Raw genomic sequence first — 57,015 nt, 5'->3', positions numbered from 1 at the left:
CGTTTACATGACTTCTCCCACCGTCGCGATCTCGAAGCGGCCACACGCGCCGGTCGAGGCGATCTGTCGGTAGGGCCGCGCCCAGTCGGTTGGGACGGACCGGTGGTGTCGCTCGGCTATGAGGAGATGGTGCTCGTCGGCGCGGAGGAGCACGTGCCCGGCACCGTCGCCGCCCCGCAGGAACTCGCCGTCGCGGACTGGGTTCTCTACGAGCCCGAACAGGGGATGAGCGAGGTGGCCGACTGGCTGGCGGCCACCATCGGCTTCGCTCCGCGCGTAGTCGCCCGTACCGGCCAGGTCGCCGCCGGGTTGTCCTTCGCCGTCGAGGGATTGGGCGTTACCTTGGCGCCGGCGAACGCGGTACCCGGCGGCTGGGCACGTCACACCCGCCGGATCGGCTCGGGAGTTTTCCGCGAGATCGTCGCCTACAGTCGCCAGGCTCCTCCGCAGTTGGCGGACCGCTACCGCGAGCTGCTGGCCGGTATAGAACTCCCGCTTCTGGACGCATCATCACTTCCTGCAGGGGCGTTGCGCTGCTGACGACGGCGAAGGGGAAGCGGAGATGAGGGCGCTTCGAGTAATTCACCAGGAGGCTCAGGGAACCAGCGACGCAGCCATCATGCGGAGCTTGGTGACCGGCTTACGGATGCCGTAGGCGACGAGCGCGGCGCCTTCGCCGGCGCGGTTCCAGGTGAGGAGGGCGGACCCTGCGGTCGGGTCACCGTCGATGTGGCTGGGTGTGCCGATCAACGGCAGGGACCCGACGACTTTGATGCTCATTCCGAGGATCTCTGTCCAGAAGTAGTCATCGCTCGGTGCCGATGTCTGTGTGTGACCGAGCGCTGACGCGGCAGCGACCCGTCCCTGCGCGACGGCATTGGACCAGAACGCGGACCGACGGTCCGTGTTCCGCGGGTAGGACACGTCTCCCGCAGCGTAGACATCCGGAAAGGCTGTGGCACGGGCGTGATCGATGCCGATACCGATGTGATCGGCCAAGCCGGTGCCGTGTAGCCAGGCCGTGTTGGGCGTTTCTCCGACGCAACTCACCACGAGGTCCGCCGGCAATTCGGTACCGTCGGGCAGGGCTATACCACGTACCGGATTTCCGGAAAGGGAAACGAAGCCCGGCGTTCGAATGAGCCGAACACCGTTTCGCTGAGCGCGTTCGGCGATCAGCTCCGACAGATACGGCCCGAGGACCCGTTCGAGTGGGCGGTCGACGTCGACTACGGTCACCGGGATATCTCGGGCGGCGCACGCGCTGGCCACCTCCATGCCGAGGAACCCCGCACCGATAATGATCGCTGAAGTGGCGGTGTCGAGCCGCGTCCGCAGGGCTCGTGCATCCTCGAGCGTCCGCAGTACGAGTTCACCGTCCTGGTCTGGCCGGGCGAGTCGTCTTGCTTCCGCGCCGGTCGCGATGATCAGCGCGTCGTAGCCCACGATGTGTCCGCCGGCGGTGGTGATTCGCTTGTGGTCGAGATTCGCGCCGACGGCTGCCGAACGTACCTCCTCGACGTCGAGGCCGTCCAGGTGATAGCTGAGCGTGGTGTCGGCGGAGTCGTCTTTGAGGACGGTCTTCGACAGCGGTGGCCGGGAGTAGGCGCCGTGTGGATCGGCTCCGATGAGAGTTATCCGGCCACCGTGTCCCAGGGTCCGCAGTTCACGTGCGGCGGTCACTCCGGCGATCGAATCGCCGACGATGACGACTGCGGCGGATCGGCTCATCGCTGCTCTCGCAGAGCGGCGACCGGGCAGGAATTGATGGCGGCCCGTGCGAGGGCGATCTGCCCATCGGGTACATCTGTGCCGTTGAAGTGATAGATCAATTCACCCTCGTCGTCGAGACCGAATACGGCCGGTGCCTGTTCGGCGCACAGCCCATGACCCTCGCAGCGGTGGTAATCAACGGTGATTTTCATCTGGGAACCTCTCTGTCAGGTGGGAATCAGTTGCAGGGGTAGGCGATTGAAGCGGTGGATGATGTTGTTCATGGCCCATTCGGTGGGGCCGGTGATCTCGATGCGGTCGACTCGGTCGACCAGGGCGCGCAGGATGGCCTGGGTTTCCAGGCGGGCCAGACCTTGCCCGGCGCAGCCGTGGGCCCCGTGGCCGAAACCGAGTTGACGCGAGGCGTCACGACGAATGTCGAAGGTGTCCGGGGCATCCCACTCGAGGGGGTCACGGTTGGCGGACCCGTACATCACCACCACTCGGGAGCCGGAGGGGAGGCTGGTACCGGCGATCTCGGTATCGCGGGTGACCTTGCGGGAGAAGGCCCGAACGGGCGACGCGAGGCGGACAGCCTCGTTGACAGCGTTGGAGATCAGGCCGGGGTCGGCCTTCAGCAGGTTCCACTGATCCGGGTTGGTGGCGAACAGGTACAGCGAGGCGGAGATGGCACCGATCGTGGTGTCCAGCGACGGCGCCAGGTAGTCCAGCATCAGCGCTGGGCATTCCGCGTGGGCGAGCTTGCCTTCGTCGGCGGCTTGCAGCACGTCGTGTCCCGCGCCGCCGGGCTTTATATCGCGATCCCGGGAGATGCGCCGGGCGAAGTGCATCATTTCCAACCCGGACGGCGCCGCTCGTGCCGACCGCAGATTCAGTGGGCCGAGGGCATTGAACGTGGCTCCGGCCCAGCGTAGGAGATGTTCGCGACCGTGGTCGGGCCACCCGATGAGGTCGGGCACGACCGACATCGGCAGCGCGGTGGCCAGGTCGACGCCATCGATGCTCCCGCGTGCGACGGCTTCCGCGACAACCGCGGTGGCTTGTTCATCGATGGTTTCGCGCATCGACCGCAGCGCTCGTGGGGTCAGCCGGTGGGACAGGAGAGCGCGGCGCCGCGAATGTTCGTCGCCGTCGCTGTTGAGCGTGGTCCCACGGGAGAGGCGATTGGTGATCGGGTTCAGCCCCACTCCTTCGCCGGACACGAAGGCTTCGTCGTCGAGAAGTACCTTCTTGCACTCGGCATAGCGGGGCAGTGCGTATGCGCGTTGTCTGGCCAGCCACACCACGGGTCCGAGCTCGCGCAGACGGGTGTAGTGGGGGTAGGTATCGCGGATCGCCGCCTCGGAGTAGAGGTCCGGCTGATAGGCCGGAACGTCAGCACGCTTGGGCATCGAAGCTCCTATCGTCGGTCTCGGCGCCATCGTTCGCGGATGGCGGCGGAGTACGAATATCGAAGTGGGGGAGAACAGCTTGCAGATCCGAGACTCGTCTGCCGGCCTGCTGGACGATGCCGTCCGGACGGATCAGCACGGCGTCTGCAGGTGGTTTTCGCTCGGTCTCATAGGTGTCGAGCACGCTGGCCGGCAGGGTGCCGGCGAGAACACCGGCGAGTTTCCGGGACAGGCTGGCCGCGTCGCGCAGTCCTGCACCCACACCTGCACCATGACCCTCGGCGGTGACCGCGGTGACGTCGACGTCGCCGCGGTCACCGCCGAGGCGTACCGCGCGTGGCCGCGGGGGCACGGTTCCCCACCGTTCCAGCACCACACATTCGATTCCGTACTGGGAGAGCAGGATCGCGGTGGTCGGTCCGGTGGGGCCGGCCCCCACGATGACGACCGGCGCATCGTGGATGTTCATCGATCTACTGTCAGGACCAGTGCGACGTAGCTGATGGCGAGGAAGAACGTCACAATCGCGGGTGCCGCCTCCGAGAGCTTGTCATGCACTCGCAGGTGCGTCGCGATGGCACCGACCATCAGCAGAACCAGACCGATACCCGCGGCCAATCCCGCCGGCCACCAGACGGTCCCGGTCACCAGCCCGGCAGCAGCGGCAACTTCGAGGGCCCCGATCACTCGGTAAGCCGTCACCGTCATACCGACGTGGGCGGCGCGGTCCCGCATTTGCTTCGCAGCGGCGAGTTTCAGGATGCCGAACACTGTGAACTGCGCGGCCAGTAGCACTGTCAGCGTAATTGTCGGGATGCTCATGGCCGGCTCACTGCCTTCCAGGTCAGGGCGAACGAATTCAATGCCGTCTCGACAGCGGCGTGATCGGTATCGCGATCGGTTTCGATGGTCGCGACTACCTCGCCGTCAGTGATCGCCGCGGTGACGACGTGTACTCCGTCGATGTGGGCGAGGGCTTCGGCGACCGCGCGTCGCGTCGCGTCGGCACGCAGTCCGAGCTTGTAGGGCTTTCCGACGTCGGTAACCGGCAATGCGTCGAACACGAGCACCGCCTTCGGCGCGGCGGCGGGTTCGGGAACCCGCTCACACGCCCACTCGAGCAGCTCGGATTCGGTGGTGGTGGCACCGGTGCTGAGGACCACGTAGGCGATCGGTACCTCGCCGGAGTGCGGGTCAGGACGGCCGACCGCACCTGCCGCGGTGACGGTGGGATGCGACAGCAGCGCGTCTTCGATGGTTGCGGGATCGATGTTGTGTCCGCCGCGGATGATCAGGTCTTTCGCCCGCCCGTGCAGGTGGATGAACCCGTCGCTGTCGATATGCGCTAAATCGCCGGTTTCGAGCCAGCCGTTCGCCACGCTGCCGAGACTGTCGAGCACATGTCCGTCTTCGTTGCGGTCGATGACATATCCGGGGAATACCGTCGGGCCGCTGACGCACAGTACACCGGTGGCTCCCGGGGGCAGGTCCTCGCGCGAGCCGTCGTCGCCGACGTTGACCACCTTCACGTGCTGGTAGGGCATCCGCTGCCCGACCGAGCCGGGACGGGGCCGCTCGGGAAAGCTGCGCGCGGTTGCGCAGGTCGCCTCGGTGAGTCCGTACCCTTCCACGAGCGTGACTCCGGTATGGCGCTCGAAGTTGTCACGGACTGCCGGTGGGAGTGGCGAGGCACCGACCATTGCGTAGCGAAGAGTGCTGATATCGGCGTCGAGCGGGCAGTTGGCGAGTACCGCGTACACGGTGGGGACCGCGCTCATGGCGGCAATGCGGTAGTGCGCGACCATCTTCCAGTAGTTGGCGTACAACGCGAAATCTCGGTACCCGAGCGGGCCCGCCCAGACCACCTGCTGCCCCTTGAACAGCGGCGCGAGCACGGTGACCACCAAAGCGTTCACGTGGAAGAGTGGGAGTGCCGCGAAGACGACATCGTCGGTGTCCAGGAGCGAGTTGGCGGCGATCATCCAGGCATTGGCTACTTCACCGCCGTGGGTGTGGGCCGCGAGTTTGGGTACACCGGTGGTGCCGCCGGTGTGGAACAGGCTCGCCAAGTCTTCGGATCTGGGGGGCTCGCCGGAGAAGCTGCTCGAAGTTTCGTCGGAGGCGAGCGCATCCAGGTATCCGGTGTGTGCTGCCTCGAGCGCGGGCAGCGTCTGGATCGCGTCGGCGTCGGTCGAGCGCAGTACGAGGACGACATCGACAAGACCGTCGGTCGCCAATGCCGCTGCGGACTCCCAAGTCTCGGGTGAGAGATCAGGTCCGGCCGCGATGAGAACTCGTGCGCCGGAGCGACGCAGAAGTTCCTCGATGTGGGTGCCCGAGAGGGCAGCATTGATCGGGGCGGCGATTCCGGCCAGCTGCGCGGCGAGGGTGGCGGGAACGAGCTCCGCGCAGTTGGGTGCCATCAGCGCGACCGCGTCGCCGCGGCCGACACCGAGTCGACGCAGCAGGTTCGCATAGCGATGCACGTCGGCGAGAAGCTCACCGAAGGTGCGCCGGACCGGTTCCTGCCAGCGGGCGGCCTCGCACAGCACAGTGAGTGCGACCCGGTCGGGCCACAGGTGTGCGGCGCGAGCGAGCAGAGCGTACGTCGACTCTGGCAGGCCGCGCTCGGCCAGCGGGATGGATTCGATGGCGCACAGGTCGCCCGGTTCGGCGTAGCGAGGCCACAATTCGGCGGTGGCCGCTGCATTGTCGGTGATCACTTGTACCTCACTGTGGTGCGCTGATCGCGGTCCCGGCCGGGGTTCCGGTGAGGATCAGATCCCCGGCATCGAGGCGTTGAAAGCGAGTGAGCGCCTGGAGTGCTTCTGCGGGCTTGTAGATCATGTCGGCGACGGTCATGTCTTGCCTGACCGGTGGCCGGATCACAACCGGAATCCTTCACGTGCGACACGAAATTGGTCATCTGCGCAACGATGCGGCAGGGCGCAGTCACCGGTGAGAGCAGCGAAAGGCTCTCGACGGGAACGAGGTCGGTCGCGGTGCGGGCCGCCTCGACTGCCGTACGGTCGGCGAGTAGCTCCTTGGTGGTCGTGGCGGACGTATCCATACGGGCGGCGCCGGCGAGTGCCTGCACCCACCACGCGTCCCTGGTGCGGAGCACGGAAATGCTCATGAGCTGGCTACTTTCAGTAGACTGCGCAAGCGGTGGAGATCGAGTGGGGGCAGCCCCCAGAGCCCGCGGGCGCGGAAGCCGATGTCCGCGGTGGCGGGGTCCAATTCCCGGAGACCGGTTCGCCTGAAAGCCGCAGTATGCGACTGCAACTGGCTGGTTCCCGATTCATTCGATATCTGCTGCATCAACTCCCGAACAGTGCTGTCCAGCTCGGTCGATGAGGGGTTGGCGCAGATATAGTGGTCAGGACGGAGCACGACGAACGGCTGTCGCTTGAAGTACGGGCGGGCAACTTCGTCGAGGTCTTCGAGGATCTGCTGTGTCGCATCACAATGGACGGGGCGTCGCCCTGGTGAGGTCAGTGTTACATAGGTTGCCTCGAGGACATTGTCGGCGATGCGGCGGCCGAATGCCGACAGCGCTTCGCGCGGATCGGCTTCCCAACCGATGATGCGCCAGCCAGAGCCTGCGATGTCGTCGAGCCGATGTTGTGTTCCGCTGAAGGTTCGCATGAGCGGCTGGGGGAACAAGCGGCCGACCGGCGAACGCAGCGAAGGCGATGCCAGAAGCAAACCGCGTCGGTACCGGGCGGGCGGGCGCCACCGGCCTTGGCGAACGCGTTCTCGAAATGGCGGGATACTCAGGAGCGCCCAGCCCCCCGCATCGCGAATCGTCGCTGCCGAACGCGATTGCATGGTGACCAGACGGCCGGCCCGGACCGACATCTTGGTTATCGCGTCGGCGTGCGGCCGACGCTCTGCCTCATAGGTCTCGAGGATCCGCAGGGGCGCACCATCGTTCACGACTGCCGCGATCTTCCAGGTCAGGTTCGTTACATCGCGGATTCCCGAGTTCAGCCCCTGTCCGATCATCGGAGGCATCAGATGGGCAGCGTCCCCGCACAGCAGGACCCTCCCGACCCGCCAGTGCTCAGCGGTCTTGGCTTGGAAGGTGTAGATGAGATGACGCAGGATCTCCGCAGTGTCGGGGTCGGCGTCCTCAGCGATCACCCGTCGCGCGGCCTCCGGTGTGAGGATCTCGTCGCGATCCTCCCACGGCATTACCTTCCGTTCCCAGCGGTGCCCTCCGGCTGCGAGTCGACCTGTCAGGCGAGGTGCCGCCGGGTTCAGCGTCATCTGGAAATAGGGAATATGAGCAATCGGCTGCGGCAGTTTCGCATCGACGATGAGCCAGGTATCCGTGTATTCGGATCCGACCAACTGGACGCCGACCGCGTCGCGGGTTGCACTCTTGGCGCCATCGCAGCCGATGACAAAGCGTGCACGCTCGTTCGCAGTGCCGCCGTCACCGTGGCGAAATGTCAGTTCGACCCCTTGGTCGTCCTGCGTCAAACCGGTGAGCTGGTGGCCCAGACGGATATCGACATCCGAGTACTCCGCAAGGGCTGTCCGCAGTTGCTCATCCAGCAACGGCTGATAGATCGCCGACATCCACGGATGTCCCTGAAGCTGCTCCGTGGGCAGCGTTGTCGCGACGACCTTGCCACGAGCCGAGACCCACTGGGCGCCCGCCCCGAGGAGCATTTCGCCGGCGGCGCGTTCGTACACTCCCGCTTTTTGCAGCGTACGCAGGGCTTCACCGTCGAGCACGCCGACCCGGGGATTGGAGTAGACATCGCTCTCCCGCTCCAATGCGAGGACTTTCAAGCCCGCACGTGCCAGAAGAAGTGCCGCCAACTCTCCGACCGGGCCTAGGCCGATCACAGCAACGTCGAATGTCATGACAAGCCTCCACGACCCGTGAAAGCGGTTCCCTCGATGAGCGCATCGCCGAATACATGGCCGATCCGCGACTCGTTCATCGTGCGCGCGCTTCCGTCATGCAGTAGCAAGCGACTGTCAGGGATCATCGCTCCTCCAATTTCGACACCGGACGGGGTGTGCGTCATAGCCAACATGTCGGTAACAGTGTTGCCGTTATTATCTCTGCGGTAGCAGCCTAGCCAGTTCGTTGATTCAGTGTCAATGACTTAGAATCAATTTGTGTTTTGCCAGGTGGAGGGGCACTATCGGGCTCGGTGAGTGTTCGGCGATGGAGGGCGCGATGACAAGCACGACCGATGGGGGCCGGCTGACCTCGCGGGCTGCGCAGGCTGCCGAAACCCGGCGACGTCTCATCGATGCGGCGGTCGAACAGTTCGCAGAACGCAGTTACGACGAGGTTGCCGTGGCGGACATCTGCCAGGCTGCCGATGCTGCCCACGGGTTGGTATTCCATTACTTCGGTACCAAGCGTGGCCTCTACCTGGAGGCGGTACGGGAGACGTCGAATCGTGTCTTGCAGACCCACGTGCTGCGTCCCGGTATGTCGCCGGTCGAACAGCTTCGCAGTGCCTTTACCGCGCAATTCCGATATCTGGCCGCCCATCGAGGGCTCGCATTGCGTCTGGTGCTCGGCGGTCGGGGCGCAGATCCCGAGGCTTGGGAAATGCTCGAGGCAGGACGCTGGCAAACGATCGAAGCCTGGATCTCGCTGCTAGGTCTCGACCCGCAGAACCAGGCGCTGCGCATGATGCTCCGGTCGGTTGTCGGCGCGATCGACGAGGCTGCCGTGTATTGGTTGCAGAATGATGAGCCCTTCCCCGTGCAGGCAGTGGTCGAACGTCTGATCGAGCTGGCAGGCGCGGCGCTGCGGTCAGCCGTCACTCTGGACCCCACTCTCGATGCGAAGACCGCGATTCAGCCCTTGCTCGACGAGTTTTATGGATCCTGAAGGCCGGCAATAGAGTCCGCTGGTATCTCAGCTATCGGTCGAAGCGGATCGCTATCCGGTGTTCGCGTGGGTTGGCGGCCAGGGTGTGCAGCAGCGCGCGAGCGTGGTGGCTGTTGCGGTAGGGGCCGATGGCAGCACGAAATGCGGCGACCACATGAGGTGCTTCGTCGTCCCGGTCGACGACCAGCTCACGTGCTGCGGGCGGAAGAACCAAAGCGCGATGTTGTTGCCGGCCTGACAGAGGCCGGGCAGCGCGTCATACAGAGCCGGTCGCTGGCAGCAAGCACGGTCGACAGGGAGTGGTGTAGGCGTAGATAATGTGCGCGGCATCCAGATGTGCGAGGTGGGCGTTGACTTCCGGCGTCGCGATCCGGCGCCGTAGTTCGTCGTCGGCCGGAAGCCGCTGGGGCGGGTTCCGCAAGTCGTAGGTGTGGCGACGTTGAGCGGGATCGAGGTCGTAGCCTCGCACGATGCTGGCCAGGATATCGATGGTGGGAACGGACCGGTCGTGCTCGATCTTGAACAGGTAGGCCGTGCTGATCCGGGCGCGAGCGGCGGTGATCTGGCGTGACCAGCCACGCTCGTGGCGCAGCTGATCGAACCAGATGTGCAGGTCCGGCATCGCTGCCCGTTTCTATGGCGAACTTTGATCACGAATGCGCTGGAGAGGCAATCCTTCATCGTCGGTGAAGTACGGCGCGAATACGCGCTCCGAAACTCGCCACTGCCGCTCCCGGGTACGCACGTAAGCGTTCGCCGATACCGCTGTCATGATGGGCGCCGCGGACTTTCGCGGCGCGGGACCATCGGCCCCGTAGAGAGACATGATCGAGCGGGTTCGCGCCCGTTCGGTGGACCATTCGACCAGCGTGAAGTTGGCGACGAGGTGAAGTGTCGTACGGCTGCCGAGTGCCTTCCTGTTCTTGTAGAAGCGCGTGATGGCTTCCTGGCCTTTCATGCGTGAACCGGTTACGCCGATGTCGAACAGGCCGTCTTCGGTATAGAACTGCGGCGCCTGTGCGCCGTGGTTGAAGTCGACGTCATCCCAGTACGCGCATTCGAGCGCCCACAGTTGCGCCCACAAGGTCGTCGCGTCGTCCGATCCGGACGCCGCCACCAGATTACGCCAGTCCATCTGCCATCCTTATCGATCGGTTCCCACGAAACGAACTCCGAGGCTGCCAAGCCGGGAAAAGGTCACTCGCGCGTCGGTAAGGTTCTCGGCCGGCAGCGGCTCCGCGACCGATCCGGTCATGACGATCATGCCGGCGCGCAGCGCGCGGCCGAACTTCGCGAGGTTGTTCGCCAGAGCCACCACAACGTTGATCGGATCGCCCATCACCTCGGCGCCGGCGCCGGTGGCGACGACCTCTCCGTTCACCTCGACGACCGCACCCTCGTACCGCAGGTCGATGGACGGCCGCGCCACGGAGCGTCCGACGACGATGCTCCCGGTGGTCTTCTGCGTGGCCAGCAGATGCTGCTGGCTGCGCTTCTTCGCCAGTACGGCCGGCGACCACGGGGAAATCTCCATCGCGGGGAGGTAACCCTCGATCGCCGAGATGGCGTCGAAGTAGGTGACCCCGGGTCCGCTGAGGTCACGTCCGAGGAGCACGGCGACCTCCGCCTCGATGAAGGTCTTTCCCGGCCGGACGGCGAACGTCGCGCCCTCATCCATCAGGACAGACCGCATCAGCGTCCCCACGACCGGCGAAATGCCGTCGCCCAGCAACTCCCGCGCCGACCGCGTGGTACCGGCGGCCTTGTAGCCCACAATCGCGTCGCCTCTCGCGGCACGCCGGTCCATCAGGGCGAACTGGCACCAGTACGCCTCGTCCGCGGTCATGTCCGGACGAAGGGACAGAAGATCGCGATAAGGTTCGTGCCACATGTCGTGGCCGTCCAGGAACTCGAGCACTTCATCGGGCACGTCGGTGGACATACTGCTTGTCATAGTCATCACTCCGGGCATTCGTCGACGATGGTGTTCCGCAGGGTGCCGATTCCCTGCACGGTGACTTCGCAGGTATCTCCCGGCCGCATGAACAGCTGGGGTTTTCGCGCGAATCCCACCCCGCTCGGCGTACCGGTCGCGATCACGTCGCCCGGCTCGAGCGGAACAAGCGTGGATACATAGGCGATAATCGTGGGAATGTCGAATATCAACTGGCTCGTGCAAGCCTGTTGAACCACGGCGTCGTTCAGCCGGGTCTGGATGTCCAACCGGTGGGGATCGGCCACCTCGTCGGCCGTCACCAGCCACGGCCCGAGGCTACCGGTGTCGGCGAAGTTCTTGCCGGCGGTGATCTGGGACGTGTGGAACTGCCATTCCCGAATGCTCCCGTCGTTGAAACAGGAATAGCCGGCGACATGGCGCAGCGCATCGTCCCGGCGGATACGCCGACCTCCTGTTCCGATGATCACCGCGAGTTCACCCTCGAAGTCGAAGCTGTCGGTGCCGTGTGGCCTGACCAGGTCTCGCTGGTGACCCCGGATCGTTTCCGGGAACCTGGTGAAGATCGTGGGATGACCGGTCTCGGCTCGCGGAATTCCCGAATCGGCGACTTCGCGGCGGTGGTCCGCATAGTTCGCCCCCACGCAGAAGATGTGGGCCGGCCGGCGGACGACCGGATCGAAGACGATATCCCGCAGCGCGTGGTCCGGCGTTTCCCCGGCAAGGTCCGCGCAGTCGGCGAGCCGCTGATCCTGGAGCAGCCGGCGCAGATCGGAATATCCCAGCCTGGAGCCGACATCGATCACGCCCTCACCGTCCACAATGCCCAAGCTCTCGCGGTCGCCAATTCTGAACGATGTCAACCGCACGGCGAAAAACTCCTTCGTCGCCGTCGCGCATCGGAGTCAGTCATGGTCGTGCTCCGCTCCCACGTGGTTGTGCTCCGCTCCCACGTGGTCGTGCAGCAGGTGCTCCATCAGCAGATCCCGGCCGAAGTCGTTCGTGAGGTCGCGCCACACGGTGTGGATGTGGTTCGCGTTGTCCTCGCTGTTGTCGAACTCGATCAGGGTGACCGGGCCCTGAACACGGTAGTAGTGCCCCTTGCTGTGGTCCGTGCCGCCCGCCCACGCGAAGTGAAGACCATCGAGGCCGTGCTTCTCGATGCGTTTCCACTCCTGAGCCGCCAGGTCAGGCTGCAGCCGGTCGACGTAGCACGAGAGCAGGTCTTTGAACGCTCGCTGGGCCGTGCCGGGCAGCTCGCCGTAGGGGATTCCGCGGGGATGTGCCTTGGAGAACGTGAGTACTTCGCGGTCCTTGTCACCGATCACGAGGTCGTATCGGCCCGTAGGGTGTGAACCCGGTACTTCGGTGTCCGAAATCGTGCGCACGCTTTTGGTCACGAAATCGGTCGGCGACACATCATGAATGATCGCCTGATCGCGTTCCGTCGCGGTCAGGGCGCCCAGTAGCTCGAACCCGAGGTCTTCCTCCTCCGACAGGTGCCGCAGTGTCGAGAAGCGACCCGGCTCCGCGCCGATCATCATCGGCGTCGAGGCGAGCCAGCGCTGTTGCACGCAGGTGAAGCTCAGCGACAGGTGATGGCCCACCAGCCGCCATGCCCAGGTCTGATCCAACTCCGGCTTGCCGAAGAAGCTGAATACGTAGCGGAACGGATCACGGAAAGCGCTGGTCGACAGCCCGAAGACCTTCGCCTGGAGTTGGCGCAGGACGTGCTCGAGATTCATCGTCGTCGCGACCTTCGCATAGGCTTCCGGCCGCAGGCATTCCCCGACGAGTTGGTGGACCATGATCTGCTGGTCGACGGTCATGTCGCGCAGCGGCAGGCCCTCGCGACCGCAGGCCGGCAGGAAGTCCCAATTGTCGCGATCTTCGGAGTCGAACGGCAGGACCGCTCGTTCACGTTGCGCCGCCGTGAACGAGTCGAACAGCGTCATGGCGCTGAACAAGGCCAAGGTCGTCGCGAATCCGGATCCGTCCTCAGGACGGTCGATTGTCGTCATTCTGGCTCCTTTGCCTCACGAACGGTCTGGAGAGATGGCTACATGGGTTCCGGACTCGTCGCCCGGGGTGCATCGGTGCTTGCCCGTGCGATGTCACCAACCCCGTGTGATGTCTTACCGTAGCGGTAGCGCCGAACCGTGGTCAACAGCTGACCTGGGCAACTGGGCGGTGACTCAAGATTGGAATGACGCCTACGCAAACCTTTGACATATCACTTGCATAGTGTGATGTATAACGGTAGTACCGCGTCCAGCTGGCTGAGTGTTAGTCACGAAGTGCCGTGACGGTTTCGGTGACCAGCCCCATCTGACTGGTCCCGAAGTCCGTCACTCGCAGCGAATCCCGAGCTTGTCCGGCCAGCACCGCCACCACACTGATCCCGGTAGCCACTATGGCTGAACACGGGACCAGCGCGATGGCGAGCACGCGGGCGCGGATACCGCCTCGCGGTATCCCGCCACGGCGTACGAGCCGACGCCACTTCGGCGCAGCAAGAGATACCCAGTGCGATCTAGAGTGCTGCGCGCTCGCCGATCACACCTCCGCCCCGACTGCAGTCGACGAAGCAGGCTTCACAGGCCCCTCGTCGCGAGGCTTCCGCCGGATGACCGCGATAACGATCAGTACGAGCCCGGCCACCGCCAGCGCTGCGGGCAGTAGCTCGGATATCGCCATGAGCAGCCGCGCTGCCGTCTTCGCCTGGCCGACAGCGTGAGCCACATCCTTGGGGTCCAGCTGGACGTCGACGGCCATGACGGGCAGTAACGGCGTGGGATGTCCGGCGACGTCGACATTCGCGACGATCTGCTGCTTCAGGGAACCACCAAGTGGCATCGACAGCGTCTTGTCCAGCGAGAATCCGTAGTCGGTCTGCGCCCGATACTGCACGGGAACAAGGTCGGGCATCCCGGCAACCTGCTCCGGAGAAAGAGCGGACCCGCCGCCGGCTTGCATGGCCGCCAACTGCGCGACCGCGGCCTTGGGCAGGGCCGGCGGCAATGCCCGCAACAGTCCTGGGTCTGCAACGGCCCCGGCAGCGTCGACGGTGTAGACGAGCGCGTCCCGATCCGAGACCCTGCTGGACGCAAGAAAATTCATCGGATACGCGCGTGCGGTGAAGGCGTCGTAGAAGGAGTACTTCCCGTCGGCGGCAAGGTTGGGCGGAAATGCCCCGACATAGCCCGTGTGCATGTCGACTTTCACTCCGTCAGGAGGAGTTGCCGGGTCCATGGTCGAGCGGTTCAATGCATATGTGTATTTCGCGGGAACCTCCAGCCCGCCCGGCCCGCGAACCGTGATGGTCACGTCGAGCACCGCCGTGTCGCCGCGCGTCTGCGCGACACGGATGTGCTGCTCGACAGTGACCGGCACATCCTTGGCAATCGCCCGAGCGAGATCACCCGATTGGAATGCGGTCGGGTTCATCAACGTTCCCGTCCCACTGAAATGTGAGACGGCGTCGAGGTTGGCCGGCAATTTCGAAGCCGATGGCGCGACGACGAATCGAAGCACGACGGCGCCGGCTATCAGCAGGGCTCCCAAGACGGCGAGAGCAATGGAAGTTCGACGGATCTTCATGGATTTCGTCTTCCGACTGGTTGGATCCCGGGCCTCAGAACGGCTCATCGACCGGGCGGTCACCCGCTTCGCGGAATGATGTGCCAGAGCATAAGTTGTGATGTGACACACAGTCAATGGGATGTTTCAGCGCGCGGCTTGTTCCGTAGGACGGAACAGCTGCTGGGAATCGGCGGCGAGAAGTGGAAGCCTCGAGGGCGCGACGCCAATTCTGCCCATCGACCGGTCAGCGTTCGGAGATGAGCAATGACGCAGACTCCCGGTGCCCCGTTTCCACAAAAGCACCGTGACCGCCGAACGCACTCACCAGAGCACGCTCGGACCACTACTCGCCGTGGCGGTCGAGAAGCTGGTCGGCGGACCCTGCTACCTCCTCGGGACGCCGATGGGCGGCGTCCACGCCTTATATGTGGGCTCCCTGCTTCCCGAGCGGGTGCTCGGCGTAGTCCTAGAGGGGTCGATGGCGCCGGCGCTGCCCGGGGAGGATCTGTACCCCTGTGCCGGAGGCAACCCGCCGACGGTGGATACCCGATACCGGACCCGCGCCCTCGTAAGGCCATGGGCCACAGCGGAATTCGTCGGTCAGCAGATGGCGAACCGTACCCGGATGTTCGGGTTCTTCGACATGGAGGCCGCCGACGCCATAGAGACCATCGCGGATCACGAGATCCCCGTGCTGGCGTTGCTCGGAGCGGACGACGAAATCCTGCGTCCCACACAGGAACAGCGCATCCGCGAGCGGATTCCGCACGCCGAATTCCACCTCGTGGAGGGCGGCGCTCACGATCTGTAGAGCACCGTCCCCGAGACCTTCGTAAGCCTGGTCGAAGACTTTCTTGTCTCGACCGACACGAAATCCCGATCATTGCAGGCCTGAAGCGGTGAACCTCCGGGCCGCCGACACGTGCGATACGGGCAGTCCGTCTGCCCACCGTAGTTGACCGGTCCTCCGGAATACTTCCGGCCCGATTCCCACACCTCCCTGGGCCGGCAGTTGAAAGGCGGGAAGCGCGGAGACCCCGCTTCCCGCCTTTCTCATTGCGCCATGCTCGACGAGGTCTGACGGACAGCCCCGCGCCGAGCCGCAGCGCGGCCTTTCACCCCACGACGAGGTCGTGCCCCATACGGTCGCGCTTCGTGCGGAGGTAATGCAGATTGTGCGGATTGACCGCCGCCGGCACGGCTACCCGCCCCACCAGCTCCAGGCCGTATCCCTCCAAGCCGCCATACTTCGCCGGGTTGTTCGTGATCAACCGGATTCGGCGAACGCCGAGGTCACTCAGGATTTGCGCTCCCACGCCGTAGTTCCGTGAATCCACCGGCAAACCGAGCTCGAGGTTGGCATCGATGGTATCGAGGCCGTCCTCCTGCAACGCGTACGCGCGAATCTTATGTGCGAGACCGATACCTCGACCCTCGTGCCCCCGCAGATACACCACGACGCCACAGCCCTCGGTCGCGATCATATCCAGAGCCTGCTCGAGCTGGGTTCCGCAATCGCAGCGCAGAGAGCCGAATACGTCTCCTGTAAGACATTCGCTGTGTACGCGTACAAGCACGCCATCGTCCGAGCGGGACGCTGCACCGACATCCCCCATGAACAGTGCAAGATGCTCGGTGCCATCCAGGATGCTTCGATATGCGACCGCGCGAAAGTTCCCCACCTCCAGTGGCAGCCGAACAGCGACCCCGGGTTCGACCAGTTGCTCGCCGGCACGTCGGTACCTGACCAGATCGGCGATGTGCAAGACCGGTAGCTCGTGTCTACAGGCGAATTCGATCAGCTCCGCCCGTGTCTGCATACCGCCGCCCTCGTTGACGAGTTCGCTTATGACCCCGACTCCCGACAAGCCTGCCAGCTCGAGCAGATCGACCGTCGCCTCGGTGTGCCCCGCCCTGATCAGCACACCACCTTCACGCGCGCGCAACGGAAAGATATGACCTGGACGGCGCAGACTCTCAGGACGAGTATCCTCACTGGCGAGCGCACGCAGCGTAGCGGTGCGTCCTGCGGCCGAAACACCGGTCCCGGTGCCGACCCTGTCCACGCTCACCGTGAAGGCGGTCCCATGCGGATCGGTGTTGTCCGCAACCATCGGCGGCAACTGCAATGCATCGGCACGCGGCGCGGGCATCGGAGCGCAGACGATTCCGGTTGTGTGGCGAACGAGAAACGCCGTCTGCGTCTCGGTGATCAACTCGGCAGCCGCGACCAGATCACCCTCGTTCTCGCGGTCCGCGTCATCGATCAGCACGACCATCCGGCCCGCCGCGAGAGCCGCAACTGCTTGCTGCACCGCTCGGGCACCCTTGACAGACATCACCCAAGGCCCCCGATCGTGGCGGAATGAGTGCCGGTGTCGAAGTACCGACAGCGGAACACGCTTCGAATGTCATCGAAAGTCGACAGATCCACCACAGCTATTCCTCTCGATGAACGCAATCCGATTTCGCGCATACAAACGCGGCAGGCGAGGTCCGCGAGGCCAGCAAGGCCGGCGATTTGTCGACATGCTCCCGCAGTGATACACCACACGATAGCTTCTGATACTTTTCAGGGCAAACGTCGGCGATGGCCGCTCAGGTCGGAGAACAGCCCTGATAGCACGACACTTCGAGCTCGGCCGCTCATGACGGGAATCCGGCAACGCCTGCATCGTGGCTGGCGGCCTTTCGAAGATGGACAGCTCACCGCGCCGTTCTCGCAGCCGGCAACCAGCGCCTCGATCTCCCGGTGCGTCGCGTCGGCACATGCGCCGATCCCCGGAATCAGCATAACGAGCGCTGTACGCGCAACGCGGGGACCGCCCAGAAGCGCCGGGTGCGGATACCGTCTAAGCCGAAACTTCCCACCGGCAGCGCCGCATCGTCGGACGGACCGTCGACCACCGCGACGCCCTATCCGTAGTGCACGCCAGGAGCGGCGCCTGTCGCGAACGGCTGCGCATATTGTCCCGTCCGTGCGGGATCGGAGCCTTGGCGCCGTTCGGCGTGTCGCTGAGGGTGTGGGTGACCTGCACGCCGCGCACCCCGAGGTGATGCCAGCATCACTGCGGGCACCGTGCCGCCGCGCAGAATCCCGACGATCACCTCGGGCACCCATCAGCGCGGATCCGGCACGCCATCCAAAGCCGTATGGCGTTGCAGCGCAGGCCATGTCACATCCAGCGCCACTCCTGCCGTGTCCGCGTCGCTCACCGTACCCCCTGCAAGATGTGCAGCCGGGTGCTTACCTGCCGACCGCGCGCCGCAGCCGGCCGGCGTTCGGGAGTCGTGGCATGGGGATATACCGGTCAACCTAGTTGTGTCTCCGGGGGCTCGGGTGACCGGTGTTGTGTCGGGTCCCCGATGAAACGATTCTGGTCACCGTCACCACAAACCGGCCTCTAGGGTGACGCGGCCGGGGTTCCGGATTCGTCGCCGGGGCGATCGATGCTTGCATTTGTGATGTCACTAACCCAATGTGATGTCTTACCCGAGCTGTAGCGCCGACCCGTGGTCATCAGCTGACCCCGGCAGCGGGGCGGTCACTCGAGATCGGCACGGCGCCCTCCGCTTTGCGCTGTGACATATCACTTGCGGTGAGTGATGTATAACTATAATATCGCTCGCATAGCACGAAGGCGGGGTCAACCGCCTTCCGGCACTACCCTCCCATCGACGAGAGGACGATCCTGTGAAGGTCTCGTTCACGTGCATGAACTCTTACTACTCACCCGAGGCGCTGAACCAGAGCTTCAGCGCGACGCCCCGCGGGCTCTGGGATCCGGAGTCGGGCAAGCAAGCTATCGCGTGGGCGCTGGAGCAATCGGCCGTCGCCGACTCACTCGGGTTCGACTTCGTCAGCGTCTCCGAGCACCACTACCAGGCCGGCATGTGCAACCCCAACCCGGCGGTGCTCGCCGGGGCGCTGAGCAACGTGGTCACGCGTGGCAACCTCGCTCTTCTCGGACCGCTGGTCTCGATGCAAAACCCGGTGCTGGTGGCCGAAGAGATCGCGATGCTCGACCAGCTGACGCGCGGCCGGCTCATCGCATTGCTGTTGCGCGGCACGCCTAACGAGTTCGAGTACTACAACGTGCCCACCGAGGAGACCAGGGGCCGCACCGAAGAAGCCATGCTCCTCATCAAGAAGGCACTGACCGAACCCGAGCCGTTTGCCTGGAAAGGCCAGTACTACGACTTCCCGGTCGTCTCCGTCTGGCCTGGCCCGACCCAGGTGCCCCACCCGCCGCTGTACGGCTCGGCCAACAGCGAGGAGTCGACGGCCTTCATCGCCGAGCACCGTTTCGGCGCCGCCATGTCCTTCTTCGGCCCAGGGGCGGTGGCCAGGAATATGGCTCGCTATCGCGAGCTCTGCGATCAGCATGGCTGGCAGCCGACTCCCGACCAGCAGCTGTTCCGCTGCTTCGCGGTGATCGGGGAGAGCGAGGACCATGCCGCCGACCTCGCCGCGCGCATTTCCGGCCCGACACTCGCAGACGCCCAGAAGCCACCGTCCACGCCGTCCACCGACAGCACCTCGGTCGAGGACATGAAGGCGTTCGGGTTCGGTTTTCTGCAGTTCACCGGCACACCCGGCAACCTGGTGGAGGAGCTTCGCGAGTTCCAGGCCAAGACCGGTGTCGGCATTATCGACCTCAGCTTCAACATGGGCTACCTCACCCACGAGGAAACGCTCGCCCAGCTGCGCCTGTTCGGCCAGCACGTCCTCCCACAGGTCCAGCGGTTCGCCCCGGTGCCCGCGTAGTCCTATCACCAACCCCGATTCGTAGCGCATTATGGAGATATCCATGTCGAAGGCCCCCGGAACACCCTTCCACCGAGGAACAGTCGTCGCCGGGCAGTACACGCTCGACTACGCCGAAGCCGGGCCGGCCGAGCCGATCACCACGATCGTGTCCCTGCCCGGCTCGGCCGGACTGGAAATGTCGATCGCCAAGGACATGCTGGCGCAGCGGCATCGCGTGGTCGAGATCAACCCGCCGGGCTGGGGCGAGCGTGACGACGTCACCACCCGCTACCACCAGAGCGATCTGGGACCGCTGCTCGTCGAAGCCATCAGCACCCTCGTCGCCGGTTCCTTCCACCTGCTCGGAACGTCGGCGGGCGGCGCCAACGCGCAGTACGTGGCCTCGCTGCTGCCCGAGCGGGTGCGGGGCGTGATCCTGGAAGCGTCGATGACGCCGATCCTGCCGCCGGAGGACCTTGGCGAGCCGCCGAGCTCCGACACTGCGTCAGACGAGGTCGAGTATCCGATGCCGGATCCCGACCCCCGCAAGCCCTGGGCCACGAAGGAGTATATCGCCCGACAGATGGCAAACCGCTTCCGGATGTTCCAGTGGGTCGATTACGATTTCCAGCCCACCTCGGCGATCGCCACCATCGCCGACCGCAAGATCCCGGTATTGGCGCTACTCGGCGACAAGGACGAGTTTCTCCGCCCCAGCCAGGAAATACGCTTCCGCGAGCAGCTGCCGCACGCCCAGTTCCATTTCGTGCCCGAGGGCGGCCACGATCTGCAGAACACCGTGCCCGAGGCCTTCGTGGCATTGGTCGAGGAATTCATCGCCGCAACGACTCACGCGTAACCGTCCACGGTCCACGATCCGAAGGGAAACTGAATGCGGTTCTCCTCATTTCGGATTCCCGGCAGCACGCCGTTGTCGCGCCCGCCGCCATGCTGCCGGCGCGCGAATCTGAGACCGCCTCAAAGGTACGAATGACATGTCAGTCTGCTTGCCCTAGTATGGCAGAAAAGCAGCCCGGGCGCAGATCATCGCGCCCGGGCGTCGGTCGGCAGAGAGGCTGGACCATGACGCAATTGCACCCGCCGACGCCGGAGCCGTCGTTGGCCGGGATTGCGTATCGCCTGCTGCGAGAGCAGGTCCGCGGCGGTGCGCTTCGCCCTGGGCAGATGGTGACCGCGCGGCAACTAGCGCTCCGGCTGGGAATCGGGCTGCCTCCAGTCGGAGAGGCCCTCTCACGGCTGGCGCGTGACGGTTTGGTCCGCCGCACGGCACTCGGCGGCTACCAGATCAACCCGATCACGCGGAAGTCGTTCGACGACTTCTTCCTGACCTGGCAGCTGATCGGGCCGGAGATCGCCAGGGCTGGGCTGAGAGCGGCCACAGACAGCCAGGCCGACCGGATAGACCGGCTCGTCTCCGAGGTCGACAGTGTAGTCGCGGGGGATCCCACTCACCGGAAAATTGCCCGGTTCCCCGAGCTCGGGGTGGCGCTGTTCGATCTGCTCGCTGTGGCCGCCACCAACGCCCCGCTTCTCGAGGCATACCGGAGTCTCATGGACGACTTCGCACTCATGTGGTCCGTGCTGTTGACCGACGACGGCCCGGACTCACTTCGCGCGGCCTACCTCGGTTCACGCCCGAAGCTCGACCGCGGTGCCCCGGACCGGGCCGCGGAAACCGTACGGGAATTCATCGAGGCGTGCCACGCACGGGCTCGCCGGTCCGTCCCGGCACTCGGGATGATTTCCACCCATGTGGACGGGTGTCGGCTCGATCACCAAATGCGCATAGCGGTACGCGACACGCTACGCTGAGGCACGCTGGCATATCACAAACGCGAACGAGCGTGGAAAGGTGAGCATCAGTGTCGGTCACCTCTGTCGAACCCCGGTCTCTCGGCGAGGCCGCATACCGGCAACTGCGGTCGGATATCGTGTCTTGTCGGCTGGCGCCTGGACAGCGTCTCACCGAACGCTCGCTCGCCGAGGACACAGGATTCGGGATTTCCCCGGTTCGCGACGCGCTGACCAGGCTCGATCATGAGGGACTGGTGCGCACGCTCCCCCGCAAGGGCTATCAGGTCACGCCGCTGACGCTGAAGTCCGTCGACGACCTGTTCACGCTGTGGCGCATCGTCGGGCCTGAGATTGCTCGTCTCGGCCTTCGCGACGCGAGCGCCGACCAGCACAAACAGCTCGTCGCCACGTTCCGGGAGATCGCGCAGCCGGACAAGACCTCATGGCACCGCGTGGACGGTACGCAGTCCCGCATGTTCGCGCTCGACGCCGAAGCGTTCACCACCCTGGCCCTCGCCACCCAGAACGACTACCTCATCACCATCTTCCGCCGCCTGCAGAACGACCTGGGGCGCATCTGGGTTCTCCTGGCGCGGGGCCAGACCCCGACGCCGGATTTCGGCGTCGACAAGGAATGGGTGGGGCTGCTCGAGCGTCGCGACGGCGAGGCGCTGGCGGCGACCGTCCGCGACGCGATCGCCGATGTGCACGCTTACGCACTCCGGATCTTCAGCCGGTGGCCCTCGGTCGCGGCCAGCGAGATCACTTCCCCGCGCGCCTGATATCCATCAAGCAGCGCGGACGCTGACATAAGCGTCATCGCCGCAGATGGGCACCGGTCTGTCTACCATTGACATTTCACTATTCATTTGAGATATTTCACATTACTGGGAGGTAGCCATGAACAACGAAGTCGCTCCGCTCGGAGTTCCGGCACCGCAGAATCTGCTGACCAGCTTCCGTCACGTGATGGCAGCCGTGTGCACGCCGGTCTCGGTGGTCACCACGGTCGCGGGCGGCCGCCCGCACGGCACGACGGTAAGCGCGTTCGCCTCGCTGTCTATGGACCCTCCGATGGTGCTCGTGTCCCTCGACCGCCACTCCGACCTGTTGACGCTCATCCGGGAAACCGGCGCCTTCGGGCTCAATGTCCTGAGCAGCGGCCAGTCGGCCCTCGCGGTCAACTTCGCACGCAAGGGCGAAACCAAGTTCGCGGACGTGGCCTGGGACCTCGAGGCAGGCGTGCCGCGGCTGCCCGGGACTTGCGGCTTCCTCGCCTGTGACGTGGCCGAGGCCGTGGCCGGCGGCGACCACGTCGTCCTCCTCGGGCACGTCCGGTTTACGGAGCCCACCGGCGGGCAACCGCTGACTTATCACTCGCGCGAATTCGGCACCCACGCGGCGCTGGAGGAGGCGACGGCATGACGCCCGCGGTCCCGGCCGAAGCCGTCCGTACTGCGGTCAGCGCACTTGCCGCCGGCGGGATGATCGGCATGACCGACGACGCGGATCGTGAGAACGAGGGCGACCTCGTCACCGCCGAGATGGCCTTCCTTGCGCGGCACCAGGGGAATCGTCTGTGGTTGATCACCGATGACGGAACCCGCAGGCTCGCAACGCCGTTGACGCTGCGCTTGCCGGGGTGAGTTTGCCGTCGTTGTGTAGCACGGTGATCTCGTAGCCGAGGAATTTCGCCGCCTGGGTGCGGGCGTGCGTGATCAGCGTCTTGTCCTGGGACAGTTCGAGTTTGAGTTCTTCGCGCAGGGAACGTCGTGAGGCGGGATGCCCGTCGTCGACCCGAGGGTTCGAGACCGGCCGAGCCTCTGTCCGTTGACGCCCGACGTGCCTGTATGTATGTTCCTTCATACCTTGTGGTGCTTGCCCCGCCTACTGTTGCTTAGGAGACTCCGTGGAACGCATTGCTCGATCGGGCCCGGCGGAGGGGCACGACGATTCGCACGAAGGTCAGTGCACCGCCGACGAACGGCGGATTCGGGCGCGTGCCGTTGGGCTTCTTGACTTCGTCGGAAGCGGATGGAGGCGACCTGTCCGGACGTCGACCCGACCGTTCCCATCGCCATCTGGGGCTATGCGACCGGCCGCACGCTCGTACGCTCCCTGGAGGGGATGGACGAGCTCACCGGGAAGGGATCCATGGACTCGATCCGCGGGCTCCAGGATGAGGGCGTGGCGATGCTGCTTCCCGGCGTGAGCGTCGATGGGACCGGCCCCACCCTGCCTCTGGTCAGCACGACGAAGGTCCAGCAGTTCGTCGACGGGCAGTGGGAAGTCGGCGAATGACGACCACCCGCACCTTCGAGAACAGAGCGAAATTGGAGGAACCGATGAACACCCGTAACCGCCCGTCCCGAACGGGCGCGCCGACCGACGACTCGTCGGTTCGACGAGTCCTGAACCCCCAGTCGGTGGCAGTCATCGGTGCGTCCGCGAAGCCTGGGTCGGTGACGGGGCCGATTATCGCCAACCTGGAGCGGAACGGCTACCAGGGAACGGTCCACCTCGTCGGGCGCACCCCGGGGACCGTCGGGGAACGGCCCATCCTCACATCCATCGAGGATCTACCGGACGGCATCGACCTCGCGATCCTGTCGCTACCGGCCGAGGCGGTACTCCCCACCCTGGAACAGATCGCCGACAAACAGATGGGCGGCGCGGTCGTGTTCGCCTCCGGCTTCGCTGAGATGGGGGAACAAGGAAGCCAGCTCCAGTGCGAGATCGCCGAGTATGTACGAGCGCACGCGCTCCGGCTCGTCGGCCCCAACACGGTCGGCTACTTCAACTACGTCGACAGTTTCCACGTGTCTCTCGTGGACATGGGGGAGCTGCCGCCGATGCGCCGTGACCTAGGTCCAGGCCTCGGTGTCGTCACGCAGAGCGGCTCGATCGGCGCGCACGTCGCCGGGTCGCTCCTCGAGCGCGGCGTCCCCGTCTCCTACACCGTGACGACCGGTAACGAGGCCGACCTCGGTCTCTCCCACATGGTCGACTTCTTCGCCACCGACCCCCACACCGGCGGTGTTGCGATCTACGCCGAGCAGGTGCGTGACCCCGCAGCGTTCCTCGCGGCGGTGACGCGTGCCCGCGCCGCCGGCAAGCACGTCACGCTGATGCACTCGGGCCGCAGCGCTGCCTCCAAGGAGACGACTCAGTCGCACACCGGCGCGCTCGCCGGTGACTACGAGGTCATCAAGACCGTCATGACGGCCGCCGGGGTAGCCGTGGTCGAGAGCCTCGAGGAGCTCCTTGACGTGAGCCAGCTGCTCCTGAGATATCCGCAGGCACCGGTCGGAGGAATCGGCGTCATCACCTCGTCTGGCGCAGTGTGCGGGATCGCCCAGGACTACTCCGCCGGCCATGGCCTCGCCATGCCAGCGCTGTCGGAGGCTGGCGTCGAGACACTCAGAGCCGACCTCCCCCCGTTCCTGCCCTCCCGCAACCCGCTGGACCTCGGCACGTTGCTCGCGGTCAAGCCCGAGCTGCTCGACCTCGGCCTGGAGGTCTTTTCCGCCGAGGACGCCTTCGGCAGCCTGCTGGTGAGCATTCCACTGGTCAACCCGGTCCTGGCGCGACGGCTCATGGAGGGCTTCGTGAAGACAGCCGTTCACGGCGAGAAGCCCGCCGTGTTCGTGATCCAGTGCGAGGACCACGACTTCTGGCCCGACTTCGAGCGGCTCGCCATCGAGGAAGGCGCCGTCCTCATGCGCTCACCCGAGCGAGCGATCCGGGCTCTCGCCGCACTCACCAACGTCGGCCAGTCCTGGGCCGCGACAAACTCCTCCAGCCGTCAGGCGGACGGGGCTGCCTCACCCCTGCCTGCCGGGAGTCTCGCCGAGTGGCAAGGCAAGAAGCTCCTGCGCGAGTACGGAGTCGACGTCCCGGCCGGGGATCTTGCCAACAGTGCCGAGGAGGCCGTCGAGCTCGCCTCGAAGCTCGGCTGGCCGGTCGTGCTCAAGGCGCAGTCGAGCAACCTGGCCCACAAGACAGAGGCCGGCGCCGTGGCGGTCGGGATCCCCGACGAAACCTCGCTTCGCGCCAGGTTCGAGGAGATGCAGCAGCGGGTCAGCGAGTACGCGCCCGGGCTGGAACTGGATGGCTACCTCATCGAGACGATGGCGCAACCCGGAGTCGAGCTCGTCATCGGCGCGCGACGAGATCCCGACTGGGGACCTGTGGTACTGCTCGGCCTGGGTGGAATCTGGACCGAGACGCTGGCCGACGTCCGGCTGTTGGTGCCTGGAGCCACCCACGCCGCCATCTTGACGGCTCTGACCAGTCTGCGCGGGGCCGCCCTGCTGCAGGGTGCACGCGGCGCCGATCCGGTGGATCTGACGGCTGTCGTGCGGGTCGTGCGCGCGGTCAGCAACCTGGTGAGCGAGCATCCTGAGATCACCGAGATCGACTTGAACCCGGTCGTGGCGACTGCCTCGGGAGCCGTCGCGCTCGACGCTCTCGTCATCTCTGCGGATCACTGACCCCGACCGAGAGCTACCTGCCCGCGTCGGGCTGGAGAGGAAAGCATGACTACCGAGGCCAATGCACCAGAGGAGACGGTGCTGACCTACCTGGACGAGAACATCTTCGTCGTCGCCCTCAACCGCCCGGAGAAGCGAAACGCGTTCTCCTTGGCGGTGCTCGAGCGCCTGCGCGAAGTCTTCGCCGATCTACCGGAGAACGCCAAGGCCGTGGTCATCACCGCGAAAGGCGACCACTTCTGCGCCGGCCTCGATCTTGCTGAGCACAAGGTCCAAGCCCCGTTCCCCAGCGTGCTGTCCTCACGCCGGCACCACGACACCTTCAACTCCATCGAGTTCTGCGGACTGCCCGTCATCACCGCTATGCACGGAGCCGTCATCGGCGGAGGGTTCGAGCTGGCGTGTGCCACCCACATCCGAGTGGGTGAGCCAGACTGCTTCTTCCAGCTCCCCGAGAGCCGACGAGGCATCTTCGTCGGCGGTGGCGGAACCTTGCGTGTGCGCCGGCTCATCGGGGCGGGCCGGATGGTCGAAATGATGCTCACCGGGCGCCGCTACACCGCCGAGGAAGGAATCTCCCTCGGCATCATCCACTACCTCGCCGAGCCCGGCGGCGCCTTCGCCAAGGCGATGGAGCTGGCGCGTGTGGTGGCCCAGAACGCACCGATCTCGAACTACCTCATCCTCAACGCGATCGCCGCCATCGACGACATGCCCGCAGAGAGCGCGCTGTACACCGAAGCCGTCTCAGCCGCCCTCACACTCACCTCGGCCGACGCACAGCAGGGGATCGACGCCTTCCTCAACCGAAACCGCGACTGATGAACAACCCCGACGCCCCCACAGCGCCCCTGAGAAGCCCCGTCGACGCCGACGCCATCGACGTTCATGTCCACGTGGAGGTCGACGAGTCTGGGCGGCTGTCCCTACCGGATTCGTTCAACGCCGCGATGGCGCACTACTTCGGTACCAGTGACGCGCCGCCCGGGATCGACGATCTCGCCGCCTACTACCGCGAACGCAGGCTTGCCGCTGTTGTCTTCAGCGTCGACATCGAAGCATTCACCGGCTACCCGGCGCTGTCGAACGAGGAGATCGCCGAGGGTGCCGCACGCAATGGCGACGTCTTGATCCCGTTTGCCAGCATCGACCCAGCCAAAGGCCGCCGCGGCGCGGCTCATCTGCGTCGACTCGCCACGGACCACGGCGTGAAAGGGTTGAAGTTCCACCCCAGCCTGCAGAACTTCGCGCCCGATGACCGCAGTGCCTACCCGCTTCTGGAGGCGGCCGAGGAACTCGGCCTGGTGGCAACCTTCCATACCGGGCAGACCGGCATCGGGGCAGGCATGCGAGGAGGCGGCGGAGTGAGCCTGGCCCTGTCCAATCCGATGCTGCTGGACCGTGTCGCCATCGACTTCCCTGACTTGTCGATCGTTATGGCGCATCCGTCGTTCCCGTGGCAGGACGAGGCACTGGCTGTGGCGACGCACAAGCCGAACGTCTACATCGATCTGTCCGGTTGGTCGCCGAAGTACTTCCCTCCGAACCTGGTGCGCTATGCCAACAGCCTGCTCCAGGACAAGGTCCTGTTCGGGTCCGACCACCCGGCTATCACCCCCGACCGCTGGCTGTCCGACTTCGCCGCACTCGACATCAAGGACTCCGTGCGACCCAAGGTACTCAAGGACAACGCCGTGAAGCTCTTGAGGCTCACCCCATGACGGCTTGCTTGTACAGAGGAGAACTCACATGGACCTGAACGACCAAGCTGTTGCCATCGTCACTGGAGCAGCTTCCGGACTCGGACGCGCCACCGCGGCCCGACTCCACGCGGCAGGTGCCGCGGTCGTGCTGCTGGACCTGCCCGAATCGACCGGTGCCGCGGTCGCCGCGGAGCTCGGTAACAGGGCCGTCTTCTCACCAGGCTCGGTGACCGATGAGGCGGATGTCGCTGCCGCGGTGGCGCGTGCCCGCGAACTGGGTGCCGTTCGTGTCCTGGTCAACTGCGCCGGCGGGGGGGCAGCGGGCCGCACCGTCAAGCGGGACGGATCGCCTCTCCCGATGGAGGCGTTCCGTCGCGTGGTCGAGCTCAACCTCTTCGGTAGCTTCAACACGGCGAGACTGGCCGCGGCGGAGATGGCCACCCTCGAGCCCATCGACGGCGAGCGGGGGGTCATCGTCAACACGGCGAGCGTGGCCGCCTACGACGGTCAGGTGGGGCAAGCGGCCTACTCCGCATCCAAGGGCGGCATCGCCGCCATGACCCTGCCGCTAGCACGTGACCTCGCCGTCACCGGGATCCGTGTCATGACCATCGCCCCGGGTATCTTCGACACCCCCCTGCTCGGCAGCATGGACGAGCCCTCACGCGCAGCGCTCGGCGCGCAGATCCCGCACCCGAAGCGCTTCGGCCGGCCCGACGAGTACGCCGCGCTCGTCGAGCACATCGTCACCAACCCATTCCTGAACGGAGAGACCATTCGCCTCGATGGCGCGATCCGGATGACCGCGAAGTGATCCGCATCGGCGACGGGCGCCAGGCGACACGGGGCCGCGCGCTTGCAACCGTTCTTCGGCCCATCGCCTCGATTCGCCTATGTAGCAAGGAAGTTCGCCAGCAACGGTAAGCCGTAGGCGCTGAGGACCGACTCCGGATGTGCCTGCACGCCCATGACGGGGTGGGTGTTGTGTCGCACTCCCATGACGAGTCCGTTACTTGTGCGAGCGGTGACCGCGAGCTCGTCGGGCAGAGTGTGGGGGTCGGCGACTAGGGAGTGGTACCTGCCCAACATGACCGGGCTCGGCAGCCCGGCCCAGAGCCCCGCGCCATCGTGGTACACCTCGGACCCCTTGCCATGCACGACCTCGGGAGCCTGGACGACCTCACCGCCATAGGCCTCCACGATGGCCTGGTGGCCAAGGCAGACACCCAGGATCGGGGTGGACGGGCCGAGACCCCGTACCAGATCGATGCACGCACCGGCCTGCTCCGGACTGCCGGGGCCTGGCGAGAGCAGTACGTGGCTGAGCCCGAGCTCTTTTCGCAGACGGATCGGGTCGTCCAGTTCGGGCGCGTCGTTTCGGATGACCTCGCACGCGGCGCCCAGGCGCCGTAGGTAGTCCACCAGGTTGTAGACGAACGAGTCATAGTTGTCGACGACGAGGACACGAGCGGGCCCCGCTGCGGACGGTTTCGACAGGTCGGTGGTCCTCGAGCGACCGCGGTCTCGCGTCCACCCCGACACGGTCGCGAACCCGCCCGGGGTGGCAGGCCGCTGCGCACCGCCGTCATCCATCTGATCGACGATCGAGCCGAGGTACGCCGAGGACTCCGCCTCGTCCATGCCACCCTTCAGGGCACCGCCCACGGCGGCCAACAGCGGCGCGGCCTTGGTGAGGCACTCAGCCCACTCCGCGGCCGGGTCGGAGTCGATGACGATCCCGCCGCCGACCCCCAAGGAGATCCGCTTCGCGGTGCTGTCAATCTCGAAGGTGCGAATGGCGACGTTCAACTCCAGCCCGATCCCGTGCAGGAGACCTCCGATCGCGCCGGTGTAGGCGGCGCGCCGGCTGGCCTCGAGCTCCGAGATGAGCTGGAGCGCTCGGACCTTGGGTGCACCGGTCACCGATCCGGGCGGGAAGGTCGCACGCAGCAGGTCGCCGTCGGTGACATCGGATCGCAGTTCGCCTTCGACGTCAGAGACAAGATGCCAGACCGCGTACGGCTCCGGACGTGGCTCGGCGGCTACCACGGTCCCCGGCACACACACTCGGGCGAGATCGTTGCGCATCAGGTCGACGATCATCAGGTTCTCGGCACGGTCCTTCCCCGACCGCGCCAGACTCTCGGCGAGACGCTGATCGACGCCCGGGTCGGGATCGCGAGACGCGGTTCCCTTGATCGGCGAGGTCAGAAGCCGCCGGCTGCGTCGCCGGAGGAAGAGCTCGGGGGAGAAGCTGACCACCGCGCCACCCGGCCAGGCGACGTAGGCGGCGAAGAGGGGCGCCAGCCGATCCACGCCTGCACAGAACAGTTCGGCTGGATGACCGCGGAAGCTCGCCCGTAGTGCAGTGGTCAGGTTGACCTGGAACGCGTCGCCACGCCGAAGATGCTCGAGGACCTGTCTCACCGCGCCCTGGTGCGCACGTCCCGAGCGCTCCGGGACGAAGGGAGTCAGCAGGTACGGCGTGCCGATACGTAGGCGCTCCGAGCGGGCCTTGATCAGATCGACGACGCTGTCGGCCCAGTTGCGCAGTTCGAACTCGCCGCAGCCGCCCTCAGCCCACCATCGACCCTCCCGGAGCCGCAGCGCGCGGTCGTAGTACCCGATCACATGCGTGGGGCCCGGCGGGGTCGTGCCCTGTCCCTGCTCGACGTTCTCGAGGCCATGAAGTAGCTCATAGCCCCAGTAGCCGATCCATCCGCCGGCGAAGCAGTCGCCGACCTCGTCGTAGGCGGGGCGTCGAGGACGGCGAACGCGTCGCCGGCCGACGCCACTCGGCGACTCGGTTCGAAGGCGACCAGGGCTGCACCATGGCCCCAGCCATCACCGATGAGTGCGACCAGGCCCGCCCGGTCGCGGAGGGCCCTGATCAGCTCGGTGGGCGTGAGGGCGAGGTCGAGTGAGACCCTGGTTGCCGCATGAAGGCGAGGCGGTCGATGAACCTCACTCACCCTGAGTCCTCCTCTCGGCTGGGGCGACGCGTCGAAACGGCCGCGCTGTGCGTGCGGAGGCCTCGTAGCACTCCTCGGCTCAGTCTGTATGAAGATGCTTACATACTAGTGCGTTTGGCGGTACTGCACAGATCAACCCGGCGGCCTTCCTCGGTCCCGCCCTTTCGGGCTGTGCAATGCCGGTCGGCCCGAGGGTGTGTTCCTGTTCGGCTTCAACAATGAACCCGTGTCCTTTGCCATTGACGTACGCCACACCGGGGGAGTATTTATGTATATTCATACATAATGTAGAAAGGAGATCCGGGTGACGACTCAGCAGGACGTCCCTGCCGGTGCCGGCGGCACCGTCGAGGACCCTTATGCCGCGATCGAGCAACTCGGGACGGCGCCGTTGTGGCGCTACTACGGCAACGTGCTGCCCAAGGAGCCCGAGCCGCAGGCCGTGCCGTATCTGTGGCGGTACGCCGCGCTGCGGCCCTATCTGCTCCGGTTCCTCGACGAGCTCTCGCTCGAGGAGGCCGAGCGCCGGGTGCTGATGCTGATCAACCCGGGCCTGCAGGAGCCGCCCGCCACGACGACCACTCTCTACGCGGGCCTGCAGATCATCGGTCCCGGCGAGACCGCGCAGGCTCACCGGCACACCTCGAACGCCTTCCGGTACGTCATCGAGGGCTCCGGGGCCTACACCACGGTCAACGGGGAGCGGGTGCACATGCACCCCGGTGACCTCCTGCTCACGCCGAACTGGCACTGGCACGACCACTACCACGAGGGCGACGGGCCCATGGTGTGGCTCGACGCGCTGGACTACCCGCTGACGACCAACTGCCTGGACGTCAACTTCTTCGAACTCTACGGCGACCGCTCGCAGAAGAGCTCAGTACCCGACGACCTGTCCTCCCGCCAGTTCATCCACGGCCAGCTCTCGCCGGCCTGGGAGGTGGCACACACCGATGCCTCTCCGGTCGGCAACTACCCGTGGGCGGAGACCAGGCGGGCGTTCGACGCCATCGGCGACGACGCCGAGGGCAGCGCCGCCGAAGGGGTGCTGCTGGAGTACAAGAACCCGATCACCGGCGGCCCGGTGCTGCCCACCATGGGGTGCCGGGTCAGCAGGCTGCGACCCGGGTTCCGGGGCGTCGCGGTCCGGCGCACCTCGAGCGCGATCTACCACGTCGTGCAGGGGTCGGGTGTCGCCCAGGTCGGGGAGACGCAGCTCGACTGGACCGACAAAGACGTCTTCGCCGTGCCGCCGTGGCAGCGCTTCGAACTCCGCAACGCCAGCGACACCGAGGACGCCTACCTGTTCAGCTTCACCAACGAGCCGGTCCTGCGCGCACTGGGCTTCTTCCGCGAGGAACTGCCCGACGATGTCGGACCAGCCTGAAAGGAGTGCTGCATGCGCTTCGTAGTGTTCGCCGGGAACCGCCTCGGCCTGGTGCAGGGCGACGACGTGGTCGACGTGACCGGCCTCGTCCCGGGACCCATCGGCCCGGCAGGCCCGCTGCATCAACTCATCGAGTCCGGCACCGCGACCGGGTGGAGGCCCGAGCAGCTCGAAGGGCTGCCTCGACAGGCCCTCGTCGAGGTCACGGTCGCCGCACCGTTCCCCCGGCCCCCGAAGATTATCGGTGCCCCGGTGAACTACCTCGACCACAAGGCCGAGATGTCCGAGACCCACTCCATCGCCGACCTCGGGGTCTTCCTCAAGGCGAGCTCGTCGGTCATCGGTCCCGGCGAGCAGGTCCGCCTGCCCTACGGTGACAAGCGAATCGACCAGGAGGGTGAGCTCACTCTCGTGATCGGTCGAACGGCCAAGGACGTGCCCGCCGAGCGGGCGCTCGAGCACGTCTTCGGCTACACCTGCGGTCTGGACATGACCGTCCGCTCGTCCGAAGACCGCTCCACCCGCAAGTCGTTCGACACCTTCACTCCGCTCGGACCGGTGGTGGTGACCGGCGACGAGCTCGGAGACCCGGGCTCCCTTCAGCTGGAGACACGGGTCAACGGGACTGTGCGCCAGCGCACGTCAACCGCTGACCTGATCTTCGATGTTGCCGAGCTCGTCGCCTATACCAGCTCGGTGATGACACTGTGGCCGGGAGACGTCATCCTCACCGGCACCCCGGCGGGTGTCGGACAGGTGTACGACGGCGACAGTGTCGAGGTCGAGATCAGCGGCATCGGCACGCTCGCGGTGAGGGTGACCGGTGCGTCAGCGCGTCCCTACGACCAGCGCCCCGGGAGCGCCGTGAGGTCGGCGAGCACGTCCGGCTGAGCGAGGGTGCCACCGAACCGACTCTCGACGACGGCCGTCGGATGGTGCGTGCTTCGGCGCCCCTGTGATCGACCCGCAAGGGAAGAGCGCTCTCGAAGAACAGCTCCGGATTGGCGCTGGCCGGCGTGTCGTTGCCGACCTCGAGTAGCGCGTTGTAGCGGCCCCGCTGAGTGTGGGCGAGCACAGCGTAGAGGCGCTGCGCGTCGACGTGTTCGCGCAGCGGTGACGCGCCCGTCGGCGGGGTTGTGGATCCGCAAGTCTTGACAAGTCCACCATCGTCACACATCATAAGAATGTATGTTGATACATACGCAAGTAATTTCCGCAGGCAGTTGAGGTTCGGTTGTGACCGGCGGCGTGCAGTGGGGCTGGGCCGAAAGCGCCCGGCTCCCGCGGCGCTGCTTCCGAACCGGACCGTCGCGAAGCGGTGCGCCCCAGGTGGCACCGGATTTCCGGGGAACCGACCACGTTCGTGACCTCATGACACCGAGAGGAACTTGCCACCATGGGCACTGACGCCACGGCTACCTCGCTCCAGGATCTGATCGACACCAAGCCCGATCTGGTCGACTACATGTACAACGACGCCCCGGGTGCGCACAGTCGCACGCGGGCCGACCTGTCACCGGTCCCGGTGGAGTTCACGAACTGGCGCGACGAGCAGCGCTCATGGCGGGAGACCGCAGTCCTGTTCGACCAGTCGCACCACATGCCCGAGCTGTTCGTGAAGGGGCCGGACGCGCGCCGGTTCCTCGGCACGATCGCGGTCAACAGCCTGGCCAACCTCGACACCACCCGCGCGAAGCAGATCATCGGTGTCAACCCGCGCGGGCAGGTGATCGGCGACTGCATCCTCTACGACCTCGGCCAGGAGACCTTCGAGCTGGTCAGCGGCACTCCATTGCTGAACTGGATCGAATATCAGGCGAAGGCGGGGGAGTGGGACGTCACGCTCGAGCGCGACAACAACACGTCGGACAACCCGACCGGGAAGCGCACGAAGTTCCGGTTCCAGCTCGACGGCCCGAACGCGAGTGCGATCTTCGACGAGGTCGTCGAGGGCGGCGCCCCGGAGATCAAGTTCTTCCGCGTGGCCACGGTGAAGATCGCCGGCGTCGAGGTGCTGGCCCTGCGCCATGGGATGGCCGGCCACAAGGGCGTTGAGCTGTCCGGAGTGTACGAGGAAGGCGAGCGGGTCCGGCGGGCCATCCTCGAGGCCGGCGCCCGACACGGCCTGCTGCAGGGCGGGACCAAGGCATACTTCAGCACCCTCTACGAGAGCGGCTGGCTGGCCTACCCCCTGCCCGCGATCTACACCGGCGACGAGTTGCGCGCCTACCGCGAGTGGCTGCCCGCCGATGGGTGGGAGGGCCGGTTCCAGATCGCCGGCAGCTTCAAGACCTCGAATATCGAGGACTACTACGCCACCCCCTTCGACCTCGGCTACGGCCACATCGTGAAGTTCGACCACGACTTCATCGGCCGTGCGGCCCTGGAGGAGCTGGCCAAATCGCCCAAGCGGGTCAAGGTCACGCTGGTCTGGAACAGCGACGACGTGGTCAGCATCTTCCGCTCGCTGCTCGAGGACGACATCCCGTACAAGTACCTGGAGCTGCCAGTCGCCGACTACGGCAGCCTCATGCAGCGAGACGAGGTGCGCACGCTCGACGGCACGCCGATCGGACTGTCCACCTACTGCGGCTACAGCGGCAACGAACGCAAGTTCCTGTCGTTGGCGATGATCGACGTCGAGCACGCGACCCCCGGCACCGAGGTCACCCTGCTCTGGGGTGAGTCCGACGGCGGATCACGTAAGCCGCGCGTCGAGAAGCACCGCCAGCTGCTACTGCGCGCCACCGTTGCGTCCGCGCCCTACGCCGTCGCGGTGCAGGCGATGCAGCGCTCGACTATGGGCTCATCGCCCTCTGCTTGACCCCGGTCCCGTGGCCCGCCCGGTCGGCGGTGCCTGGACACTCCACCAACCTTGTCGCTTCCCCAGGAGGTTTCATCATGGCTGCTCAGAATCTGCAGGAGATCCTCGCCGAGTCCGGCGACATCGTCGGGCTGCTGCGCAACTCGCAGGTCGGGCCGTACAACTACCCGGCCGTCACGGCTGAGTACCACAACTGGATCAACGAGCAGACTGCGTGGCGCGACGCGGTCGTGCTCATGGATCAGACCCACCACATGGACTCGGTCTTCGTCCGGGGCAAGGACGCGTTCCGGCTGTTCTCGGAGACCGCCTTCACCTCGGTCAAGTTCCCGGTGAACGTCGCCAAGCAGTACATACCCGCCACGCCCGCCGGGCACGTGATCGGCGACGGAATCATGCACCGCGAGGCCGAGGACGAGCTGATCTACGTTGGCCGCTCCGCCGCCGCCGACTGGCTGCTGTTCCACGCCGAGACCGGCGGCTACGACGTCGACGTGACCGTGGACCGCCGGTCGCCGATGAACCCGCTAGGTCAGCAGGTCACCCGCACCTTCTGGCGATTCCAGATTCAGGGCCCGCGCGCCTGGGATGTGATCGAGAAGATCAACGGTGGACCGGTCGAGAAGCTGAAGTTCTTCCACGAGGACTGGCTGACCGTGGCCGGGGTCAAGGCCCGGACCCTGCGCCACGGCATGGCAGGCGCCGCGGGACTCGAGCTGTGGGGCCCCTACGACTCGTACATCCCGGTCCGCGAGGCCATCCTGGAGGCCGGTGCCGAGTTCGGCATCGTCCCCGTCGGCGCCCGCGCCTACCCCCCAGCGGCCCTGGAGTCGGGCTGGGTGTCGGCGCCGCTGCCCGCGATCTACACCGGCGACGAGCTGCGCGCCTACCGTGAGTGGCTCTCGCCGCAGAGCTACGAGGCGGTGCTGTCCCTGGCCGGCAGCTTCGTTTCCGACAATATCGAGGACTACTACCTGTCCCCGTGGGACCTCGGGTACGGCTCGTTCATCAAGTTCGACCACGACTTCATCGGCCGTGAGGCCCTGGAGCGAGCGGCCGGGCAGACCCACCGGCGCAAGGTGACGCTCGAGTGGAACGCCGAGGACGTCACGCGGATCCTCGGCTCGGTCGTGGACGTCGACGGTCCGCGGTACAAGTACCTCGACCTCCCGCTGGCCAACTACGGTTTCGCGGGCTACGACACCGTGCTCGACGCCGACGGCAACCAGGTCGGGGTGTCGCTGAACAACGTCGGCTACACCGCCAACGCGCGCCGAGTACTGTCCATGGGCTCGATCGACGCCGATGTGCCCGAGGGTGCGGAGCTGACCCTGATCTGGGGCGAGCCCGACGGCGGCACCGGAAAGACCAACGTCGAGCCGCATGAGCAGACCCCCGTGCGCGTCGTGGTCAGCCCTGCGCCGTTCTCCTCGGTCGCCCGGGCCGAGTACCAGGCGGGTTGGCGGACCGGCTACTCGAAGCTCGATCCGGCGCGCTGATTCGGACCCGGGACCGGCGCGACGACAGAGCGGCCCACGCCGCGCCGCCCCCGCTCTATGCCGCTCACACGGACCGCAAAGAATGTATGTAACTTCTTACATTTATTGTTGAGGCTGCAGGTAAAGGAACGGTAAATCCACGATGGCGAACGGCCAGTCCAACGTCCTCCGCGCGGCGGATCGGATCGGTCCCCACAGTCAGCGTCAGGCCACCCTGGCCCGGGCACTGCGTGAGGCGACCTACGAAGTGCTGCCCTTCAAAAGCGCCGAGGAGAACGTGCTCGCTCACGTCCCCACCGATGTTGCGCTCACTGTCACCACGACCGAGGCCAAAGGCCTCCGACCGACCGTGGAGCTGGCGAGCAGGCTGTGTCGGAGTGGCTACCGCGCCGCGCCGCACCTGGCCGCACGCCTGGTTCGGGACAAGGCGCACCTGTCCGACCTGGTTGACCAGCTCCGTGCGGCCGGGGTGACGGGGATCTTCGTCATCGCCGGTGACGCCTCCGAGCCCGCGGGGGAGTTTCACGACGCTCTCGGGCTCCTCGAGGCGCTCAGGGCGATCGGGGATCCCTTCGACACCATCGGGATCGGCGGCTATCCCGAGGGCCACGGCCTGATCGCCGACGCCCTGATCGAGCAGGCCATCGTCGCGAAGGCACCGCACGCCACCCAGGTCATCACCCAGCTCTGCTTCGACGCCCCCGCCACCATCGCATGGGCGGACAAGGTCCGCGCCGCCGGTGTCGACCTGCCGATCCGGGTCGGTATCCCAGGGGCGATCAGCCGACAAAAGCTCATCCGGGTATCGGCCGGGCTGGGGCTGGGCCAGTCGGCGCGATTCCTGAAGAAGCAGCAGAACATGTTCTGGCGATTCTTCCTGCCCGGCGGTTACAGCCCGAACAAGCTCGTGGAGCGGCTGACGCCGGCCATCGAGCGCGACGACACGGGGCTTTCCGGGCTGCACGTATTCACCTTCAACGAGCTCGACAGCACCGAGGCCTGGCGGCAGGCCTGGCTGCAGAAGCTGTCCTGATCCCGGCCCTTCGCGGATAGGAGCGGAACGGAATGAGTGCCCAGGTCATCGATGGGCGGGCATGCGCCCGCGCGCTCGAGGACACCTTGACCGGTGAGGTCGCGCGGCTGCGCGGAGACGGGCTGGGTATAGGCCTGGCCACGGTGATGGTCGGGGAGGACTACAGCTCGGTGGCCTACGAGCGCCGCCTGCAACGGCTGGCCGCGCGGCTGGGCGTGCCCTACCTCCCCCATCGCCTCCCGCAGTCCGCCGCTGAGTCCGACGTGGTGTCGCTCGTGGAGCGACTCAACGCCGACGCCCGGGTCTCCGGGAGCCTGGTGCTGCGGCCGCTGCCCGCGCCGATCGACGAATCCGTCGTGTTCCGGGCGATCGACCCCCGCAAGGACATCGAGGCGGTCCACCCGGAGAATGCGGGCCTGCTGGCTTTGGGGCGGCCGCGCTTCGTGCCGTCCACGGCCGCGTCGTGCTTTCACCTCCTCGATAGCTGGTTGGACTCGGTGGGGGAGGACCGGGCGGATTTCTACCACCGCGCGCTGATCGTCGTCGTCGGCCGCTCGAACAACGTCGGCAAGCCGGCGATCTCCCTCGGGTACGAGCGACAGGCCACCGTCCAGTCCGTCGACGAGTGGGCCGACCGCACCACCGGCATCGGCAGGCACACCCGCTGGGCGGACGTCCTCATCGTGGCAGCCGGGAAGGCGGGTCTGATAAAGGCCGAGCATGTCAGCGAGAACGCCGTGGTCATCGACGTCGGGATCAATCCTCAGCTCGGTGCCGACGGCGAGGTGCACATGGTCGGCGACGTCGACCACGCCTCGGTGGCCCCTCGCGTCCGCGCGCTCACACCGGTGCCCGGCGGCGTCGGACCGGTGACCGACGTGTGGCTGTTGCGCAACGCCGTCCGCGCCGCCCGCCTGCAGGCCGGCGACGCGGTATCCGACTTCCCGGCGACACTTCTGGAGACATCATGACACCGCCGATCGGCGCCCAGCGCGCCGTGCTGACCCTGTCCTGCCCGGACGCCCCGGGCATCGTGCACGCGGTCTCCGAGCTCCTTGTGGATGCCGAGTGCACCATCGTTGAGAGCCAGCAGTTCGGCGACCCGAGCTCGGGCCGGTTCTTCATGCGGGTGGAGTTCGCCCGCATCGACGGCACCGCTCTCGACGTCGTGGACCTTCGTCGGCGGACGGGCGAGGTCTCCGACCACTTCAGCATGACGTGGCGTCTGGTGGACGCGTCCGACCGGCAGCGGGTCGTGCTGATGGTCAGCAAGTTCGCCCACTGCCTGAACGATCTGCTGTTCCGGAACTCGATCGGCGAGCTCAACCTCGACGTCGTCGCCGTGGTGTCCAACCACCCTGACCTCGGACGCCTCGCCGACAGCTACCGCGTGCCCTTCCGGCACATCCCGGTCACCCGTGCCACCAAGGCGGAAGCTGAGGCCGCGCTCCTGGAACTCGTGCGCGAGGAGAACGTGGACCTGGTCGTGCTGGCCCGCTACATGCAGATCCTGTCCGATGACCTGTGCAAGCAGCTCGAGGGCCGGGCAATCAACATCCACCATTCGATGCTGCCGAGCTTCAAGGGCGCCAGGCCTTACCACCAGGCCCACGCGCGCGGGGTCAAGCTCATCGGCGCCACTGCCCATTACGTGACCGCCGACCTCGACGAAGGCCCGATCATCGAGCAGGAGCTGATCCGGGTCGACCATTCGCTGACCCCCGACCAGCTCGCCGCCCGCGGCCGCGAGGCCGAGAGCCGGGCCCTGGCCCGCGCCGTCCGCTGGCACAGCGAGAACCGGATCATCGTCAACGACACGAAGACGATCGTCTTCCAGTGACCGTCGTTCAATTGACGCCGACGGGCGAGAGGCCCGCTCGCAGGCGAGAGGTGTCATGAGGGCAGGACATCATGGCCGACGTCGGCGACCGACGGCTCGAGCAGCAGACCATCGGACGGTTCCTCGACGCGCTGGCGCCAGGCTGCCCGCCCCCGGGGGTGGCGCCACCGCCGCGCTGCAGGCGGCCCAGGCTGCGGCATTGCTGTCGATGGTCACCGCGCGTCCACGACCGGCCCGAAGTACGCCGAGCACAGACTTCGCGTCGGGCGCTATACGAGCCCTCACCTCACCTCGCTCCGGGAGCGCATCGTCGTCGATGGCGCCTCTCTACCAGCCGAGCGCTTCGTCGAGCTGTGCGAACGAATGCGCCCGTCGATCGAGCTGCTCGACGCCGTCTCTGGCGCCCCGGTGTCGTTCTTCGAGGCCGTCACCGCGTTGGGGTTCCTGACGTTCGCCGCGGAGCGGGTTGACGTCGCTGTCGTCGAGGTGGGAATGGGCGGGCGCTGGGACGCTACGAACGTTGCGGACGGCCGAGTCGCGGTCGTGACGCCCATCTCACTCGACCACACCGAGTTGCTCGGTCCCGACGAGATCTCCATAGCCCGCGAGAAGGCCGGGATCATCAAACCCGCCGCGACGGTGGTGCTCGCCGAGCAGTGTCCGGACGTCATGGAGGTGCTTGTGGAGCGCGCCCGTCTCGTCGGCGCCGACGTCGCCGGGACCAGGGAGGGAGTTCGGACTGTCGGCCGGACACCTCGACCGGACGGCCAGCTGCTCCACCCGGCCGGATGGCTGGGCCGCTACCCGGAGACCCTGCTGCCGCTGCTGGGCGCTCATCAGGCACAGAACGCCGCACGGCCGTTGGCGCCGTCGAGGCGTTCGTGGGCTGGGCGGGACGCTCGGTCGATCCCGTGGGGACGTCCGAGGCGCTCGCCCGAACGAAGTTGCAAGGGCGCCTGGATCTCCTCGGCGCGGACCCGCCCGTAGTCGTGGACGCCGTACACAACCCGAGCGGCGCCCGCACCAGCCTGGCTGCGGTACGGGAGGCGTTCCCGGGCAAGGAACTCGTGGTCGTGCTGGCCGTCTTTGCCGACAAGGGCGTCGATGGTCTGCTCAGAGCCCTGGCCCCAGGCGTCGGACAGCTGATCGCCGCGGAGAACACGTCGTCGCGCCACCTGCCGGCCGCCGAGCTGGCCAGCCGCGCCGCGACAGTCGTCTGTCCTGCTCGCGTGTGCCTTCAGCCCGACCTGGGCCGGGCGCTCGACGAAGCCAGAGCGAGCGCCGTCGCGCGGGATACCGTGCTACTCGTGACCGGGAGCGTCGTCACAGCGGGCGAGGCACTGACCCAGCTGCCCTCACGCCCGTGATGACCCGACGAGGAGCCGGGATGCTGGAAACAGATCCCCTGTCAAGCCAGGGCGGCGGTGACGCGCATCGCGTCGGCTGTTGCCGCGGCGTCGTGGACCCGCACCCCCCAGACACCGGCCCGAGCCGCGATCACCGACGTCGCGAGGGTCGCCGCGTCGCGCTGCGCCGCGGATCGGGGAGCGTCCGAGCCGCGAGCGATGACTTGGCCCAGGAACCGTTTGCGAGAGGCTCCGAGCAGCACCGGAAACCCCATGCCGACCAGAGACGGGAGAGCGCCGAGCAGGGCGAGATCGTGCTCCGGCCGCTTGGCGAACCCGATGCCTGGGTCCAGCACGAGCCGGGAGGGGTCGACGCCCGCGGCGACGGCAGCCTCGACTCGCGCCGACAGCTCGTCACGAACCTCGGCCACCACGTCGACGTAGTGCGCGGCCCGGTCCATAGTGCGGCTGTGCCCACGCCAATGCATCAGCACCCAGGGCACGCCCAAGCTCGCTACCACGGAGGCCATCGCCGGATCGGCCAATCCGCCGCTGACGTCGTTGACCAGCACCGCCCCCGCGTCAACGGCGGCCTCGGCCACCGCCGCGCGAGTCGTGTCGATGCTGACGGCGACGCCGGCGCTGGCCAGCGCAGCGACCACCGGGAGCACCCGTTGCCGCTCAACGGCCTGGTCGACCCGCTTCGCGCCCGGGCGGGTCGACTCGCCTCCCACATCGACGTAGGCGGCGCCGGCTCGGGCCAGCGCGAGCCCGCGGGTGATCGCGCGGTCCACCGAGGCGAACAGCCCGCCGTCGGAGAAGGAGTCGGGGGTGACGTTCAGGATCCCCATGACCACACAAGCACCGGGCTGCGGGGCGCTTGTGGACGGCGATCCGCTGGTGGAGGGCACGAGCTGCTGTTCGGTCACGGTATGGGTCATGCGGCATCCAGATCGTCGGCGGGGGACGGAACATTGCCATTATTATGTCTGTATTTACATACTATTCGTCAAGGCGCGACTTGACGTGAAGTAGCGCACCGTCCCGTCGGAGCGCGGCGTCAGATCCCGTTTGTTGCGCTACGTTATCCTGAGCGTATTGACATACATTGCTCAGGAGAAAGCGGAGGTCCTTGATGTCCCTGCGCATGGCGGTGCTTGCACTCCTGACCGCGCGGCCGATGACCGGTTTCGACTTGATGCGTCAGTTCGACTCCTCGGTCGGGTACCTCTGGAGTGCTCCGCATACTCAGATCTACCCGGAGCTGCGCAAGCTCGAACAGTCAGGCCTGGTCGCGGGCAAGGACCTGCCGCGGGGACAGAAGGGGACGAAGCGTCAGTACAGCATCACCGAGGCCGGCGTCGATGCGCTGCGCGCGATGATGGACGAGGTGGAGGAGCCGCGCCGTGAGCGGGATCCCTACCGACTGAAGGCGGCCTACATGGAGTGGGCCGATCCGGAGCGGGCGCGTGCGCAGCTCACCGCCCACCTCGAGTTCTTCCAGGCAGCACAGGTCCTCCACCAGCAGCAGCACGATCTCATCCTGGCGCGCAAGGTCCCCCTATTGCGAGACCGTCTCGCCCACGTTCCCGTCGCCCAGCAGGAGGCGGTCATCGAGTTCAAGGCCTTCGCCTACGCGGGTCTGGTGCGCAAGGCCCAGGTGGAGGTCGAGTGGGCGCGCGAAGGGCTCGAACTGCTCGATCGACTGGCGCGCAAGCGATCCGACAGTGAGGCCGTCGCCGAGGCTGTCGCGAGCAGGCCCGGCGCCTGAACATTGGACGGATCCAGCTGCTGGGCGACTTCGGTAAGAACCTGCCACACCACCGCTACGCCCGGCACCACCACTGATCGAGCGCAGCCGGGGCGCACGACGCCCGCACGGGCCGTCGACCGGCCCCGTGCCACGGCGTACCTTTATCGGCGCAGCCGCCCGGCGAGTGTGAAAGCTCCGCGGCGCGGTCGTCGTGTTCCCAGGGCATGAACGTCACCGTGTGGTGGGGTCGGAAAGGCGAACGACAGCCTGGACTGGTCAGAAGCTTGTCCAACCGCGGGAACGGTTGTGGCTCATTACAGGTTCGCCTCGTAACTCTTACCCGGACTGTGACCGGCCAAGTCAGCGACCATCTCTATCGCCTACTCAGGATCCGGTCCCGGAGGCTGTTTGGAAGCAGTCGCCCTTATCAGACCCAGGCTGGTTCATTCGGCGTCTTGCGCTGTCCAGGCCGCGATCTGTGTGCGGGAGGTGAATCCGAGTTTGGTGAGGATGTGCTCCACGTGGCCATCGGCGGTGCGTTGGGAGATCACCAGTTTGGCGGCGATCTGTTTGTTGGTGAGGCCTTGCGCGATGAGGTCGACGACCTGCCGCTCCCGCTTGGTCAGCTCCACGGACGGACCGGTGGAAGTGGTGTTTGTGGGCTGCTCCCCGAGAGCGTATCTCAGTGCGGCGTCCATCCCCATCGCCTGGCCGCGTCGGAATGCAGCCTCGAACCTGCGGGCACCGAGGGAGACACGCGCCATCCGGTCGCAGTCGTCGTGATAGTGCGATCGTCCCGGGAGGTTGCGCTCGAGACTGCCCACGGACTGCCACAATTGCTCCGCAGCTCCCATCAGTACGGCCCGGCGTTCGGCATCACTGTCAGCGTCGATGGTCCAGGCCAGCACCTCGAGCCCGAAGGCAGCCATGATTGGGTTGCGTACCTTCCGGTTGACCCGCAATGCTTCCTCGAGCAACTTTCGTGCCTGTTGCCGCTCGCCCTGGTGCCACGCCGTAACGCCGAGACCCCACAGTGCGGCCGCCCGAAAGCCCGTTTCGCTGCACGCTTCGGTGAGCGAAAGTACTTGCTCGTTGATCTCGATCGCCCGTTGTGTATCGCCGTGCATGGCCTGTACCCAACCAAGCAGGGAAAGTGCAGCAATGCGCAGAAAGACTGGCCGATTCGCACCGAACACCTCGACAGCGCGTTCGAGGGAACAAGATGCGCGCGCAAGATCTCCGAGATCCATGGCCAGGATACCATCGGCGTAGGCGGCGAGCGCCTTGTTCACGGGGGTGGGAGCCTGTTCCGCGAGCGCGTGCACTTCCTCCACCAAGGCAGTCGCCGCCTGGCGGTCGTCCTGCATCGTCGCCAGCACGGTGCTGGCGTGCAGCGCCTTGACGCGGTCAGGTACCGAGCGGGCGCACGGACGGGCAAGAATGCGGTCGAGCCAGCGTCGACCTTCACCTACCAGACCTCGGAACATCCAGAAACCCAATAGTCCGCTCGCGGTGCGCAGGCCGGCTACGGCCGCCTCCTGGCCATCCTGGCTCAGGCAGTATTCAAGTGCCACGCGAAGGTTGGGTTGCTCGCGGTCGAGTCGGGCGATCCAGTCGAATTGCCGGTCGCTGATCCAGCCGTCCTCGGCGTCCAGTACCAGCCGCTGGTACCAGTCGCGGTGCCGGTGCCGTATCTGCTGGTCCTCGCCGGAGTTCCGCAGTTTCTGCCGGCCGTAGTCGCGCACCGTCTCCAGCATCTGGAACCGCACCACTCCATTGGACTCGCTGCGGATCAGGATCGACTTGTCCACCAGCGAGGACAGCACATCGAGCGGACTGTCCGGCGCCGGATCAGCGCCGCAGATCTGTTCGGCGGCGTCGAGTTCGAAGCCGCCGGCGAATACCGACAGCCGCGCCCACATCCGCTGCTCGGCCGGGGTGCACAATTCGTAACTCCAGTCGATGCACCATCGCAGGGTTTGCTGCCGGGTGGGCGCGGTGCGGTTGGCGCGGGTCAGCAGCGCGAATCGGTCGTCGAGGCGCTGAAGGATCTGCTCGGGAGACATCGTGCGCACCCGGGCCGCGGCGAACTCGATCGCCAGCGGTAGTCCATCCAGCCGGGCGCAGATCCGGGCCGCGATGACCTTGTCGGCCTCCGAGAGTTCAAGACCCGGCACCACCGTGGTCGCGCGGTCGGCAAACAATGTGACTGCGTCGTATCGCGGCAGCTCGCGCGGTGACGGCTCACAATCCAGGTCCGGCACCATCAGCGATGGCACCCGCAACACCGCCTCTCCGCCGATGTTCAGAGGTTCGCGGCTCGTGGCCAGGATCCGCAGGTGTGGGCAGGTCCGCAGCCAGGTTTCGACCAGCTTCGCCACCGCGGCCGCCAACTGCTCGCAGTTATCCAGCACCAGCAACAATTCCCGCGCGGACAGGAACTCGGCCACCACCTCCTGCAACGGTCGCACGGACACGTCGCGCAGGCCAAGGGAGGCTGCCACCACGTCGATCAGCAGCGACGGGTCGGAGACGTCGGCCAGCTCGACCAGCCACACCCCGTCGGCGAACTTCTGGCGCACGCTCGCCGCAGCCCGCAGCGCCAGCCGGGTCTTGCCGACCCCGCCGACCCCGGTGAGCGTCACCAGCCGGGCCGAGGACAGCAGATTCCTCACCTTCGCCACCTCGGTACGGCGGTCGACGAAACTGGTCAACTCGAGTGGCAAAGCGCCGTGCCGAACCACCACCGGTGCCGTCGGCGGGCGCCACTCCTGCGGCTGCGGCATCGGACCGCGGTGCTCGCGAGCCGGTTCGATGTGTAGTGCCATCTCCTCGACCGCGAACCCATGGCAGCGCTGCGCCTGCCGGATCGCCTCCCCGAGTGCTGCTGCGGAGGGCCGCTCGCCAGGGTCGCGGCTCATCGCCGTTGACACCACGGCGGACACGTCATCGGCGATGTCTTGCTCACGCAGGTCCGGTACCGGCTGGGTGGTGATGCGCAGAAACTGGGTGACCACCTTCTCCCCGCTGTGCCGTTCGAACGCCGCATGCCCCGTCAACGCGCAGAACAGGGTGGCACCCAGCCCATAGACGTCCGCGGCCGGGGTAGGAACCTCGCCCTCGAGCACCTCCGGGGCGGTGAACGCCGGCGACCCAGTCACGGTGCCCGCGCTTGTCTGGAAACCCCCAGGTATGTGTGCGATGCCGAAGTCGGTCAATGCGGGCTCGCCGTAATCGGTGAGCAAGATGTTTGCGGGTTTCACGTCCCGATGCACGATGCCCAACCGGTGCGCGGTCGCGAGCGCCCCGGCGATCTTTACCCCGATCCACAATACGGTTTCGGTCGGCAGCGGGCCTTGCCCGCGGATCCTTGCATCCAGCGAGCCCAACGGGTGATATGGCATCACCAGAAACGGGCGCCCGCTCGCGGTGACACCGACCTCCAGGACCGTGACGATGTTGGGATGGCCGGTCAGTCGGCCCATCGCCCGCTGTTCCCGGAAGAACCGCTCCCGATTCTCCTCGTCCGGTTCGGCGGCGAGGATCTTCACCGCCACCGTCCGGTCCAGCTCGGACTGGGTGCAGCGATAGACCACACCGAACCCGCCACGTCCGATCTCCTCGGCATCGGCGAACCCAGCCGCGCTCAGCTCCTCGGTGACAGGCGTGGATGCGTCACGGAGCGTCCGGGACGGGTCTTCCTCGCTCATCGGCTATGCACCATCCGTTGGCGTGTTCCCCGGCAACGGGTAGCACGCGCGTCAACATCTATCGCTGATAGCCAGCGTATGCCTCGGCATACGCCTGAGCTATAGGGACGGTTCCTCGGATCCGCGTGGCAAGCACCGATTCAGCATTCGAACACTTTCGCACGCCCTGGGTGCGGTGGTAGGTCGCTCGATGCACGCTGATTGAGCGTCGAGACGCGCCCGTAGCCGATCTGCATGCGGCGCATGCGTATCGTCAACCCCCGGCAGGTTGACATTGCCGCGTACACCAGGGCGAGGGTCAGTCGATGCTGTCGGGTTCGGGCCGCCAGCGATGTTCGACCTTAGCCAGCTTCCAGTAGGTGAGCGCGACCGCCCACACCACGACGAACAGGCCCGCGATGATGAATCCGACGTTGTTCAAATCAATCCCGGAGATCCCCGCGCTGACCGGGTCGGTCAGGTCGAGCTGGTCGTGCAGGATCCCGACCAATTCGATCGAGCCGATGAGGAACGCGATCGCGATCGACAGGCCGGTGATGGTGAGGTTGTAATACACCTTGCGGACCGGGTTGGAGAAGGCCCAGTGGTAGGCGAAATTCATGAACGTTCCATCGAGGGTGTCGAACAGGCTCATCCCGGCCGCGAACAGCAGCGGCAGGCATATGATCGCGTACCACGGCAGCCCGGCCGCGGCGCCGGACCCGGCCATCACCATCAGCGCCACCTCGGTGGCGGTATCGAGGCCGATGCCGAACAGCAATCCGACCGGATACATCTGGCCAGGACGGGTGATCGAGCGGGTCAGCCGCCCGAGAATCCGGTTGAGGAACCCCCGGTTGTCCAGATGCCGCTCGAGTTCGTGCTCGTCGAATTCGCCTGCGCGCATGGCATTGAACACCCGCCAGATCCCGGCGAGCGCCACCAGGTTCAGTGCCGCGATCAGATAGAGAAACCCGCCAGAGACCACGGTCGAGGCGATGCCCAGGTCGTGGCGGGTGGCCGAGTCGTCGCTGGTGAGGTTGGTGGCCAGCTTTGCCCCGGCGGCGGTGCCCGCGGCCAGCAGCACGACCACGGTCGAATGGCCGAGGGCGAACCAGAAGCCGACGGAGACGGGGCGTTTGCCGTCGGCCATGAGTTTGCGGGTGGTGTTGTCGATGGCGGCGATGTGGTCGGCGTCGAAGGCGTGGCGCATGCCCAGGGTATAGGCGGTCACGCCAAGTCCGAGACCGAACACCTGAGTGCCGACGGTGTAGTGATGCGGCACCACCAGTGTGATGAGGATGCCGAAAGCGATCACATGCAGGGCGGTGATCGTGGCGAACAGACCGCTGGTGCGGATCCAGTCACGCCGCTCCCAGCGCACGGCCGGCCGCGGCGATCCGGAACCGGCGGCAGCCGGTGTGAGGGAAGGGTTTTCGGGCGGAGCCATGGGTTGGTCGGCCTTTCCAGCACTTACGGTGGAAGCGGTGGATCGTGCCGCCTACATTTCGTGCCTGTCGGAACAGTGTCATCGACACCTCGAGTACCGCAATATCTTCGCCGTCACCTCGTCGAGGTGACGTGACCCGCGGGCGCATCTACTGTCGGGGGAGGAGTGGGAGGCCGCCCGCGCCGCTGGCATGAACGCGTTGGACCTATTTTCGGTGGCTGGAAGCCGCTGATACTCTGCTCGAGTAGTTCGGCCAGCCGCAGCGGGGTGCGGTCCGCGAACATCGGACATTGACCTGCACACTGGCAGGCCCTCGGGGGAGCGGCCCGCGGGGATGGCGGTGGCGCCCCCCCGTGACGAATCCAGTCGGACCTACAGAGAATGGACTGTTCACCCGCGACGGTGAGCGTCATGCCCGACCGCGCAAGCGTGACCTCGGATGATCTCCCAGTGGTCGCCTTCTCGAGCGACACCGAAGTGAATCGTTCGACATGCAGAGTGTCCGGCTGCCAGTTCTTGCACCGCTCGGCAACGGCGTCGAGCAGCGCTGCCGGTCCGCAGGCATACACCAAAGTGTCGACGACTTGTGACTGCCCGAGAATGCTGTCGAGATCGATGAGACCTTCCTCATCCTGAGGATGAGTCATCACATTGTCGCGATGGCCAACGCTCAACTCCGCAGCGAATGACATGCTGCTCCGCTGCCGCCCTCGTACACCAGGCGCCAATTCGCGCCGAGTCGGTCCACGGGCGCAACCATCGTGATGATCGGAGTTATGTCGATGCCGCCCGCGGTGAGCAAGTAGTTGCTCGCCTCCGCAAGTTGGAAATGACTCTGCGGCCTTCGGGCCGAAATCACATCGCCAACCGACAGTTGCTCGTGGACAAAACGAGATCCCCCTCGGCTCTCAGGGGTACGTGCCTGACCCACTCCAAGCCTCCTCCATGGCAGCGAGCATTGTGATATCTCAAGTATCTTGAGTTAAGATATCACAACCTTGCCCTACTGTGTCAGCTTTGAAGGTCGCACGATGCAAGACGGGAGTAGCTCGTTTTGAGTGACGATTGATCATGCTGTGAGCAGGTGAAATGCGGTGGGGCTGCTGCGGGAGGGGGCGGGCTTCCAGCCTCCGGTGTGGGCGTTGGTAAGCCGCGGCAGCCGAGGCGAAGGTGCGCGCGGTTGTCCCGGTCCTCGTGACCGAACGGCATCAACGCGCGAGCGCGCTGCTCGGTGGTGAACTCATCGAACAAACGTCATCGCGCTGAACAGGCCGAGCGTGGTGGAGAAGCCGGAACCGTTGGTCGGCTGGTCGATCGTGTGCGTACCAGTGTGATATTTCACATCGCGGATCGGGTAGTTTTTTGATAGTCCATAAAATATCACAACTAGAGGCCGAGCGATGACGCCCCACGGCACACCGATGAGAGGACTTCGTCATGACCCCGCTGGATCCTGCGCGCACCGCGATCGTGGCAGCGCACCTGCAGAACGACATCGTCGGAGCCGATCGTCCCTTCGCCGCCTTTTTCCCCACGGAGCCGCAACGAGCCGGCTTCCAGGGCGCCATACTGCGCGTGCTCGACGGCGCCCGTGCCGCGGGCGTGAAGGTCGTGTACACGCGAATCGCGTACCAGCCAGGCTATCCCGACATGGTCGGGAACGCACCCCACCAGGATTTGGTCAAGCGCAAGGGCGTGCTGGTCGAGGGAACGCCGGGCGCGGCCATCATCGATGAGGTCAAGCCGCAAGCCAGTGACTTCATCTTGACGCACCAGCGGACATCCGGCTTCCACGGCACCCTGCTCGACGCGGTGCTGCGCGGAGCGGGCGTCGACACCGTCGCGATCTTCGGGGTGGCGACCAACCTCACCGTTGAGGGGACCGCGCGGGAGGCCGCCGACCTCGGCTACCGCACGCTGATCATTTCCGACGCGTCCGCGACTTTCTCGCAGAGCGCACACAAGGCGTCGCTCGAGACAATGGACCTGCTCGCCGAGGTCGTGACCAGCGACGAGCTGCTGGCGGCGTTCACGCCACCAGCTGAGGGCGCCTGACCGTCGAGCCGGATCAGGCGTCGAGCAAAACGCGCTCGAGCCGTCGAGGTACCGGCGATCGAGTCCCGGGTCGCGGGGGTCCGGGTCATACCCACATACTCGTCACCCCGAACGGAAACGATTACAGCCACGCACTCGTCTGCCAGTGCATCGGCCGACCGAACGACCTGTTCGGGTCCGGCGTGGAGAAGGGACTTGTCATGAATCCAACCGGTACATCCGACGCCCGCTCGGGCCACGAAGGGGACAGGCTCGGTAGGGGGACAACGGCGCCTCTCCTCACCGCCCTGCACGCGGGAGAAAACTCGGCCACCCCGGCGGTGACCATCGGCGACCGGTCGATGAGTTGGGAGCAACTGCACGGCGCCGCCACCGCGTTGGCCGACCGCATCACCGGCAGCCGATGCGTAGCTATGGACGCTCGGGCAGACGTGACCACGGTGATCGCCGTTGCCGGCTGTCTGCTGGCTGGCGTGCCGGTCGTTCCGGTACCCCCCGACTCCGGTCCGACCGAACGGGCGCACATCCTCAGCGACTCGAATGCGGAACTGTGGCTCGGCGAATCGCAACAGGGTCTCGATCTGCCTGCGGTGCCGATCGAGACCGCCGCGCGTTCGGCCACTGTCTACCCCGAGCGGGATCCGTCCGCCACCGCGCTGATCATGTACACATCCGGCACGACAGGCGCACCCAAGGGGGTCGTGGTGTCTCGCCAAGCGGTCGCCGACGACATCGACGCGCTCGCCGCGGCGTGGCAATGGACTTCCGAAGATGTTCTCGTACATGGGCTTCCGCTGTTCCATGTGCATGGGTTGGTGCTCGGAGTGCTGGGTGCTCTCCGAGTCGGCTCCCCCCTTGTGCACACCCTGAGACCGTCACCCGACCGCTACGCGGCGGCGGCCGGCACCCTGTACTTCGGTGTGCCGACGGTTTGGTCGCGGGTGTGCGCGGATCGCGATTCGGCGCGGGCACTGTCCACCGCCCGGCTACTGGTATCCGGGAGCGCACCCCTGCCAGTACCGGTCTTCGAGCAGTTGGCCCAACTTACCGGCGCCCGGCCGGTCGAGCGCTACGGCATGACCGAGACACTGATCACGGTGAGCACCCGCTGCGACGGTGAGCGCCGTCCGGGCTGGGTCGGGCTTCCACTCGACGGAGTACGGACGCGGCTGCGCGCCGAATCGGGCGATCTGTGTCCCCACGACGGAGAATCTTTGGGACAACTGGAAATCTACGGCACCGTTCTATTCGACGGTTACCTGAACAACCCACAACGCACCGCCGAGGTGATGACCGGCGACGGCTGGTTCCGGACAGGTGATATCGCGGCCATCGATGCAGAGGGTTTCCACCGGATAGCGGGGCGAGAGGCGACGGACATGATCAAATCCGGTGGTTACCGAATCGGCGCTGGCGAAGTCGAACAGGCATTGCTGGCTCATCCCGGGATCAGTGAGGCCGCGGTCGTCGGAGTTGCCGACCCTGACCTCGGGCAACGCATCGTAGCTTTCGTCGTCGGCGACCCACCCGATGAACGGACCGTGATCGACTTCGTCGCCGAGACGCTCTCGATCCACAAGCGGCCGCGAGAGATACACCACGTCGAATCCCTTCCACGCAATGCGATGGGCAAGGTTCAGAAAAGCCTGCTCTACCCCGCACGGCCCATCCAGAACCGAGGAAACAAGCCGTGAAAGCCAGAGGTCATCAGAGGCTGCCGCAGGTTGGGTGCACAATCTGGACCAGATCGGAGAGAGGCTTCCAGTGCGATCGTTCCACAGGTCCGCCGAGGACTCGGCGAGGTTCGATGATGATGGGCTCGTGCCGGTGGATGCCCGAAATATCAACGGCACGTTGAAGTTCGAGCGCGATCGCTACCGGCGAGAGCCGGTCGATCATGAACTCAGTCGTGTTCACCTGCGGGTGGCCCGCTCCTCGGCCGCACGCCAGATCTGCCTGGCGATCGGCTGCGTCCCCTCTTCGACGAGGTGCCCGACGTCCAGTAGCGCTGGGATGAGCAGTGGTGAGAGGGTGCTGTAGCAGCCGACATTCAGGAGTCCGCTCACCTGGCTCGTCCTGGTGGAAGCCAGTTGCTGAAGCTCATCTGCCCCGTCGAGCAGTCGGCGCGCGGTCTGTAACACCGTCGCCCCGGCATCGGTCAGCGCAGCGCCCTTGGATCGGCGGCGCTGGGTACCTCGCCCCACCGGGCACTGGGAACTCCGATGACGGCCACTTCGAGTACATCGGGATGATCGGCGATGACCTGTTCGACTTCGATGGAGGCGATGTTTTCTCCACCCGAAATGATGACGTCCTTTCGCCGATCGCGTAGCTCGACATGCCCGGCGGCGTGGATGACTCCGACGTCTCCCGTGCGGAACCACCCATCGGGTGCTGCCTCGGCGGTGGCAGCGTGGTCCTTCAGATAACCGAGCATCAGGTTGTTGCCCCGCAAGCAGATCTGCCCGGTCGTGACTCCGTCGTGCGGCACCTCGATGCCATCGTCGCCGATCACTCGAACGGTGAGCGAGACGATGTTGGCAACGCCTTGTCGCGCCTTGAAGCGAGCCCGCGTGTCCTCGTCGAGCCGGTCCCACTCCGGGCGCCAGTCACAGACGATGGCAGGGCCGAAGCTCTCGGTCAGGCCGTACAAATGAGTTACCTCGAAGCCGAGGCCTTGCATGCGCCGCAAGATCGCCGGAGACGGCGGGGCTCCCCCGGTGGCGACCCGGATGGTGCGCTCCAGCGGCGCAGCCTCCGGCGCGTGGGCGAGCATCGATAAGACTGTCGGCGCACCGTTGAGGTGGGTAACCCCCTCCTTGGAGGCTCTGGCACTGGCGTGGCGGGCAGAGGGTGTCGTCTAGTCAATCCTGCGCGGTCAGCAACGATGTGATCCGGTAGGGCACGAAGTTACGCATGACCAGCGACGTCGCCGTGCGATCGACTCCGTCGATCGCGAGGATTTGACCGGCGATCCGATACAGATCGTCCGCATCGCGGGCGGCGACCTGAATCAGTAAGTCCACCGCACCGCTGAGTCCCTGCGCCTCGACCACCTCCGGAATGGCGTCCAGGGCCGCCGCGATGACAGCGAGTTTGCGCTGTGTGACATTCGCCAAAACGAAAGCCTGCAGCGGATAGCCGAGAATCGCCGGGGCCACACGGCGCTGGAACGAGTCCAACGCACCCTCACCCTCGAGCCGGGCCAGCCGCGCCTGGACCGTGTTGCGGGATAATCCTGTTCGCTGCGAAATTGCCATGGCACTGGCTCGTGGTTCGTCCATGAGCGCGCTGAGGATTCGCTCATCGATCCGGTCGGCGCGGAAACTGCGCGTCATCTGATCTTCCTCATATAGGTCGGGCATGTGGTCGTTACGCCTATCCAACATCCCGAAAGTTCGGTCAGCGTGTGCAGATTGTTCAATCTCAGGCTATCGGGTTGCGCGACCGGCCCGTGCTGGGGTGCACTCCGTGTACAACCTGCACGCAAGGAAGGCCACTTTGCCGATTGCGATCAGGGACCGCCGCCCTGGAATGTTCGAGTACCCGCTCTCGCACAGCCGAGGTTTCGGCGGCCAATCGACTATCGGCGGCGACGCTCGCCGGATCCGACCCGAGGAGCATGCTCGATGGCCACAGCAGTGGAGGCACACGACCACAGCAGTACCGGCGAAGCGGAGTATCTCGACGCCCTGTCCGAGATAGAGCAGCGCACGCTCTGGCTGTCGACCGCGATGATTCACCACGCCAACCGTGTGCGACCGAACCCGACCGGGCTGAAAGTCGGAGGCCACCAAGCCTCGTGCGCGTCGATGGTCACGATCATGACGTCGTTGTGGTTCAGCGAATTGGCGGCCGGGGACCGAGTCTCGGTGAAGCCGCATGCCTCTCCCGTGCTCCACGCGATCAACTACCTGCTGGGCGAACTGGACGAGTCGTATCTGACCACGCTGCGTCAGTTCGGTGGCCTGCAGTCCTACCCCAGCCGGTCCAAAGATCCCGATACCGTGGACTATTCGACCGGTTCGGTCGGCATCGGAGCGACCGCGCCGATCTGGGGCGCGACGGCCCGCCGCTACGTGAATGCCGTGCTCGGCGCGGACGCCGGCACCGGTCGCCAGTACTCCCTCGTGGGCGATGCGGAACTGGACGAGGGCGCGGTGTGGGAGGCCCTGGTCGATCCGGGCACCGCAAGCCTCGGCGAAGTCGTGTGGATCGTCGACCTGAACCGCCAGTCGCTCGACCGTGTGGTACCCGCTATCGCCGCCGACCGGCTGGAATCCATGTTCGCCGCGGCGGGGTGGCAGGTGATCACTGTCAAATTCGGGCGGCTGTTGGAGTCGCTGTTCGCCAAACCTGGCGGGCAGGCGCTGCGCGCCCGGATACTCGAAATGTCGAATCCCGAATATCAGCGGCTGCTGCGGTGTGATGCCGACGAACTCCGCCGCCGACTGCCGGGGACCGGCCGCGGCGGTGCGGAGTTGGCGAAACTGATTGCCAGCCTGGATGATTCGACCCTCACAGCGGCGATCCGAAATTTGGGCGGACATGACATGCGAGCCTTGATCGACGCTTACGCGCGCATCGACGACTCCCGCCCAACGGTCATCATCGCCTACACCGTCAAGGGGTATGGGCTGCCGACAGAAGGGCATCCGCAGAACCACTCGTCGCTGCTCTCGGTGCCGGAGTACGAAGCGATGGCGGCGCGGCTCCAGCGGGATCCGCTACGCCCGTGGGAGCGGTTCGGCGCAGACACAGCGGCCGGGCGGATCTGCTCGGAGACCGCGCAACGGCTGTCTCGTCAGCCGATTCATGAATCGGAACCCCCTTCTGTGCCAACAGATTTCGGCCGCACACCCAAGGGCACCGCGACGACGCAGGCAGCGTTGGGGCGGGTTCTGCTGGATTTGACTCGCGCGGCGCCGGATGCAGCCCGCCGTGTGGTCACCGTGAGCCCCGATGTCAGCTCCACCACCAACCTGGCAGGCTGGATCAACAAGGTCGGTGTGTGGTCGGCCGCCGAGCGCCACGATTGGTTCGCCGACGATGCGGAGACCCTCATGCGCTGGCGTGAGCGTCCTACCGGTCAACACCTCGAACTGGGGATCGCCGAAACGAATCTGGTCGGGCTGATGGGCGAGCTCGGCGCGACGTGGAGCCGGTGGGGTCAGCCCCTGTTTCCAATCGGTGTGATGTACGACCCCTTCGTCGAACGCGCCCTGGAACCGTGGACCTACGGCATCTACGCCGGCGGCCAGTCGATTCTGATCGGAACTCCCTCCGGCGTCACACTCGCAGCCGAAGGCGGTGCCCACCAATCGATTACGACACCCTCGATCGGGATCGAGACCCCGGGCCTGATCTCTTATGAGCCGGCATTCGCGCTCGATGTGGAATGGACACTGCTGGCCAGTCTGGCCAAGCTGGGTCGCCCCGACGGCACATCGGCCTATCTGCGATTGTCCACGAGACCGGTCGAACAACATCTCGCCGAAGTCCCGACCGACGCCGCGGCACGCGAACGCCGCCGGAAACAAGTCGTCGCAGGCGGATACCCGCTGCAAAGGCGGAACGACGCCATCGTCACAATCGTGGCAATGGGCGCGGTTGTCACCGAGGCACTCGCCGCCGCTGAGCGCCTGGAATCGGCCGGTGTCGCAGCCGACGTCGTCTGCGTCACCAGCCCCGGCCTGCTCTTCGAAGCCATGCAGGCCAGGCAGGGCCGCGGAAGCAGCGACAGCTGGATTCTCGATCAACTGTTCCCTGCCAACCGGGCCACCCCGATGGTCACGGTGCTCGACGGGCACCCGCATACCCTGGCCTTCCTGGCCGGTATCAACCGCGTGCACAACATCGGCCTCGGCGTGACTCGGTACGGGCAGGTGGGATCGTTGGACGAGGTCTACCGCTACCACGGCATCGATACCGAGAGCATCATCTCGGCCGCGCTCGACATTCTCGGCACCGCCGGCCAGACCCTTCTGAAGCGAGTGAACCAGTGACCTCGACCACCACGCACAACGAAACCACCATGCCCCTGCCCGACCTGGGCGAAAACGTCACCGAAGCCACCGTGACCCGATGGCTCAAACAACCCGGCGACGAGGTAGCCATCGACGAGCCGATCCTCGAGGTGGCCACCGACAAGGTCGACACCGAGATCACCTCGCCCGTAGCAGGAATATTGCTGCGCATCATCGCCGACGAGGACACCATCGTCTCGATCGGCGATACCTTGGCCGTCATCGGCGCGTCTCACCCGATGCTGCCGACGCCTGAACCCGTACCAACCCCATACGCTGTGGAACAGGCACCCACCCCCAGCCCGGCACCGGCACCGGCGGACGATCCCGTCGAACCCGCGCCGGCGCCGGGTCCCCCGCCGAACAAGGTCCAGCCGACCGCCACATCCGCTGACCGAGTCACCAAGAAGCTGCCTCGCATACGACAGACCATCGCCCGGCGCATGATGGAGTCTCTGCACAGCTGACCACTGTCGTGGAAGTCGACGTCACCGCCATCGCGGCGTTGCGCGACCAGCAGAAGGCAGAATTCCTGCAGCGCAACGGATTCAAACTGAGCTTCCTGCCGTACTTCGTCAAAGCCGCGATCGATGCACTCTCCGACCATCGCGTCATCAATGCCGAACTGAGCGCCGACGCCACCGAGGTGACCTACCACAAAGCATGCCACCTCGGCATAGCCGTCGACAGCCCCAAGGGCCTCATGGTGCCGGTCATCCGCCACGCCGAGAACCAGACCGTCTCCGCATTGGCCCGCAGCATCGCGGATCTCGCTGAACGGGTGCGCGCCAACACCATTGGCGCCGATGAACTCAGCGGCGGCACGTTCACGATCACCAATACGGGCAGCCGGGGCGCATTGTTCGACACTCCAATCATCAATCAGCCCCAATCCGCGATCCTCGGAGTCGGCACAGTCGTGGAACGCGTCGTCCCGATACGATTCGACGACACCACACACATCGGTGTCAGGTCCATGGCCTACCTATCGCTGAGCTACGACCACCGCATCATCGACGGCGCCGACGCAGCCCGATACCTGGGCACGGTAAAAGGCCGGCTGGAAACCGGATTCACCGCATCGGACACATAGACCGACAGGGCCGGGCGTATTTGAACAAGTCATACCGGCGCCCGGCCGGAAACGCAGGATGATCGATCGCTCCAGACGCCGTAGAGCCATCGGCATAGATAACCTCAGCGATGCGACAACGACAATCAATGAGCCCGAATGCAGTTTCACCGCAGCCGATCCGATGCGGCGGCTCGCCGGGCAATCGAATAGGGAGACTCGATGACCGCGGACGAGCTGGCTATGTTGGAATTCGCTGCCAAGTGGTATCGGTTCGGGGGAGGCGATGAGTTCATCTTTCCCGAATTCGGAGTCACCCCCGCGGTGTTTTATCAGAGAGTCCTGCGATTGGTCGAGAGCACGACAAGCAATATCGTCACACCGCAGACTCGAATTCGACTGCGGCAGTTCTGCACCGGCAAACTCTCACGTGCGGCGCAGGTCTCCGCAGTTTCGCTACCGTCTGCGGCGCCGCAGCCACAGACCTGACCAGAGGATACATCGCAGTGGCCAGACCACTCCCCATTCGCCGACCGCGGTCATTCTCGGCAGTCACCGACCATGACTCGTGTCTGAATGAGGGCACAGACAACACCGAGTCCAGCCAAGGCCCCTCCTCCGGAGCGCTCATTCGTTGCGTACCAGTACAGGATGTGCGGCCAATGCCGGCGTGCGCTCGGCACACATCGGTCAGATCGTACGCTCCTCACCGATCACAACCGCTCCGTCCTCGATGCTGACAATTGCCGCAGCTCAGTCAGTGGGACTATCTCGCTAA

At 65.9% G+C, this 57,015-nt stretch carries 54 protein-coding genes and 5 pseudogenes (1 of these 59 only partly in view); 31 read left to right on the top strand and 28 right to left on the bottom strand.

Features of this window, described 5'->3' with window-relative positions; all coding sequences use genetic code 11:
• Window positions 1–540: the 3' portion of a LysR family transcriptional regulator gene (locus NV1_RS36040; protein ID WP_067902228.1), read on the top strand. It extends 366 nt beyond the left edge of the window; only the last 540 of its 906 coding nucleotides appear in the window; its start codon lies off the left edge, out of view; its stop codon occupies window positions 538–540.
• 54 nt (window positions 541–594) lie between these two features.
• Here the strand turns inward: NV1_RS36040 and NV1_RS36035 are convergent, their stop codons facing one another.
• The 10 genes and pseudogenes from NV1_RS36035 to NV1_RS36005 form a co-directional block, all read right to left on the bottom strand.
• Complete coding sequence (locus tag NV1_RS36035; protein ID WP_067902155.1) at window positions 595–1,731, bottom strand: NAD(P)/FAD-dependent oxidoreductase; 1,137 nt, start codon at window positions 1,729–1,731, stop codon at window positions 595–597.
• A complete protein-coding gene (locus NV1_RS36030; protein WP_067902152.1) occupies window positions 1,728–1,925 on the bottom strand; it encodes a ferredoxin in 198 nt (65 codons plus the stop codon). The genes NV1_RS36035 and NV1_RS36030 overlap by 4 nt, the downstream gene beginning before the upstream one ends.
• A 15-nt stretch (window positions 1,926–1,940) precedes the next feature.
• The gene (locus NV1_RS36025; RefSeq protein WP_067902149.1) at window positions 1,941–3,125 is read right to left on the bottom strand and encodes a cytochrome P450; all 1,185 of its coding nucleotides are present in this window, start codon (window positions 3,123–3,125) and stop codon (window positions 1,941–1,943) included.
• A pseudogene (locus tag NV1_RS47080) lies at window positions 3,109–3,387 on the bottom strand (FAD-dependent monooxygenase); the annotation flags it as partial. The gene NV1_RS36025 and the pseudogene NV1_RS47080, both read right to left, overlap by 17 nt.
• 60 nt (window positions 3,388–3,447) lie before the next feature.
• Window positions 3,448–3,594: pseudogene (locus tag NV1_RS46110) on the bottom strand (FAD-dependent monooxygenase); the annotation flags it as partial.
• Window positions 3,591–3,947 (bottom strand): DoxX family protein, encoded by a 357-nt coding sequence (locus tag NV1_RS36015; protein ID WP_067902143.1) that lies wholly within the window; start codon window positions 3,945–3,947, stop codon window positions 3,591–3,593. The pseudogene NV1_RS46110 and the gene NV1_RS36015, both read right to left, overlap by 4 nt.
• Window positions 3,944–5,848: an acyl-CoA synthetase gene (locus NV1_RS36010; RefSeq protein WP_245714094.1), complete on the bottom strand. Its 1,905-nt coding sequence runs from the start codon at window positions 5,846–5,848 to the stop codon at window positions 3,944–3,946. Before NV1_RS36010 ends, NV1_RS36015 begins: the two co-directional genes overlap by 4 nt.
• 7 nt (window positions 5,849–5,855) lie before the next feature.
• Window positions 5,856–5,972: a fumarylacetoacetate hydrolase family protein gene (locus NV1_RS47245; RefSeq protein ID WP_444980814.1), complete on the bottom strand. Its 117-nt coding sequence runs from the start codon at window positions 5,970–5,972 to the stop codon at window positions 5,856–5,858.
• A gap of 28 nt (window positions 5,973–6,000) precedes the next feature.
• Window positions 6,001–6,261: pseudogene (locus NV1_RS42800) on the bottom strand (fumarylacetoacetate hydrolase family protein); the annotation flags it as partial.
• The gene (locus NV1_RS36005) at window positions 6,258–8,003 is read right to left on the bottom strand and encodes a bifunctional 3-(3-hydroxy-phenyl)propionate/3-hydroxycinnamic acid hydroxylase (RefSeq protein ID WP_067902140.1); all 1,746 of its coding nucleotides are present in this window, start codon (window positions 8,001–8,003) and stop codon (window positions 6,258–6,260) included. The gene NV1_RS36005 and the pseudogene NV1_RS42800, both read right to left, overlap by 4 nt.
• 322 nt (window positions 8,004–8,325) lie before the next feature.
• On the opposite strand from NV1_RS36005, the gene NV1_RS36000 reads away from it, so the two are divergent.
• Window positions 8,326–8,994: a TetR/AcrR family transcriptional regulator gene (locus tag NV1_RS36000; RefSeq protein WP_169813493.1), complete on the top strand. Its 669-nt coding sequence runs from the start codon at window positions 8,326–8,328 to the stop codon at window positions 8,992–8,994.
• Between the two features lie 31 nt (window positions 8,995–9,025).
• Here the strand turns inward: NV1_RS36000 and NV1_RS44130 are convergent, their stop codons facing one another.
• From NV1_RS44130 to NV1_RS35965, 8 genes are all read right to left on the bottom strand, one after another.
• Window positions 9,026–9,235 carry an MmyB family transcriptional regulator gene (locus NV1_RS44130; protein ID WP_281181946.1) on the bottom strand — a complete coding sequence of 70 codons (210 nt, stop codon included), beginning with the start codon at window positions 9,233–9,235 and terminating at the stop codon, window positions 9,026–9,028.
• Between the two features lie 15 nt (window positions 9,236–9,250).
• Window positions 9,251–9,616 carry a helix-turn-helix domain-containing protein gene (locus NV1_RS35990; RefSeq protein ID WP_067902133.1) on the bottom strand — a complete coding sequence of 122 codons (366 nt, stop codon included), beginning with the start codon at window positions 9,614–9,616 and terminating at the stop codon, window positions 9,251–9,253.
• A gap of 12 nt (window positions 9,617–9,628) precedes the next feature.
• Complete coding sequence (locus NV1_RS35985) at window positions 9,629–10,129, bottom strand: nuclear transport factor 2 family protein (RefSeq protein WP_067902131.1); 501 nt, start codon at window positions 10,127–10,129, stop codon at window positions 9,629–9,631.
• Between the two features lie 9 nt (window positions 10,130–10,138).
• Entirely contained in the window at window positions 10,139–10,936 is a 798-nt protein-coding gene (locus NV1_RS35980) for a 2-keto-4-pentenoate hydratase (protein ID WP_067902122.1), read from the bottom strand.
• 17 nt (window positions 10,937–10,953) lie between these two features.
• Window positions 10,954–11,817 (bottom strand): fumarylacetoacetate hydrolase family protein, encoded by an 864-nt coding sequence (locus NV1_RS35975; RefSeq protein WP_067902119.1) that lies wholly within the window; start codon window positions 11,815–11,817, stop codon window positions 10,954–10,956.
• Between the two features lie 36 nt (window positions 11,818–11,853).
• Window positions 11,854–12,969: a DUF3500 domain-containing protein gene (locus NV1_RS35970; RefSeq protein WP_067902115.1), complete on the bottom strand. Its 1,116-nt coding sequence runs from the start codon at window positions 12,967–12,969 to the stop codon at window positions 11,854–11,856.
• 265 nt (window positions 12,970–13,234) lie between these two features.
• On the bottom strand, window positions 13,235–13,396 hold the full coding sequence (locus NV1_RS44125; protein WP_157117598.1) for a hypothetical protein: 162 nt from the start codon (window positions 13,394–13,396) through the stop codon (window positions 13,235–13,237).
• Between the two features lie 108 nt (window positions 13,397–13,504).
• Window positions 13,505–14,611 carry a porin PorA family protein gene (locus NV1_RS35965; RefSeq protein WP_084526327.1) on the bottom strand — a complete coding sequence of 369 codons (1,107 nt, stop codon included), beginning with the start codon at window positions 14,609–14,611 and terminating at the stop codon, window positions 13,505–13,507.
• Window positions 14,612–14,834: 223 nt separating this feature from the next.
• Between NV1_RS35965 and NV1_RS35960 the strand changes: the two genes are divergently transcribed.
• On the top strand, window positions 14,835–15,341 hold the full coding sequence (locus NV1_RS35960) for an alpha/beta fold hydrolase (protein WP_157117597.1): 507 nt from the start codon (window positions 14,835–14,837) through the stop codon (window positions 15,339–15,341).
• Between the two features lie 304 nt (window positions 15,342–15,645).
• On the opposite strand, the gene NV1_RS35955 is transcribed toward NV1_RS35960, so the two are convergent.
• A complete protein-coding gene (locus NV1_RS35955) occupies window positions 15,646–16,869 on the bottom strand; it encodes a bifunctional 3,4-dihydroxy-2-butanone-4-phosphate synthase/GTP cyclohydrolase II (RefSeq protein WP_067902111.1) in 1,224 nt (407 codons plus the stop codon).
• 1,355 nt (window positions 16,870–18,224) lie between these two features.
• Here NV1_RS35955 and NV1_RS35950 point away from each other — a divergent pair.
• The 11 genes from NV1_RS35950 (at window position 18,225) to NV1_RS35900 (ending at window position 28,105) form a co-directional block, all read left to right on the top strand.
• On the top strand, window positions 18,225–19,298 hold the full coding sequence (locus NV1_RS35950; protein WP_067902109.1) for an LLM class flavin-dependent oxidoreductase: 1,074 nt from the start codon (window positions 18,225–18,227) through the stop codon (window positions 19,296–19,298).
• A 148-nt stretch (window positions 19,299–19,446) separates the two neighbouring features.
• On the top strand, window positions 19,447–20,139 hold the full coding sequence (locus NV1_RS35945) for an alpha/beta fold hydrolase (RefSeq protein WP_169813492.1): 693 nt from the start codon (window positions 19,447–19,449) through the stop codon (window positions 20,137–20,139).
• 224 nt (window positions 20,140–20,363) lie between these two features.
• On the top strand, window positions 20,364–21,113 hold the full coding sequence (locus NV1_RS35940) for a GntR family transcriptional regulator (RefSeq protein WP_067902097.1): 750 nt from the start codon (window positions 20,364–20,366) through the stop codon (window positions 21,111–21,113).
• 50 nt (window positions 21,114–21,163) lie between these two features.
• A complete protein-coding gene (locus tag NV1_RS35935) occupies window positions 21,164–21,877 on the top strand; it encodes a GntR family transcriptional regulator (RefSeq protein ID WP_067902096.1) in 714 nt (237 codons plus the stop codon).
• Between the two features lie 118 nt (window positions 21,878–21,995).
• The gene (locus tag NV1_RS35930; RefSeq protein ID WP_067902094.1) at window positions 21,996–22,520 is read left to right on the top strand and encodes a flavin reductase family protein; all 525 of its coding nucleotides are present in this window, start codon (window positions 21,996–21,998) and stop codon (window positions 22,518–22,520) included.
• Window positions 22,517–22,741 (top strand): 3,4-dihydroxy-2-butanone-4-phosphate synthase, encoded by a 225-nt coding sequence (locus tag NV1_RS35925; RefSeq protein ID WP_067902092.1) that lies wholly within the window; start codon window positions 22,517–22,519, stop codon window positions 22,739–22,741. Before NV1_RS35930 ends, NV1_RS35925 begins: the two co-directional genes overlap by 4 nt.
• 388 nt (window positions 22,742–23,129) lie before the next feature.
• Window positions 23,130–23,396: a type 1 periplasmic-binding domain-containing protein gene (locus tag NV1_RS35920; RefSeq protein WP_067902090.1), complete on the top strand. Its 267-nt coding sequence runs from the start codon at window positions 23,130–23,132 to the stop codon at window positions 23,394–23,396.
• A complete protein-coding gene (locus NV1_RS35915; protein WP_084526322.1) occupies window positions 23,393–25,588 on the top strand; it encodes an acetate--CoA ligase family protein in 2,196 nt (731 codons plus the stop codon). Before NV1_RS35920 ends, NV1_RS35915 begins: the two co-directional genes overlap by 4 nt.
• Before the next feature lie 45 nt (window positions 25,589–25,633).
• On the top strand, window positions 25,634–26,410 hold the full coding sequence (locus NV1_RS35910; protein ID WP_067902087.1) for a crotonase/enoyl-CoA hydratase family protein: 777 nt from the start codon (window positions 25,634–25,636) through the stop codon (window positions 26,408–26,410).
• Window positions 26,410–27,309, top strand: a complete 900-nt coding sequence (locus NV1_RS35905) for an amidohydrolase family protein (RefSeq protein WP_067902084.1) — start codon at window positions 26,410–26,412, stop codon at window positions 27,307–27,309. Before NV1_RS35910 ends, NV1_RS35905 begins: the two co-directional genes overlap by 1 nt.
• Window positions 27,310–27,337: 28 nt before the next feature.
• Complete coding sequence (locus NV1_RS35900; protein WP_067902081.1) at window positions 27,338–28,105, top strand: SDR family NAD(P)-dependent oxidoreductase; 768 nt, start codon at window positions 27,338–27,340, stop codon at window positions 28,103–28,105.
• Window positions 28,106–28,182: 77 nt separating this feature from the next.
• Here the strand turns inward: NV1_RS35900 and NV1_RS35895 are convergent, their stop codons facing one another.
• Window positions 28,183–30,132, bottom strand: coding sequence for a chorismate-binding protein (locus NV1_RS35895; RefSeq protein WP_507762142.1), 1,950 nt, complete (start codon window positions 30,130–30,132; stop codon window positions 28,183–28,185).
• Between the two features lie 435 nt (window positions 30,133–30,567).
• Here NV1_RS35895 and NV1_RS35890 point away from each other — a divergent pair, with 435 nt between their 5' ends.
• The 10 genes and pseudogenes from NV1_RS35890 (at window position 30,568) to NV1_RS35850 (ending at window position 40,213) form a co-directional block, all read left to right on the top strand.
• Entirely contained in the window at window positions 30,568–31,650 is a 1,083-nt protein-coding gene (locus NV1_RS35890; RefSeq protein WP_067902077.1) for a cupin domain-containing protein, read from the top strand.
• A 12-nt stretch (window positions 31,651–31,662) separates the two neighbouring features.
• The gene (locus NV1_RS35885) at window positions 31,663–32,541 is read left to right on the top strand and encodes a fumarylacetoacetate hydrolase family protein (RefSeq protein WP_067902075.1); all 879 of its coding nucleotides are present in this window, start codon (window positions 31,663–31,665) and stop codon (window positions 32,539–32,541) included.
• A gap of 505 nt (window positions 32,542–33,046) precedes the next feature.
• Complete coding sequence (locus NV1_RS35880; protein ID WP_067902073.1) at window positions 33,047–34,474, top strand: aminomethyltransferase family protein; 1,428 nt, start codon at window positions 33,047–33,049, stop codon at window positions 34,472–34,474.
• 77 nt (window positions 34,475–34,551) lie between these two features.
• Window positions 34,552–35,973, top strand: a complete 1,422-nt coding sequence (gene ligM / locus NV1_RS35875) for a vanillate/3-O-methylgallate O-demethylase (RefSeq protein WP_067902067.1) — start codon at window positions 34,552–34,554, stop codon at window positions 35,971–35,973.
• A 142-nt stretch (window positions 35,974–36,115) separates the two neighbouring features.
• Entirely contained in the window at window positions 36,116–37,006 is an 891-nt protein-coding gene (locus NV1_RS35870; RefSeq protein ID WP_067902064.1) for a methylenetetrahydrofolate reductase, read from the top strand.
• Between the two features lie 32 nt (window positions 37,007–37,038).
• Entirely contained in the window at window positions 37,039–37,977 is a 939-nt protein-coding gene (locus tag NV1_RS35865) for a bifunctional 5,10-methylenetetrahydrofolate dehydrogenase/5,10-methenyltetrahydrofolate cyclohydrolase (RefSeq protein ID WP_067902061.1), read from the top strand.
• Entirely contained in the window at window positions 37,974–38,846 is an 873-nt protein-coding gene (purU, locus tag NV1_RS35860) for a formyltetrahydrofolate deformylase (protein ID WP_067902059.1), read from the top strand. The genes NV1_RS35865 and purU overlap by 4 nt, the downstream gene beginning before the upstream one ends.
• 55 nt (window positions 38,847–38,901) lie before the next feature.
• Window positions 38,902–39,024 (top strand): annotated as a pseudogene (locus NV1_RS46105) (hypothetical protein); the annotation flags it as partial.
• Between the two features lie 20 nt (window positions 39,025–39,044).
• Entirely contained in the window at window positions 39,045–39,833 is a 789-nt protein-coding gene (locus tag NV1_RS35855; protein WP_084526320.1) for a bifunctional folylpolyglutamate synthase/dihydrofolate synthase, read from the top strand.
• Entirely contained in the window at window positions 39,791–40,213 is a 423-nt protein-coding gene (locus NV1_RS35850; protein ID WP_169813491.1) for a glutamate ligase domain-containing protein, read from the top strand. Before NV1_RS35855 ends, NV1_RS35850 begins: the two co-directional genes overlap by 43 nt.
• A gap of 41 nt (window positions 40,214–40,254) precedes the next feature.
• On the opposite strand, the gene folP is transcribed toward NV1_RS35850, so the two are convergent.
• Window positions 40,255–41,043, bottom strand: coding sequence for a dihydropteroate synthase (folP, locus tag NV1_RS35845; RefSeq protein WP_067902216.1), 789 nt, complete (start codon window positions 41,041–41,043; stop codon window positions 40,255–40,257).
• Between the two features lie 284 nt (window positions 41,044–41,327).
• Between folP and NV1_RS35840 the strand changes: the two genes are divergently transcribed.
• Window positions 41,328–41,963, top strand: coding sequence for a PadR family transcriptional regulator (locus NV1_RS35840; RefSeq protein ID WP_067902050.1), 636 nt, complete (start codon window positions 41,328–41,330; stop codon window positions 41,961–41,963).
• A 425-nt stretch (window positions 41,964–42,388) separates the two neighbouring features.
• On the opposite strand, the gene NV1_RS35835 is transcribed toward NV1_RS35840, so the two are convergent.
• A complete protein-coding gene (locus NV1_RS35835) occupies window positions 42,389–45,655 on the bottom strand; it encodes a protein kinase domain-containing protein (protein WP_067902047.1) in 3,267 nt (1,088 codons plus the stop codon).
• A 298-nt stretch (window positions 45,656–45,953) separates the two neighbouring features.
• Entirely contained in the window at window positions 45,954–47,084 is a 1,131-nt protein-coding gene (gene nicT / locus NV1_RS35830; protein ID WP_067902046.1) for a Nickel transporter NicT, read from the bottom strand.
• A 1,437-nt stretch (window positions 47,085–48,521) separates the two neighbouring features.
• Between nicT and NV1_RS35825 the strand changes: the two genes are divergently transcribed.
• Together NV1_RS35825 and NV1_RS35820 are read left to right on the top strand one after the other, a co-directional pair.
• Window positions 48,522–49,139, top strand: a complete 618-nt coding sequence (locus NV1_RS35825; RefSeq protein ID WP_067902044.1) for a cysteine hydrolase family protein — start codon at window positions 48,522–48,524, stop codon at window positions 49,137–49,139.
• A gap of 200 nt (window positions 49,140–49,339) precedes the next feature.
• Window positions 49,340–50,833: an acyl-CoA synthetase gene (locus NV1_RS35820; RefSeq protein ID WP_084526316.1), complete on the top strand. Its 1,494-nt coding sequence runs from the start codon at window positions 49,340–49,342 to the stop codon at window positions 50,831–50,833.
• A 13-nt stretch (window positions 50,834–50,846) separates the two neighbouring features.
• Here the strand turns inward: NV1_RS35820 and NV1_RS35815 are convergent, their stop codons facing one another.
• The 5 genes and pseudogenes from NV1_RS35815 to NV1_RS35800 form a co-directional block, all read right to left on the bottom strand.
• A complete protein-coding gene (locus NV1_RS35815; protein WP_067902043.1) occupies window positions 50,847–51,056 on the bottom strand; it encodes a hypothetical protein in 210 nt (69 codons plus the stop codon).
• Window positions 51,053–51,205, bottom strand: a complete 153-nt coding sequence (locus NV1_RS35810) for a hypothetical protein (RefSeq protein WP_157117596.1) — start codon at window positions 51,203–51,205, stop codon at window positions 51,053–51,055. The genes NV1_RS35815 and NV1_RS35810 overlap by 4 nt, the downstream gene beginning before the upstream one ends.
• Before the next feature lie 92 nt (window positions 51,206–51,297).
• Complete coding sequence (locus NV1_RS47075) at window positions 51,298–51,576, bottom strand: AMP-binding enzyme (RefSeq protein ID WP_373864695.1); 279 nt, start codon at window positions 51,574–51,576, stop codon at window positions 51,298–51,300.
• A pseudogene (locus tag NV1_RS35805) lies at window positions 51,574–51,951 on the bottom strand (AMP-binding protein); the annotation flags it as partial. The pseudogene NV1_RS35805 and the gene NV1_RS47075, both read right to left, overlap by 3 nt.
• A 52-nt stretch (window positions 51,952–52,003) precedes the next feature.
• Complete coding sequence (locus NV1_RS35800; protein ID WP_067902203.1) at window positions 52,004–52,477, bottom strand: Lrp/AsnC family transcriptional regulator; 474 nt, start codon at window positions 52,475–52,477, stop codon at window positions 52,004–52,006.
• Window positions 52,478–52,768: 291 nt separating this feature from the next.
• On the opposite strand from NV1_RS35800, the gene NV1_RS35795 reads away from it, so the two are divergent.
• From NV1_RS35795 to NV1_RS35785, 4 genes are all read left to right on the top strand, one after another.
• Window positions 52,769–55,144 carry a thiamine pyrophosphate-binding protein gene (locus NV1_RS35795; RefSeq protein WP_067902038.1) on the top strand — a complete coding sequence of 792 codons (2,376 nt, stop codon included), beginning with the start codon at window positions 52,769–52,771 and terminating at the stop codon, window positions 55,142–55,144.
• The gene (locus tag NV1_RS46655; protein ID WP_307630985.1) at window positions 55,141–55,632 is read left to right on the top strand and encodes a biotin/lipoyl-containing protein; all 492 of its coding nucleotides are present in this window, start codon (window positions 55,141–55,143) and stop codon (window positions 55,630–55,632) included. The genes NV1_RS35795 and NV1_RS46655 overlap by 4 nt, the downstream gene beginning before the upstream one ends.
• An 8-nt stretch (window positions 55,633–55,640) precedes the next feature.
• Window positions 55,641–56,258 carry a 2-oxo acid dehydrogenase subunit E2 gene (locus NV1_RS46650; RefSeq protein WP_307630983.1) on the top strand — a complete coding sequence of 206 codons (618 nt, stop codon included), beginning with the start codon at window positions 55,641–55,643 and terminating at the stop codon, window positions 56,256–56,258.
• 201 nt (window positions 56,259–56,459) lie between these two features.
• The gene (locus NV1_RS35785) at window positions 56,460–56,726 is read left to right on the top strand and encodes a DUF3263 domain-containing protein (protein WP_067902036.1); all 267 of its coding nucleotides are present in this window, start codon (window positions 56,460–56,462) and stop codon (window positions 56,724–56,726) included.
• Window positions 56,727–57,015: the final 289 nt, after the last annotated feature.

Origin of the sequence: Nocardia vaccinii NBRC 15922 (assembly GCF_001613305.1) — a bacterium.
GTDB classification, from domain to species: domain Bacteria; phylum Actinomycetota; class Actinomycetes; order Mycobacteriales; family Mycobacteriaceae; genus Nocardia; species Nocardia vaccinii.
Note: the sequence above shows the minus strand (reverse complement) of the source record. Positions and strands in the feature narration are given on the sequence as shown.

What these genes read in the sequence shown, in the direction of transcription:
- NV1_RS36035 (WP_067902155.1), bottom strand. Translation starts at nt 1,731, where the DNA reads ATGAGCCGATCCGCCGCAGTCGTCATCGTCGGCGATTCGATCGCCGGA.
- NV1_RS36030 (WP_067902152.1), bottom strand. Translation starts at nt 1,925, where the DNA reads ATGAAAATCACCGTTGATTACCACCGCTGCGAGGGTCATGGGCTGTGC.
- NV1_RS36025 (WP_067902149.1), bottom strand. Translation starts at nt 3,125, where the DNA reads ATGCCCAAGCGTGCTGACGTTCCGGCCTATCAGCCGGACCTCTACTCC.
- NV1_RS36015 (WP_067902143.1), bottom strand. Translation starts at nt 3,947, where the DNA reads ATGAGCATCCCGACAATTACGCTGACAGTGCTACTGGCCGCGCAGTTC.
- NV1_RS47245 (WP_444980814.1), bottom strand. Translation starts at nt 5,972, where the DNA reads ATGATCTACAAGCCCGCAGAAGCACTCCAGGCGCTCACTCGCTTTCAA.
- NV1_RS36005 (WP_067902140.1), bottom strand. Translation starts at nt 8,003, where the DNA reads ATGACATTCGACGTTGCTGTGATCGGCCTAGGCCCGGTCGGAGAGTTG.
- NV1_RS36000 (WP_169813493.1), top strand. Translation starts at nt 8,326, where the DNA reads ATGACAAGCACGACCGATGGGGGCCGGCTGACCTCGCGGGCTGCGCAG.
- NV1_RS35990 (WP_067902133.1), bottom strand. Translation starts at nt 9,616, where the DNA reads ATGCCGGACCTGCACATCTGGTTCGATCAGCTGCGCCACGAGCGTGGC.
- NV1_RS35985 (WP_067902131.1), bottom strand. Translation starts at nt 10,129, where the DNA reads ATGGACTGGCGTAATCTGGTGGCGGCGTCCGGATCGGACGACGCGACG.
- NV1_RS35980 (WP_067902122.1), bottom strand. Translation starts at nt 10,936, where the DNA reads ATGTCCACCGACGTGCCCGATGAAGTGCTCGAGTTCCTGGACGGCCAC.
- NV1_RS35970 (WP_067902115.1), bottom strand. Translation starts at nt 12,969, where the DNA reads ATGACGACAATCGACCGTCCTGAGGACGGATCCGGATTCGCGACGACC.
- NV1_RS35955 (WP_067902111.1), bottom strand. Translation starts at nt 16,869, where the DNA reads ATGTCTGTCAAGGGTGCCCGAGCGGTGCAGCAAGCAGTTGCGGCTCTC.
- NV1_RS35940 (WP_067902097.1), top strand. Translation starts at nt 20,364, where the DNA reads ATGACGCAATTGCACCCGCCGACGCCGGAGCCGTCGTTGGCCGGGATT.
- NV1_RS35930 (WP_067902094.1), top strand. Translation starts at nt 21,996, where the DNA reads ATGAACAACGAAGTCGCTCCGCTCGGAGTTCCGGCACCGCAGAATCTG.
- NV1_RS35925 (WP_067902092.1), top strand. Translation starts at nt 22,517, where the DNA reads ATGACGCCCGCGGTCCCGGCCGAAGCCGTCCGTACTGCGGTCAGCGCA.
- NV1_RS35920 (WP_067902090.1), top strand. Translation starts at nt 23,130, where the DNA reads ATGGAGGCGACCTGTCCGGACGTCGACCCGACCGTTCCCATCGCCATC.
- NV1_RS35915 (WP_084526322.1), top strand. Translation starts at nt 23,393, where the DNA reads ATGACGACCACCCGCACCTTCGAGAACAGAGCGAAATTGGAGGAACCG.
- NV1_RS35910 (WP_067902087.1), top strand. Translation starts at nt 25,634, where the DNA reads ATGACTACCGAGGCCAATGCACCAGAGGAGACGGTGCTGACCTACCTG.
- NV1_RS35905 (WP_067902084.1), top strand. Translation starts at nt 26,410, where the DNA reads ATGAACAACCCCGACGCCCCCACAGCGCCCCTGAGAAGCCCCGTCGAC.
- NV1_RS35900 (WP_067902081.1), top strand. Translation starts at nt 27,338, where the DNA reads ATGGACCTGAACGACCAAGCTGTTGCCATCGTCACTGGAGCAGCTTCC.
- NV1_RS35885 (WP_067902075.1), top strand. Translation starts at nt 31,663, where the DNA reads ATGCGCTTCGTAGTGTTCGCCGGGAACCGCCTCGGCCTGGTGCAGGGC.
- NV1_RS35880 (WP_067902073.1), top strand. Translation starts at nt 33,047, where the DNA reads ATGGGCACTGACGCCACGGCTACCTCGCTCCAGGATCTGATCGACACC.
- ligM (WP_067902067.1), top strand. Translation starts at nt 34,552, where the DNA reads ATGGCTGCTCAGAATCTGCAGGAGATCCTCGCCGAGTCCGGCGACATC.
- NV1_RS35870 (WP_067902064.1), top strand. Translation starts at nt 36,116, where the DNA reads ATGGCGAACGGCCAGTCCAACGTCCTCCGCGCGGCGGATCGGATCGGT.
- NV1_RS35865 (WP_067902061.1), top strand. Translation starts at nt 37,039, where the DNA reads ATGAGTGCCCAGGTCATCGATGGGCGGGCATGCGCCCGCGCGCTCGAG.
- purU (WP_067902059.1), top strand. Translation starts at nt 37,974, where the DNA reads ATGACACCGCCGATCGGCGCCCAGCGCGCCGTGCTGACCCTGTCCTGC.
- folP (WP_067902216.1), bottom strand. Translation starts at nt 41,043, where the DNA reads ATGGGGATCCTGAACGTCACCCCCGACTCCTTCTCCGACGGCGGGCTG.
- NV1_RS35840 (WP_067902050.1), top strand. Translation starts at nt 41,328, where the DNA reads ATGTCCCTGCGCATGGCGGTGCTTGCACTCCTGACCGCGCGGCCGATG.
- NV1_RS35835 (WP_067902047.1), bottom strand. Translation starts at nt 45,655, where the DNA reads ATGAGCGAGGAAGACCCGTCCCGGACGCTCCGTGACGCATCCACGCCT.
- nicT (WP_067902046.1), bottom strand. Translation starts at nt 47,084, where the DNA reads ATGGCTCCGCCCGAAAACCCTTCCCTCACACCGGCTGCCGCCGGTTCC.
- NV1_RS35825 (WP_067902044.1), top strand. Translation starts at nt 48,522, where the DNA reads ATGACCCCGCTGGATCCTGCGCGCACCGCGATCGTGGCAGCGCACCTG.
- NV1_RS35820 (WP_084526316.1), top strand. Translation starts at nt 49,340, where the DNA reads ATGAATCCAACCGGTACATCCGACGCCCGCTCGGGCCACGAAGGGGAC.
- NV1_RS47075 (WP_373864695.1), bottom strand. Translation starts at nt 51,576, where the DNA reads ATGCTCGGTTATCTGAAGGACCACGCTGCCACCGCCGAGGCAGCACCC.
- NV1_RS35800 (WP_067902203.1), bottom strand. Translation starts at nt 52,477, where the DNA reads ATGACGCGCAGTTTCCGCGCCGACCGGATCGATGAGCGAATCCTCAGC.
- NV1_RS35795 (WP_067902038.1), top strand. Translation starts at nt 52,769, where the DNA reads ATGGCCACAGCAGTGGAGGCACACGACCACAGCAGTACCGGCGAAGCG.
- NV1_RS35785 (WP_067902036.1), top strand. Translation starts at nt 56,460, where the DNA reads ATGACCGCGGACGAGCTGGCTATGTTGGAATTCGCTGCCAAGTGGTAT.